The sequence below is a fragment of the Pseudomonadaceae bacterium SI-3 genome, from assembly GCA_004010935.1.
In the GTDB taxonomy this organism is placed as follows: Bacteria; Pseudomonadota; Gammaproteobacteria; order Pseudomonadales; family Pseudomonadaceae; genus Stutzerimonas.
This window is the reverse complement of the sequence record CP026511.1, coordinates 2,471,990-2,529,660: the sequence shown is the minus strand read 5'-3', so window position 1 is coordinate 2,529,660 and position 57,671 is coordinate 2,471,990. Positions and strand designations below refer to the sequence as shown.

The window sequence follows — 57,671 nt, the reverse complement described above, 5'->3', positions numbered from 1 at the left end:
GCGCTGCTATGCACCAGTAGCGAGCCCAGTCGGTAAGGCTGACCAAGGGCCGAAAGGATCCTTTCGCCTATCTGCTCGGCCTGGGCTGCTGCGTATTCCGCCTTGGCATCCAGGTCCTCGAGCATGACTACGAACTCATCACCTCCGAGGCGGGCAACTGTGTTGACACCGCGGACCTCACCGCTCAGTCGTTCGGCCACCATACAGAGCAACTGGTCGCCGGCCTGGTGACCATGAAGATCATTGATGTTCTTGAAGTTATCAAGATCGATGAACATCAACGCGCCGTATTGCTGGCTGCGTACAGTGGCGGCCAGGGCCTGCTTGAGACGATCGAGCAGCAGCCGGCGGTTGGGCAGGCCGCTCAGGGGGTCGTAGAACGCAAGGTTATGGATGCGCTCTTCGGCTTGCTTGCGCTCGGTGATATCGGTAAAGGCGGCCACGTAGTTGGAAATGGCGCCCTGGGCGTCGAGCACTGTGCTGATCGACAGCCATTCAGGGTACACCTCGCCGGTCTTACGACGGTTCCAGATTTCACCCTGCCAGGCGCCGGTCTGCTGGATGCTGCGCCACATGGCCAGATAGAAATCGGGCGAGTGACGGCCCGAGGCGAGTAGGCGCGTGTCCTGTCCGATGGCCTCGTCTGCACTGTAGCCGCTGATCTCAGTGAATGCCTGGTTGACCCGCAAGATGCGGTTCTTGGCATCGGTGATGATCATGCCCTGCTGTGACTCGAACGCGATCGAGGCGATGCGACGCTCCTGTTCGGCGCTGGCACGCTCGCTGATATCCCGGCTCAGGCACACCACCGCTGGCTTGTACGGTTGCGCCAGCTGCAAGCGCTGCGCGCGCACTTCAAATACCTTCAGGCCGTCCACCGTCTGGGTGGAATATTCGAGCAGGCCGGGTGCGCCGAGGGAAAGTGTTTCACGAATCAATTCGCGGAAGCGTTCTGCCTGACGGGGTGGGAGTACGTCCTCCACTGTCTTTCCGATCAGGCTTTGGTCACCTTCTTGAAGCGGCGCGGAGCCGTTGGAGATCACTTCCAGGTAGCGGCCATCCTCATCGAGCACCAACAGCACGTCGGGAATCGCCTGGGTGATGGCCCTCAAACGCGCCTCACTGAGATGCATTGCTCGTTCGATCTGGTCGCGTTTGAGCAGATCTGCCAAGAGCAAGCCCAACAGCATTACCGCCATTGGTAGTACCAGCAACATAGGCACCGCAACCTGCTCAAGGGTAGGAGCTACCAGATGTGCGGGTAACAGCAGCAGCGAGGCTACGACACCGCCATGTAACACCAGTCCAAAAAGTAGCAGCTGGAAGATACCAATCCCGATCTGGCCCCGGCGGTGGAAATGGCGATAGACAAGGCCCAAGACGATCGGCAGCAGTACGTTGATCAACCCGACCCAGACGCCCGCGCCGCCGACCCAAAGCCGATACGCGCCGGCAATCAGCCCAGCGATGCCCGCAGCGATCGGGCCTCCGAACAAGGCCGCCATGCTCAGCACGACAGTGCGTGCATCGAAGATGACCCCGTCCTGCACGGAAATAGGCATCAGCATGCCGACAATGCAGGCACCGCCGAACCAGATGCCAGCTGTGCATTGCGCCCATCGCTGATGGCTCTGCCCCCAATGACGCGCTGTAACGGAAAGCAGCCAGCAAAGCGCAAGGAGCACCGTTGCGTTTTCAACGAAAGCATAGGAAGTCAAGGAAGCGGATCCGGATTCAGCCGCCGTCCAGGTTGGCGGGAATGTAGTGGCAGATGGCAATTATTCGTGTTTTCCCGGCAGTCTGCATCAATAAATGCACCTGCCGGTCACAAACAAGGTGCCGCGACCTCAGGGTGTGGCTTATACCAAGCCTTATCGGCACCCCTGAAGCAGGCTGAAGCGTCGTCGGGTGATAACTGACCTACGGTAAGCCGGTTAGCTCTGCAGGGCCGCCAGTTGCTCTCGGAGCTGCTGGACTTCGGCTTCAAGCTCGCGGACCCGCTGCTTGGCCTCGACTTCAGGGGTGACGTCTTTCTGGATGCCGATGTAATAGGTGAGCTGGTCACCTTCGTTGAATACGGGCGTGATGGACAGTTCGTTCCAGAACGCACTGCCATCCTTGCGGTAGTTTCGGATGATCTGGCGGCACGGCGTGTTGTTGCGAACCGCTTCGCGTATTGCCGCAAGACCTGGCTGGTCGCGGTCATCCGCCTGCAGGAAGCGGCAATCCTGGTAAAGGATGTCGTCGACCTCGTATCCCGTCAGGCGCTGAAATGCGGGATTAGCGTAGATCAGGATATTGTCGTCACCTTCCTGCTCGGCTACCACGATACCGTCGTTGGAGGCTTCGATTACCAGTTGCAGCAGCTTGGCGTTGATCATCAGGGTGTCTCTTGTGCGTTTCACGGCATTCTAGAACAACTACCTGAAAGCTGGCACACGGCTTTTTGTAGCGAGGCGGTTCTGCCCTTTGGCCGCAACCATTGGCCGCCGAACAACTGGCCGCGAAAGAGGTGTTCGCGAAACGGCGGAACTGCTCGCTACGACGTGGCCGCCGTCGGCTGAAGTGCGGGGCGTCAATGCCGAGTCCTCGGCGCGGGATAGGCAGCATGCCGGCGCCGAGCCAGAACGGTAGCAAGAATATTGATAACGAAAAGGCATCGGCGCGTATCGGATAGAGGGTTAGCCGCAGGTTGTCGTTCAGTTATCAAACGGCCTCAGCGGCTCCCGGCAAGTGTGATCGAAACCGATTCGGCAAACCGCAGTGCGTGCGGCTTGTCGACCTCGACCTCGGCGTACTCGACGCTGGGCCGGCTCATGACCAAGTCCAGGATCTCCTGGGTCATGCGTTCCAGCAGGCTGAACCGGTTGCTCTCGACGTGGCCAATGACCGCTTTGGTCAGGGTCCGATAGTTCAGTGCGGTGTCTATGTCGTTGTCGCGTACCGCATCGACTGCCTTGTAGAGGACCGTCAGGTTGATCAGCACGTCCTGCTTGTTGAGGATTTCATCTTCGTTGATGCCGATGTAGGTGCGCAGACGCAAATCCTTTACCCGGATACGCGCCAAACCGGGTTCCAGCCGAGACATCAGCGATTTCCTCCGATCAGCTGCAGGAACTCCATCCGGGTGGTACAGGATTCGCGGAACGCACCCAGCATCACCGAGGTGTTCATTAGCGAGTTCTGCTTCTCAACCCCGCGCATCATCATGCACATGTGCTTGGCTTCGATGACCACCGCAACGCCAGCCGCACGCGTCACTTCCTGAATCGCCTCGGCGATCTGGCGGGTGAGGTTTTCCTGAATTTGCAGGCGGCGTGCATACATGTCGACGATGCGTGCAATCTTAGACAATCCGAGTACCTTGCCGGTCGGGATGTAAGCCACGTGTGCTTTGCCAATAAAGGGCAGCATATGGTGTTCGCAGAGAGAATAGAGCTCGATGTCTCGTACGATGATCATCTCGTCGCTGTCCGAGGCGAACAGGGCTCCGTTGACCACTTCCTCCAGGCTCTTGCCATATCCATTGCACAAATACTGCATGGCCTTGGCGGCGCGTTTCGGGGTGTCGAGTAAGCCTTCGCGCTGTGGGTCTTCACCGACCCCCAGAAGTATTTGGTGAAAATGGCCGGGTAGTTCGTTCATGAGTGATCCTCTGGGAAGCCGTCCATAGGCAAACCATGCATGTTATTCGTGGCAAAGGCGCCAGCTGAGCGCGGACCTGATCCTCGTCACTGGTTGATGCAAAGCTATACCAAATATTAATGCTGTACAAGAATTAGCGGAAATCTGGCGCGCTGGAACTGTCGCTAGGTTTCTCGTAAACCTTTGTTCACGGGGCGGCTGGCGATCCCGAGCAAATGCAGGACGAACGGTGCGGGCTCAAGCGAGCTTGCAGACTGTAGAGGTTTCGTTGCGCAACGGACTGGGAGTCAACGAGGACCGCAACGGTCCGTGCAGCGGCTGCTGCCGTCGGGATGGGGTAGCCAGCCGAGATAAGGCCGCGCCAGACTGAACAGCCAATAGGCAAGCAGCAGCAATGGCCGTAACGGCCGCCAGCCTAGCGGCGCGGCCCATTTCCCGAGGCCTGCCGCGCGCCAGCTCCAGTAGGTTGCGTCGAGGCCAGTCAGCCAGTGTCCGTCGGCGCTGCGCGCATGTAACTTACTGCGGAGCTGGTCGACGGATCGGTCCTCGCTGACGAAACCAGGCGTGCTGATATCCACCAGCTGCAGGCACTCCTGCGTGGCATGACGCCGCAGCCAGATGACCTCGCGGGCGCAGAGCGGGCAGGCACCGTCGACATAGAGCGTAAGCGGTAGTTTCGGAGGCATTGCACAATCCTGTACTTGTATAACCTCTGTACAGCCTATGCCTGCAGACCCTGAGTTACAATGCGCCCATTCCCTTGCATGAGCTGTCCGCGTCATGACTGAATTTGCCCGTGCTTCTTCGCTACTTTCGTCTTCATCGCTCAAGCAGGAAGAGTTGTTCCCGATCCGAGAGGTATCACGCCTGACCGGTGTCAATCCGGTCACCCTGCGTGCCTGGGAGCGCCGCTATGGCTTGATCCAACCGACCCGCACCGAGAGCGGCCATCGTCTGTATTCGATGGCCGATGTCGAAGCGGTGCGCAGTATAGTGGCATGGACGGAGCGCGGCGTGGCGGTGAGCAAAGTGGGCAGCATTCTGTCGCGCAGTGCCGCAACCCGAGCGGCGGTGCCACCCGAGCAGCAGGAGGCTGTCGCTGGCGAATGGGGCGAATGGCAGGCTCAGGTGCAGCGGGCAATAAGCAGTTTCGACGAGAGCCGCCTCGATCGGGTCTATGGACAGATCTTCTCGACCTATCCATTACCGGTCGTTTTTCAGGATGTGCTGTTGCCGTTGTGGCAGCAGTTACTGGTGCGCCAGGATGAGTTCGGTCGGACCAGCGAGTGGCTCTTTTTGGACAATTTCTTGCGTGCCCGCGTGCTGCAGCGACTGCAACTTGCGCGAGCCCAGGCGGAAGATCGCGTGCTGCTGGCGGCTGTGCCAGGACAATGCCGCGAGCTGGAGCTATTGATTGCCGGCCTGCTGCTTTCCGGTGACGAGGTTGCCGCCAGTGTGTTGGCCATCGGCCAACCGCTGGATGAGCTGACCCTGATCTGCGAAAAGGTTCGCCCGCGCGCATTGGTGCTGTATTCCAATGTTCCGCCCAACGCAGCCTTGCTCAAGCAGTTTGCCAAGCTTGCACTCAGCCTCGACTGTCCTCTGGCTATGGCGGGTGAGGCCGCCGAGTTTTCCCAGGAAGGACTGCGCGGGTCGCCCATTGCCTGCCTGGGTAATGCCGGCAAGCTGATGCAGCGCCGTCTGCTGCAGTTCCTCGATGGGCATCTGGACACCTGAAGACGGCCGGACTTGCGGAGCTGGCCCCAGGGTTTGATGCTTAAGCATCATTGTGCCAAGCGAACCTCGGCGCGATCCTCCCAGACTCACAGCCGGAACACGTCGCCCAATGCACTCGTCAGCCGATCCTGTCCAGCAGCCGTCGCAAACTGTTCTTCCCAATGGGCTGCGCGTGCGCCTGATGCCGTTGCTTGGCAGCTCGCAGGCCGCAGCACTGGTGCGAGTCCACGCCGGTTCGCATGACGCGCCGAGTGCCTATCCTGGGTTGGCGCATTTTCTTGAGCATCTGCTGTTTCTCGGCAGCCGGAATTACACTGCGGCAGAAGGTCTGATGCCCTTCGTTCAAGGATGTGGAGGGCAGCTGAACGCATCGACCCGTGAACGACATACCGACTTTTTCTTTCAGCTGCCAGCCGACCAGCTCGAAGAGGGCTTGCGTCGTCTCGTAGATATGCTCGCCAATCCGTTGCTGGACCCTGGTGCGCAGCTGCGTGAACGCGAGGTGCTGCAGGCCGAATACCAAGCGCGTGCGCAGGACGCAGAAACGCTATGCGACGCGGCGCTTGGACACGCGATCGACCCAACCCATCCGTTCGCTGGCTTTCATGCAGGCAACCGCGACACGCTCCCGGTAGAGGACGCAGCCTTTCAGGAGGCTCTGCTTGGCTATCATCGGCGGTTTTACCACGCCGGCCAGATCGAGCTGCTACTGGCCGGGCCTCAGCACGAAGAGGTCTTGCAGTGTCTCGCCGAGCAAATGGACGCTGGGCTCGCCAGCCATCCCTTGGTGCGGCGCGAAGTCCCGCCTTTGCGCTGTAAGGCTAACGGCTGGTTTCGCTTGCAGCTCAGCACTGCTCAGCCACGCTTGTTGCTGGCGTTCGCGCTTGACGGATTGCCGGAGCACGCCGTACCGGCGCTGGATTACCTGTCCGCCTGGCTCGCGTCCGAAGCGCCAGGTGGGCTCACCCAACGCCTGCGTGATGCCGAATTGGTTCAATCGGTAAAGCTGCGCATTCCTTATTGGTATGCGGGGCAGGGCGTTGTGGTCGTCGAGCTGTTGCCGACGGAGCGAGGAATGGCGGCACCGGCTGAGCTGGTCGAAGCCGTGCTCGACTGGTTGCGTTTCTTTTCCGACGATGCACGTTGGCAGCCATGTCATGAGGAATATCAACGCATCCGCCATCGAAGCCTGCAGAATGCCGAACCGCTGACACGGCTACGGTACTGGGTGGATCCGCTGGCCTGGAACCTCAACAGCGATGAAGCTGCGATCAAACAGGCGCTTTCATTGCTCTCGGCGCAGATGCTCGGTTGCGCGCCGCTGGTCCTTATCACCGACAAGACCAGCTGCGCGGCCATTGAAACCAGCGGCTTTCCGCTGCGCCTGCAGTCCGAACCGCCGCAGCGGACAGTGCCCGCTGACTGGGGCTGGCAACAGCCAGCTGCGAATCCCTGGTTAACACCCGGATTGCTGCGCTATGAAGCGGCTGATATCCCGCCTGCACTGCGTTGGCAGGGTCCGGAAGACATGAGCGGACAGGGCGCTTTGTTTTTACGCTGGCAGTTCATGCGAGGCGAGTCTTTCCCCGCCTTGTCGCATACCCTGACGCATGCGCTGCAGTCAGCTGCTTGGGCTGCCCAACAAGCCGGTGTAGCGCTGCGTTTCGAGGATCTCGGGGATGCCTGGTGCCTCAGGCTGGAAGGCTTTGCCGAGGCCATACCGGCAATTCTGAGCGACATAACGCCCGTGCTTAGCGCGCCGCCAGCCGCGGCGTTTACCGAGGGCCAAGCACTGGCTGAACGCGACGCGGCACTCAGCAGCGATGTGATGCTGGTTCGGCAGCTGCTCAATCGCCTGCCTCGGCTGCTGATGGATCCGACTGCGGCCCCAGGCCAGACCGCAGCTTCATCCTCACTGGCTCGGCTGTGGCAAACGGCACAGTGGCAAGGCCTGGCCATCGGCTTCGCGTCGTCCATAAGCGGACCGCTGACCGATGCGATCCACACGCTGCCAGGAACACCCGCGCTATTCCCGGTCGCTCGCAGCGTGCCAGCAACGGTGAAACGCTGGCATGACGTCAGTGGCGCCGCCGCGATGCCCGAAACGGCATTTCTGCTGTTCTGCCCGTTGCCAGACCGTACCGCCAAATGCGAGGCCTCCTGGCGTGTGTTGGGGCGGCTGATCGAAGCGGACTTCTTCCGACGGTTACGGAGCGAGCTGCAACTGGGGTACGCCGTGTTCAGTCGCTTCTGTCAGTTCGACGAGCACGCCGGGATGCTGTTCGCCGTGCAGTCACCGACCGCCTCGGCGAACGAGATTCTCGATCACGTCGAGCAATTCCTCAGCGACAGCACAGTGAAACTGGCCGAACAAGATGAAGATGTGATCGAGCGAGCCGCACGCCAAGCCAGCGACCGGCACGTAGCCAGCGCATCGGACTTCCGCGCCCAGGCCGAACAGGCATGGCAGAGTCTGCAAGCAGGACATGAGATTGATCGACCCATCGAGATTGCCGCTGCGATGCGGACCCTTCAGCGACAGGATCTGACGGCGGCCCTGGAGGCACTGCGCTTGGCCCGCGCGGGCTGGGTGGCTGTCGCCAATGCGCCAGCACCTGATTCAGGCTGGACCTGACGCCCAATCCCACCGCAACTTCACTCGGCAGTTTCGCTTTCTGACCAGCCTCCGGCGGCTTCGGCGCTGTTGTCTTGCGTCTGATGATCGACCTAAGCGTAACGGTGTACGACCTAAGCGCTAGTCCGAACGGAACGGCAGGGAGGGCCTTTCCGCTCGCATCAGTGGTCGTGGCGAAAGTAGTAGCCAGTCGCCGCTATTGGAGCGTATGGCCCTTCGGTTGTGCTTTCGATAATCCGCCTCGACACGACTGCCTGTCGTCACATCAGCGGAGAGCGCCATGCACAACAAGAAGAAAGCGGTTACCACCTTACTGCCGTTGGCCTTAGCCAGCGCGATTGGCATGACCCTTAGCCAGTCGGCCGTTGCCGAAATCATGCTTTATGACAAGGATGACACCACCTTTACCGTCGACGGCTACTTCAACACCTTCTACGTCAGCAGTGATGTCGATCGCGCCGGGGAGCGGTTCGACCGGGACCAGTCCCGCGTGAAGATGGGTTTCCTGCCTAACTACATCGGTTTCAACTTCGGCAAGCAGCTCGAAGAACTCAAGGTCGGCGGTCGCTCCTCCTTCTGGGTCACGATCAACGACAGCGATACCAACGGCACCGAGACCGGTATCGACGTGCGCCAGTTCTACGGCACGGCGTCGAACGATCAGTGGGGCGAGGTGCTCTTCGGTAAGGATTTCGGCTTGTTCGGCCGGTCCAACATATTCCTTGACGAGATGCTGACCGGATACGGCCAGGTCAGCGACACCCTGGGCCTGGTGGATTTCGGCGGCGTGTCCTTCGGCAACATCGGCACGGGTTACCCGTACCCGTTCCCGACTTCCCAGGTGACCTATCGCTCGCCAGTGATGAGCGGCCTGCGTGTGGCAGTCGGCATCATGGACCCGGTCGATACCACGAACGATGCCAGCAGCGCGCTGGACGAGGCCTATCAGGACAGTCCTCGTTTCGAAACCGAGATCACCTACCAGTTCGAAGTGGCAGGCGCTCAGATCTATTCGTGGGTCAACGGCATGCAGCAGACCTCGAAGAACACCGACAGCACCGTCGACGAGGTCGACTCCCAGGGCATCGGCTACGGCGTACAGGCCAAGATGGCTGGGTTCTCCGTCACTGCGTCAGGCTTCCAGGCCGAGGGTATCAACCCGTTCTATACCAACAACGCAGGCGAAGCCCAGCTGCGTGACGTCGACAGCGACGGCTACCTGCTGCAAGGCTCGTACTCGTTCGGCAAGAACCGCATCGCGCTGTCATCTGGCAAGACCAAGGATGACGGCAATGGTCTGGGAACGGCGGCCGATTACGAAACCCGGGGCATCGCGTATTTCCGCACCATCAATGACAACCTGAAACTGGTGGCGGAAGTGAACCAGTTCGAGTTGACCGGTCGGGATACCAGCGCCATCGACGAGGACACGCGTACCTACGCCATTGGTGCCGCGTTGAGCTTCTAACCCAGCCTGCGACAACCAGACGGATGCCTTTCTAGGGCATCCGTTTTTTTTTATTCAGTGCGCCACGAGCAGCTGCGGCAATAAGCCCCGTACTGTTTCGCCGCTTTGCTACCTTGGCAGGCCGCAGGTGGTACTGAAGTAGCATGTTCGTACCCTATGCCCTGACCAAGAATGGGGTCATACGATAACGGTGTATGGGGTGGCGTGCGTGGTCGAGCAAGAATCCTTAGCGGTGCGCACAGCGATGTCTGAATCGGGGGACGCCGAAACGGTGGCCCAGGACCTGGCTCGCCAGCTGATTCACCCGTATCTCGGCTTCGTCTTGTTTTTCTGCTCTGCCGAGTACGATTTGCCAGCACTGGGTAATGCGCTGCACCAGTACTTCGGTGGTGTACGCATGGTGGGCTGTACATCGGCTGGAGAGATCACCCCCCAGGGCTACGGCCGCAGCTGCGTAACGGCGGTCGGCTTCGACCACCGCAACTTTTCCATCGCCTGCGAGCTGATCGACGAGATGGACCGGTTCAGCCTCACCGATGCGCAGCAACTGGTCGAACGGCTGGGCAGCGATTGCCGCAGCAACTCGCTGGCGCCGATCAAGGATCACAGTTTTGCCCTGACCCTGCTTGATGGGCTGTCCAGCCGCGAGGAGATCGTGCTGTCGGCGCTCAGTGCCGCCTTTGGCAGCATTCCGCATTTCGGCGGCTCGGCCGGCGATGACAATCACCTGACCGACACTCATGTCTATTACGACGGCAAGTTTCACAGCGGGGCGGCGGCGGTCGTGCTGATCAACACCTGGATGGATTTCGAGGTGTTCACCACACATCACATGCTGCCGCGCACTGAGAAGCTGGTGGTGACGCGCGTGGACAGTCACGCGCGTCGCGTCTACGAACTGAACGCAGAACCCGCTGCCGAGGAATATGCACGGCTGGTCGGCGTCGAGGTCAGCGATCTCGATCACCAACTGTTCGCTGCGCATCCGCTGGCAGTGCGCATCAACGAGAACTACTACGTCCGCTCGATCCAGAAGGTCAACGATGACCTCAGCCTGACGTTTTACTGCGCCGTGGAGAACGGCATCGTGATGACCGCGATGCGTCCTGGCCCGCTGATGCCCAACCTCGAAGCCGTATTTGAACGTCTCGAACAGCGTCTCGGCCCGCCCTTGCTGACCATCGGCTGCGACTGCTTTCTGCGGCGGCTGGAGATCGACGGTAACGGCTCCAGCGACGACATCTCAGCCTTCCTACGACGCCAGCAGGTGATTGGCTTCAACACCTATGGAGAGCAGTTCAATGGCATGCATATCAACCAGACCTTCACCGGCGTCGCCATCGGACGGCCAGGTGGACGTGCTGGAGAAAAAAGTGCTCGTTGAGCGACTCGATCGGCAGGCCGAACTCGAGCGCGAAAACCACAAGCTGCGGCGGATCAATGCGGCACTGATCGAGCGTATCGAGTCCAGCAGTACCGGGCGCGATGCGTCTTACGCCGCCTTCCAGCATTCAGTCGAACTGGCTGAACAAGTGCGCGAACGCACCGATGCGTTGAATCAGGCGATGGCAGAACTGAAGGCCAGCAACCGTTTGCTCAGCGACGCACGCCTGAGGGCGGAAACCGCTCATCAGCATTTGGTCGACGCGATCGAGAGCATTTCCGATGCCTTCGTGCTGTTCGACAAGGATCAGCGCATCGTTCTGTTCAATAAGCGCTTCAAGTCGCTCTGGAGCAGAACGCGCGCGCGCATCAACAGCGGTACGCGGCTGTCGGAGCTCAAGCGGTTGGCCGAGAGCAGCGGGCTGATCGCCGAGGAACATCGCGGTAAGGCCAACGAGCCCACCGTCTACCGGCTGCAGAATGGCCGCTGGGTGCAGGTCAGCGAGCGTCCCACGCGCGAAGGTGGCCTGGTGATGCTCTACACCGATATCACCGAGGTGAAGATCAGCGAGACGATGCGTCGCGAGCAGGCCCTGGCGCAGAAGTCCCGCTTGTTGCAGCGTGCCGTAGATAACCTCTCGCAGGGCGTGGCGATGGTCAGCGCCGATGGGGGGCTGGAGCTGTGGAACGGCCGCTTCCTGGAACTCTGCGGCTTGGCGCCCATCGAGGCACACCGGCCATTCGATGAAGTGATGGCTGACAGTGAGCTGAAACTGCTGACACCCAACACTCGGGACGCCGATGGTCAGCCTCTGACTGAGCTCGAACAGCACCTGTTCGATGGTCGCACGCTTGAGGTCCGCACCCATCCGCTACCCACCGGCGGCTTCGTCAACACCTTTACCGACATCACTGAGCGTTACCGCCACGCCGAGGCGCTGCGCGAGAGCGAGCGCTGGATCCGCCTGATTACTGACCACGTGCCGGCGCTGATCGCCTATGTCTCGGCTGACCTGACTTACGAATTCACCAACAAGGTATACGAGGAGTGGTATCGCTGGCCCAGCGAAGGCATGCTCGGCCAATCGTTGCGTGACATCCACAGCGGTGAGCACTGGCAGCAGCTCGAACCCTATATCGACCGTGCTTTGTGCGGCGAAAGCGTCAGCTTCGAGATGGCCGAGCACAACCACTCGGGGCAGCAGCGTTACATGCTGCGCTCTTACGTACCGAACCGTCAGGCTAGCGGCGAGGTCGTCGGCATCTTCGTGCTGATTCAAGACATCACGGATCGCCGGCGCACCGCGGAGGCGCTGCACCAGGCCTACCAGAACCTCGAACAACGCGTCCGTGAGCGCACGGCTGAGCTCACCAGCCTGAACGACCAGCTGCTGTGTGAAATCGACGAACGCGCCCATGCCGAGGCGCGGCTGCGTGAAGCCAAGCGGGAGGCGGAGCTGGCCAACCTGTCGAAAACCAAGTTTCTTGCCGCAGTGAGTCACGACCTGCTGCAGCCGTTGAACGCTGCTCGGCTGTTCACCAGCGCATTGCTGGAGCAACCCACCGCACCCAGTGGCGGGCTGATCCGCAACATCAGCAACTCCCTGGAAGACGTCGAAAACCTGCTTGGCACGCTGGTCGATATATCAAAGCTAGATGCCGGCGTGATCAAGCCGGATATCGCCCCGTTTGCCGTCAGCCAGTTGCTGGAAAACCTGGCGGCGGAGTTTCACCAGATCGCAGGCAGTGAGCAGCTGCAGCTGGACTTCATACCCTGTTCAGCGCTGGTGCGCAGCGATATCCAGTTGTTGGCGCGGATCCTGCGCAACTTGCTGACCAATGCCATTCGCTACACCCCGCATGGCCGCGTGATGCTGGGTTGCCGCCGCCGCAGGCAGAGCCTGTCGATCGAGGTATGGGACACCGGCATCGGCATTCCTGAGGACAAGCTCGAAGAGATCTTTCACGAATTCAAACGCGGCGAGGGCGTGCGTCCTCAGCAGGATCGCGGGCTTGGTCTGGGTCTGGCGATTGTGGAGAAGATCGCGCGCATGCTCGGTCATCGGATTCAGGTGAAGTCGGTTCCGGGGAAGGGGTCCAAATTCGCTATTGAAGTGCCGCTGGCCAAGCGGGCGCCGAAGGCGAGCGTGGAGCCGTCTGTTACGGATCTGCTACTCGAACGGCTCAAAGGTGCGCGGGTCTGGGTGCTGGATAACGACACCGCGATCTGTGCCGGCATGCGCACCCTATTGGAGGGCTGGGGGTGTCATGTTGTGACGGCGTTGTCGGAGCAGGATTTGGCCGGGCAGGTCGATAACTTCCATGCCGATGCAGATCTAATCATCGCCGACTACCACCTCGACAACGGCTGCAACGGCGTCGATGTGGTCGAGACGGTCAACGCGCGGCGTGCCAGTCCACTACCGGCGCTGATGATTACGGCCAACTACAGCAATGAACTCAAGCAGCAGGTCCGGGAGTTGGGCCACATGCTGATGCACAAGCCGGTGCGGCCGATGAAGCTGAAGACTGCCATGTGCCACATGATGGAACACGGCCATTCTTAGAACAGCGCCAGGCTCGATCGACAAGTGCTCGGCGTCGCTGACGCCGTTAGCCAATCGCTAGGCGCGAGCCCCGTGATTGCCAGCAAGCTGGCTCCTACATAGGGTGGCGGAGACCGTATCGTATTACGGGAGGTCCTGCGTTTACGACTTGGTGAACGTCACGCACAAAGCAGACGGTAGGGCGCAGTCTCGTTGGAGCGAGCTTGCTCGCGATCCGCTGCTACGCGGGATCCCCTTGATCGCCAGCAAGCTGGCTCCTACGGGATGCGGCGTCAGCCAGTGATCCGGGTCCTACAAGGGATTAGGTTTATCGCAGAGGCGAGCGTAGCTGCGTGGGTGTTGGTTATCACCTGCGCAGATACGCGGTGAAGTCGATATCACCCGCCGAGAGGATGGCTTGTACGCGGTTGTGCACGTTGAGCTTGCGCAGGATAGCCGAGACATGAGCCTTGACCGTGGTTTCGGCGATATCGAGGTTGTAGGCAATCTGCTTGTTGGATTCGCCCTTGGTCATGCGTTCGAGCACCAGTAGCTGCTTGCGGGTCAGTGCCTGCAACAGCTCGGGCGCGATGCTCTGTTCGTTGTGCTGGGAGCGGCGGGTATTGGCTTTCTGGCTGCGGATGATGTCCGAAGGCAGGTAGACATTGCCGTTGAGGATTTGCTCGATGGCTTCGGTCATCTGCGCGCGTGGCGATGACTTGGTGATGAAGCCGCACGCGCCGTAGGTGATGGCCTGCAGCACCACTTGCTTGTCCTGCTCGGCAGACACGATCACCACTGGAATGGTCGGCGCCTCGTTGCGCATGTTGATCAGGCCGTTCAGGCCGTGCATGCCGGGCATATTCAGGTCGAGCAGCACCAGGTCGAGATCGTCATTTTCCAGCGTCATCGCCAGCGCACTGTCCAGATCGGCGGTTTCAAGGATCTCGCTGCCTGGAAAGCCGTCCTGGATGACGTTATGGATGGCTTCACGAAAAAGCGGGTGGTCATCAGCGATCAGTATCTTGTACATGGCCGGTCACCTCATTGTTGTGATTATGGTGGGGTAGATCGGAAGAGACCTTTAGTGTGCGCGGCTTCGGTCGACAATGGCAGCCATTGTGCGGCGCCTATTCGATCAGAAGCTGTTCACCCACAAGCTTGCCCAGTCCGGGGAAAGAAAACCATCGGCGCAAACAGCCGTGGCGTCTTCTGCACTGCAAGCCCCTGCGATCTGCAGCGAACCCGGTTGGCTTTGGCATGCCCAGCTTTTCAGTACTTCGGTCGGCCACATTACAGTGCAAAGTGCAGCGGTTTGAAATCCTACGATCGACAGGGAAATCAGTACTAAAGTAGCAGAGAACGGCTTAGGTAGCCCGGCGTAGCGCGGCGTGCTGCGGATTGAAACTGAGCACCGCAAGCAGACTGAAGAGCAGCGTCAGGCCAAGGCACACCGCCAGCGCCAGCGGATTGAGCCGTTCATACAGTGCAAAGCGAACCAACTCCACCGCGTAGGTAAAGGGGTTAAACGAGCAGATCCAGAACAACCATTCACTGGCTTCGCGCATTTTCCAGAGTGGATAGAGCGCCGACGACAGAAAAAACATCGGGAAGATGACGAAATTCATCACCCCGGCGAAGTTTTCCAGCTGCCGAATGCCGTTGGATAACAACAGCCCCAGCGCACTCAGCAGCAGCGCCACCAGCAAGAGGGCTGGTAGCGCTGTCAGCAGGCCGGCCGCAGGCGGTTGGACGCCGTAGAACCAGGCGATAAGTAGGAACGCATAGACCTGCAGCAGCGAGATCAGCGCAGTCGCCAATAGCTTGCTCGCCAGCAGAAAACTGCGCGGCAGCGGACTGGTCAGCAGCACGCGCATGCTGCCCATCTCGCGGTCATACACCATCGAGAGGGAGCCCTGCATGCCGTTGAACAGCAGGATCATGCAGGCCAGGCCCGGCACGATCCAGGTCTCGTAGGTGATATAGGTCTCGTAGGGTTCGATAATGGCGATGCCCAAGGCGGCGCGAAATCCGGCAGCGAACACCACCAGCCAGAGCAGCGGGCGCACCAGGGCGCTGAAGAACCGTGAGCGCTGCTGAACGAAGCGCAGCCACTCGCGAAACACGATTGCTCGCAGGCATTCCCAATAGGGGGTCATGGCCGGGATTCCTGAATTGAGGCGGGGCATACGGCTTGAACGGGACACATCACGCCGGCACCGCGTTGCGAGTGAGACGGGCAAAGGTCTGCTGCAGGCTGCCATCGGCAGCAGCCAGCTCATCAGCGCGACCCTGCGCTACGAGGTTGCCGCGATTGAGGATGATCAGCTCGTCACTTGCCTGGACCTCGTCGAGCAGGTGGGTCGTCCAGAGCACGCTCATGCCTTGCTCGTTGCAAAGCGATCTCACATGATCGTTGAGGTTCTGGCGGCTGGCCGGATCGAGCCCCGCACTGGCTTCATCGAGCAGCAGCAGGCTCGGCTTGTGGAGGAGGGCACGGGCGATTTCCACTCTTCGGCGATGGCCGCCATTGAGTTCGCGCACCTTGCTTTTGCGGCGCTCGCTCAATTGCTGGCGATCCAGCTCCACTTCGATCCGGTCATTGGCAACCTTGCGCGGCATGCCATGCAGGGCGGCGTGGTAGCGCAGGTTCTGCTCGACGCTGAGATCCAGATCCAGCGTGCTTTGCTGGAAGACCACCCCAAGTCGCCGCAAGGCTTCGCGCGGCTGGCTGCGCAGACTGAAGCCGGCCACCTGGATGTCGCCCTGCTGCAAGTCGTACAGGCGCGTCAGCAACGCGATTAGTGTCGATTTGCCAGCTCCGTTGGGGCCGAGCAGGGCGGTAAAGCCTCCGGACGCCGTGTTGAAACTCACATCGTGCAGCGCCTGACGTTCCCCGTAGGCGAAGCTGACACGCTCAACCCGCAGCGCGGTCATGGCGCGACCACCACGCCCCAGGGGTAACGTCCGACCTTGATCGATTTAATCACCTTGAGCGAGTCCACATCGATCACTGAAACATCGCCGCTGACGCCATTGGTGGTCAGCAATTGACTCTCATCGAGGTTGAACGCCATGTGCCAGACCCGGCGGCCCACCAGCAGGTAGTCGAGCACCTCATAAGTCTTCGCATCGACCACGGCGATATGGTTGGCCGGGCCGAGCGCGACGAACGCGTATTTGCCGTCCGAACTTAGCTTGATGCCGACCGGCTGGACCTTGTCCGGATGCACGCCTTTGACCTTGAAGTTCAGCGTCTTGATGATTTCGCGCTTTTCAACGTCGACGACGCTTACCGTTCCGCCAATCTCCGACGAGGCCCAGAGCAGCGTGCTGTCCTTGTTGAACTCGACATGGCGCGGGCGCTGGTCGACCAGGGTGTTGTCCACCAGCTGGTTGGTACTGGTGTCGATCCAGTGCAGCATGTTGGTGGTTTCGCTGGTGTTCACCGCCCATTTGCCGTCTGGGCTTACGCCCATGCCCTCTGGCTCGACGCCAACGTCGATCTGCGCCAGTACCTCCTCGTTGTCGACGTCGACCACCGTTACCAGCGCATCGTCCTCGTTGGAGATGTACAGCCACTTGTTGTTCGGGTGCAGGGCGAACTGCTCGGGATCCGCGCCGGATGGCAGTTGCTTGATGATCTTCCGGGTTGCCAGGTCCATGACCTGAACCGTGTCCGAGTCGCTGGCGCAGATGTAGAGCAGCTTGTTGTCGCGTGACAACGTCAGCCCGCGCGGACGCTGGCCAACCTCGAGCGTCTCGACCGTTTCCAGCGTATCCAGATCGATCACACTGACGGTGTCGTCTTTTTCGTTCGACACATAGGCAGTGGCCGCCAGAGCGGATGCACTGGTGCAAGCGAACGCGCAGGAAATGGCAGCAGCAAGGAGTGTTCGGGGCATGGATAGATTCTCTTGTTGTTGTGTTAACCGCTCAGCGGGCAATTTGATTCGGTGACTGATCCATACGCAGCAAGTATTCGTCCGCTTCGCTCTGACCGCCTTCGGATGCACGTTCCAGCCACATTCGCGCGGCCTTCGGGTCTTTTTTCACACCGCGCCCTTCGGCTAGCGCTGTACCCCAGTGGTACCGGGCCAGGCTCACATAGCTGGCCTCATCGGGCTGATTGGCGCCGCGTTCCATGAGCGCAGCGGCTTTGTCCAGATCCACCGGCACGCCCGACCCAGACTCGTACATCTGCGCCAGCCAGATCATCGAATACACGTCGTTCCAGCGCGCGATGCAGTCCTCGAATATCTGCCTGGCAACGTCGAAATTTCCGGTCTTGGCAGTGACGTAGCCGTACATGCATTTGATCCGCTTCGGGCTGTCGATGTAGGCGTCATACCCCAGCTCGCTGGCGCTCGCGGTGTGCGCCAAACCGCTAAATAACAGACCGCAGATGCAGCGGGACATGACTCTCATCGGCTCGCCTCGCTCAACCGGCATTTGCTCTCCGGACGATCGAACCCCAGGGTATCCAGTTCACTGGTGGGGTGCAGGAAGCCCTCCTGGGGCGAGTTGGATACCAGACCACGTGGATGCACGAGCGGGATCGGCTGGCGCAGCTGGCCGTTCCAGGGCCGGAACGTCAGCTTGCGGCCTTTGAATCCATCGACCGGCAGCGTCTCGCTCAGCGATATCTGGCGTATTGCGTCGGGGTCGGCGGTGCCGAGCTTGGTGATTGCCGTGGCGAGGCTGCGCACGCCGATCCAGACAGCGAAATCGCGGTCGTTCATCCAGCGATTGGCATGTGCTTCGAAGCGCTTCTGGAGCTGCGCAGCGCCATAGGTTTCGACCGTTTTATGCCAGCCTGTCGGGATCAGGCCCTGCGTGCCCACTACCGGCCGCGGAAGCCAGGTGTGGTAGGGCACGTACTCGCCGAAGTCGCCGCGCTCATCAGCCACCACGACCACGTCGTACTCGCCAGCTTGAGTGAACAGGGGCATGTCGGCTTGAGCTGTGCGCCGCTGGTCGTTATCGAAGGTCCAGGGCTTCTCTTCGATGATCTTGTGGCCGAACCGTTTGGCGGCACGCTTGATCGCCTCGGCATAGGCCTGATCCTCCTCGGTCGGCCCGCTGATCAACAGCCAGCGGTTCCAACGGCGCACGGCAAGGAACTGCCCCAGCGCGTCGGCCAACATACTGCGGCTTGGAAGGGTATGCAGCACGTTACCCAGGCAGCGGGTCGTTCGCAGTTCGTCATCGGGGCTGCCGGCGTTGATCAGCAGGCTGTCCGGCATGGCAGAGGCTAGCGCTTCCAGGCTTTTAGCGGGCGCATTCACGACGAACAATCGAACCCCCTGATCATGCAGCTGCCGGGCCTCGTTCTGGAGTTGCTCTGGTGTTTCGGCCGTGATGCTATTCAAGGCATAGCTGTGTTTGAGGAAACGTCCTGTGCTGTTGCTGTCGGCAATGGCCAGTTCGGCACCGCTCAAGCCGGCATCAACCGGCTCGGGGATCACGTTGGATAGCAGAGGGCCTGGGTCCGGGCGGTAGCCTAGGTAACCGATGCGCACCGAGAGTTCTGGCTCCGCTGCGCCTGCGTCACTGACGAAAGCGGCGCAACAGGCGAGGGTGATCAAGCAACGGATGCGGAAAGAAAGAGGGCGCATGGACGACTCCTATGGCGTTGCGGTCAGCATAGGAACCCTGTCGGGGCGGGGGAATATGCAGAAAGTACCAGCTGCTGTGTACCAAGGTAGTAAACCGGCGCCCGGCGGCCGCCTCTAGCATAGAACCGTGCATAACAATAACGAGAAGACCCCATGCCTCCATTCAAAGCGCTCACCCTTCAGCTCCTGTTGATTGCCAGCCTGATCGGCTTCGATCAGGTGCTTGCCGCCGGTGACCTTACCCGTCGCACGCAATCGCTGCCGGATCTCAGATTCGGTTCCGAAGAAAGCGATTACGCGGTCTCGCAGAAGGAGTACCAACTCGAGACCGGCGTGGCCTATCAACTCAAGGTCATCGCCGAAGGCCAGAAAGAATGCGCTTTCCAGGCACCGGAGTTTTCGCAGGCAATCTTCCTGCGCAAGGTCGAAGCCGGAGGCGTGGAAATCAAGGCTGTGACTTTGGTCGAGCTTGAATTCGAAGAAGCCGGTGAGGCGGAAATCTTTTTCCTGCCGATCAAGCCCGGCCGTTACCCCTTCTATTGCAAAGGGCTGCAGAACAAGGGCATGGAAGGAAGCTTCTTGGTCAAGTAGCGCATCAACCTGCTGCCCTTAAAAGCGGACATTGAGCATGTCAGCACTCTGGCGTATCAGCCTGCTGGTCTCGCTGTTTTTTAGCCTGGTTGCGGCCGTCTGCTTGGCTGTACTGCTGCGTCAGGCCAGTCAAGACGTCAGCCGCGAACTGGCGGCGGCGGGTGCCGTGCTCAGCTATCTCACCGATGTAGCGGAGCGCGATCCCGCTGCACTCCAGCCTGAGCTGACGCGGCACTTGCGGCATGTTCAGGTTCGCTGGTTGGGCCCAGGTGTCCCAAGCCGCGAGGTCCGCCCGCAGCGAAGCACCTGGCTCGAGATCCTGTTGTATCCCGCCGAGCTGCCCCCGCCGCTGACTGTGCAGATGCCAGAGGGTCGAACCTTGCAACTGAGCGTCGATCCCCGAGACGAGATCGAGGAAGTCGAGGAATCCCTGCTACAGCTGTTGGCATGGTTCGGCAGTGCGTTATTGCTGAGCCTGCTGGCGATCCGGTGGGCTGTCAGGCCTGCGCTGGGCGTGCTGAACGAGTTGCTTGCCGCCTTTGGCCAGGTTTCCCAAGGCCGTCTCGATATGCGTCTGCCGAGCCACTCCCTGCTGGAGGCACAGCAGTTATCCGGGCATTTCAACCGCATGGTCAGCGCCTTGGAGTACACCCGGCGAGAAAACGATGACCTGACGCGCTCGTTACTGGAGCTGCAGGAGCGTGAGCGCACACAGCTCGCCCAGGCGCTGCATGATGATCTTGGGCAATACCTGGCCGGTATCCGCGCCCAGGCTTGCTTGCTACAGGCGATAAAAGACCAGCCGCAACTGGTCAGCACAACCGCACGCACTCTGGATGATCACTGCGAACAATTGCAGGACGGTTTTCGCAGGCTGACGCGCGAGCTCTATCCCGTGATGCTCGACCATTTGGAATTGCCTGAAGCAATACACCTGTTGGCCGAGCAGTGGCAGAGCGCGCAAGGGATCACGTTGCGCGTGCAGATCGACCGGCGCATTCCCTCCCTTGCGCTGAACAAGAAAGAACAGCTGTACCGTTTGCTGCAGGAATCGCTCACAAATGTGGCCAAGCATGCCTGTGCCAGCTTCGTGTTCATTCGCCTGCGCATGAACGGCGGTCGGCTGCGGCTGCTCGTGCGTGACAATGGCCACGGACACGGCGCACCCGGACGGCCCGGCATTGGCCTGCGTTCGATGCATGAACGTGCCCGGGCGCTGGATGGCCGGTTGATCGCGTGCGGGCGAGTAGGTTACGGCTGGGTGGTCTATCTGGACATTCCGATCAGGGAGTCATGCTCCAATGAAGATCCTTCTCGTTGACGATCACGCCGTAGTCCGCCAGGGCTACGCTGCGCTACTACGCGTCTTGCTACCCGACGTTCAGGTCATTGAGGCCTGCGATGGCGAGGAGGCCTTGGCCAAAGCTCTGGAGGTGGCCCCAAGCCTGGTCATCATGGATGTCGGACTACCCGGCATCAGCGGCGTCGAAACCACACGGCGCCTGTTGCAGCGGCTGCCACAACTGCGCGTGCTGTTCTTTAGCATGCACGACGAATTACCCCTGGTGCGCCAGGCACTGGATGCCGGAGCCGCCGGCTATATCACCAAGAGCTCATCGCCGGAGGTGCTCTTGGACGCGGTACGCCGTACCTTGGCCGGTCACGCCTACATCGAACAGACGCTGGCCACCCAATTGGCACGCAACCCGGTGGCGGCTAATGCGCAGGATCCACGCTTGCAAGGAATGACACAGCGTGAATTCGAAATCTTCGTAATGCTCGCCAAGGGCACACCGGCGCGACTGATCGCCGAACGGCTTTGCATCAGTGGTAAGACGGTGTCCAACTACCTGACGCTCCTCAAGAGCAAGCTGCAGGTCAGCTCGCATGCGGAGCTGGTTCATCTGGCCATTGATACCGGTATTGTGCGGGTAGGTGATCGAGCAGCCAGTTAGCTCGGTTCGCAGCGTTTTGATGGGCCTGACTTCGCTGGTAACGGTGCGGGTTAGCAGTACGTTCTGTAAAAACCTTAATCCTCTGCGATTGTCAGAGCTCGGGCATTTCGGTGTCGTATCTGGCCGACGATGCTGCTTTGGAAACGGTAGCAAGCGATCCCATTTCTCCACTCTCTAGATAGAGGCAAATGAGCATGATCAAAGTCAGCGTGATGTACCCCAATACCCCTGGTGCGAGGTTCGATCACGATTACTATCGCGACAAGCACCTACCGTTGCTCAAGGCCCGTATGGGCGATGCCTGCCTCTATTACACGATCGACAAGGCCATTTCCGGGCGCACTCCAGATGAACCGGCGCCCTACGTTGCGATGTGCCACATTTTCAGCGAATCGGTCGAAGCCTTTCTGGCGGGTATCGGTCCTCATGCAGAGGAGATTGTTGCGGACATCGCCAATTACACCGACCTGACGCCGGTCCGGCAGATCAGTGAGGTAGTGGTAGGGCACTGACGGTCGCTTGGACAGCGCCGGGCATCGCCATGACCCGGTTCCGTCCGCCGTCCTTGGCCAGGTAAAGCTGCCTGTCGGCGTGCTGCATGAGGCCGTCCAGGTCACTGGCCTGTAAAGGAAAATGCGCGACGCCGACCGACATGGTCAGGCGAAGCAGTCCGGCACGAGTCGCCAGTGATTGAGCCGCGAACTGCCGGCAAAGCTGAGCCAGCTTTTCCAAGGCTTCGGCCGGCTGAGTACACGGCAATACCAGCAAAAACTCCTCTCCACCGATACGAAAGACCGCATCGGTGTTGCGCAACCTACTCAACAGAAATGCGGCCACGCCCTTTAATGCGTCATCGCCAGCTGCGTGACCATGGGTGTCGTTCAGTCGCTTGAAATGATCCAAGTCGACCATCGCCAATGCGATAGGCGTGTCATCACGCTGCGCACGGGCCGCTTCGCGGGCGAAGAACTCTTCCAGGTGACGGCGGTTGTACAAGTCCGTCAGTGGATCACGGAGAGCCTGGTCCTGTAGGGTTCTATGAAGGCTGGAAATAGTCTCCAGCTGCTGTTTGCTAAGTGCCAATGCTTCTGCCAGTTGCTGCTGGCTGCGCTGGAATTCAGTGATATCGCGCAGATAAAGCATCTGCCCTAGGGTCACCGTTCCTTCGCGTGTCGAGCGACAAATCGCACGGACACGTACCTCGAAGTGCTGTTGCCGTGCGTCGACGCTTACCTGCTGCGGTGCGCCTCCAGGCTCCGTCTGCTGCAATATGCCGTCCAGCGTGTCGCCTATATAGGGCCATTGCGCCAACGCGCAGCCATGCCAGCCCTTTTTCAGGTCCGCCATGCGAAGTGCAGCTGGGTTGGCCTCGATTACTCGGCGTTGTGGGTCGATCACCAATACCGGGTCCATCAGCGCATCGAGCAGCAGGTGGCGCGCCACTGGCAGCAGGTCGAACAGCCGCAGCCCGCCGATCAGCCAGCCGAAACCCGCAACGGTCAATGCGAAGCTGAACGGTGTCGGATCGAAGCCGAATAGGGTCCAGCCAAAAGCGACATAACTGATATTGGCAGCCCAGGGAATCGTGGTCAGCATCAGGAAAATCAGGTAGTGCCGTCGATGCAAGCCGCTGCTGAGCGCCGCTGCACGCAGCGTGATACCGATGCAGAAAACCATGAAGGGGTAGCCGTAAGCCGCCGCCAGATAGAATAACGGCCCGTGCTGGTAGGCAATCGGCGCATTGGGCTCTGATGAGATCGGCGAGCTGTCCAAGCCGTAGAACAGTAAATGCCAGGGGTTGCTCACTGCCAGCAACCAGAACACCACTGGCATCACCATCGAGGCAATGACGGGGAGCGGTCTTAAGGGGCTACGGATGCTGTGGACGTATTGCCAGAGAAATACCGACCAGAACGTCGGGACGCCGAGAATGGCGGGCCAGGCCATGCCTGCCCAGAACATTTTGCAAGCCTGCTGGTGAACACTCATTTCCAACGCAGCAACGCCGAGCCACCAGAGGATGGCCAGATGCATCAAGGTGAAAGCGGAGCTGCCGGCAAATTGTGGCTGATGGCGGACCCAGCGTGCCAATACCGCGACGCCGAGGCCAACTAGCAGCGCCATCAGCACGGGGGCTGAAAAACTCCACTCTGAATTCAAGCAGGCCGACATCGAGCCGTCCTCTGGCAAGTCGATACGTGCGCGGATGCGCGAATTGTGCGCGGCGAAGATACCTGAAAGCGATGTTACTGACATGAATGATTGTAGTGGCGTTGTGCCTGCTCTGTTGGTTCAGCCACTGGAAAGCGCTAACCGGCTCTGAACTAACAACGGCTGGCTACTTCATAACTTCTGAACACTATGCGATGGAGCAATACGGCGGCCCTATGGTTTTTCTTGTCTTGGGAATTTTGCTTTTTCTGTTCACGGCGGCAGATATCACCAAAACCACGCTGTCGACGCGCGGTGGTGGGACTATCACCAATATCGTTTCCAAGAGCGTATGGCGTTGTTTCTTCGCCGCGGCCGGTCGGCGAGGGGAGGCGAAGTTGCTGGAGTATGCAGGCCAATGCGTGCTGCTGTTGGTGCTGCTGACCTGGATTGCCTGTCTATGGCTCAGTCTGTTTCTGATGCTTGCGTCGGACCCGGCCTCGGTGATCAATGGCACGACCAAGGCGGCCGCGGACCTCTGGGAAACCTTCTACTACGCCGGCTTTACGCTTTCGACGCTGGGCGTAGGCGATTTCGCAGCCTCAAACGACGCCTGGCGGGTATTGACCAGTGCTGCAGCCTTTTGTGGGCTGACCTTCATCACGGCTGCGATCACCTACATCGTTCCGGTACTGTCGGCTGTCAGCTTGCAAAACCAGCTTAGTCTGCTCATCAGTAGCATGGGACGGACACCGCAGGAGATCTTGGTCAACAGTTGGAACGGGTCTGATTTTTCGCGTTTTTATGACAATGCCAGCGACATACGGCAGATGCTGGTCGAGCACACCCTCAACCATCACGCCTATCCGGTGATTCGTTGCTTTCATAACAAACAAGCAGAAAAGAACGTCATCCCCGCTGTGGCGAGCCTGAACGAGGTGCTGCAGTTGCTTGAAGAGGTCGCTGACGACGTACCGCAGGACACGCTGAAACACAAGATGCTCGTGTCGGCGCTGGACCAGCATGTTGAGATGCAGCGTTCCAACTACCTCGGCCAGGTGAATAGCCACGCCCAGCTTCCGATCATGGATCTCGCGTCGCTGAGCGATGCCGGAATACCGCTTAAATCGAATGCGGCTCAAATGCTCAACGCACCGGAGCGGCGCCGGTTGTTGGCCGCATTACTGGAAGCGGATGGCTGGGAATGGCACCACGTTTACCCGCGCGACTGACGAGGCGGTGCGTCAATACCAAAGCTTCGATGGCCTAAAGCTCAATGTTCCGGGGGCCCGGCGTCATGACCCCGGATAGGCTCGAACGGCTATCGCGAGAACCTTTTTTGATCACACTGAAGCTGCCATCGGTCTCCAGAATGACCGCTTCAACCTCATCGATAGCAGAGAATCCGCTAGAGCGTATCGCCGAGCGGACCTCATCTTCAGTGACCCGAGCCGCGCGCATGGCACTGCCTAGCATCTGCCCTTGATATAGCAGCAGCGCTGGTTCGCCAGTGACCAGCTTGCGTACCCAACCGACTCTTACGCTGGACCAGGTGACGAGATACTGCAATCCGATCAGCAGCGCCAATGCCAGGGTGCCTTCGGCAAGCGATACATCGCGGTTCAGCAAAATGGTGGCGAACGTCGATCCCAGGGCTACCGTGACGATCAGGTCGAATGCGTTCATCTTGGAGAGCGTACGGCGGCCGGAAATACGCAACAGTACGATCAGGTTGATATAAGCCAGGATGCCAATGACCAGGGTGCGGACCAGTGTCGACCAGCCGCTGAAAAACATACCTTCCACATCTATCTCCTTTGGAGTCTGCCCTTGGTAGACGCCATCGAGGTAGATGGGTTGCACCTTCAGTAGGAGGAAGAAGGTATTCCTTCGTATCGACCAGCTGCGCTGTCAGCTGTCCAGCTGTTTGGCCGGGACGATCCGGTCATGCAGAACGCGTTCGGCGTCGTCGCCCAAGGCAAGGAATACGCTAAGTGCGGCGTAGGCATCGTTCGCCGCATACAGCCGCTGCGCATCGGTAAGAGAACGGTTGCTCCAGTTCGACGTGGATACGCTGCGCGATTTGCTCACTCGCGTACCCAATACCGCTGCAACCGCGCCGCGTAGTCCGACCTGTCCCTTTTTGCCCTGGTAGCGCAGGGTTGTGCCCAGGTCGATGAAGTGCACCATCTCGATACCCAGGCGGTTGCGCAATCGGCTGCGGTCGGTACTCAGCCCGAACCCCACCTTCAATACCTGAGTTGACTGGAGCACCGCTCTGACGGCTTCGCTACAGCCATCCAAGCCGACCTTGAACAGGTAGCCTTTCTCGGGGCTGGCAAACTGAATCAAATGCGGCCCCGTCGATACTTCACCCACCTTGAAGGTCGGTTTGGACTCGGTATCGAAGCCGACCTGCGGCCAACCGAGCAGCTCGTCCTTGGCTTGGCTGAAGGCTTCGGGGGTTTCGGGGGTGATGATCTGGTCCAGGTGAAGGCCATCGAAGCGGGGCAGGGCGTCCAGTTCGACGACCTGTGGGATACGGATGATGCTCATGAGGGGTTCCGGCGAGCGCTGACTAAAGCAGCAAAGTGCAGTGGTGTCGTTGATGCAGGCGAGACTAGCGCACAACGTCACCAGACGCATGTTTGATGCGGATGACGAGGCCGGCGTACCCCTTACTTTTCCCAGTCAATCGGGCAATCGATGCAGCTTTCCATATGGGTGCCTTGAAAGGTTGCATAGTGACGGCGTGCCCCGGTCAGGGTGGCCTCTGCGAGGTTGGCATCGTTGAACTTGCCTTCTTGCAGGTTCGCGTCGGTCAGCGTTGCGCGTGCGAGATCGGCCTTGCTGAGCCAACTCATTTCCAGGTTGGCGGCAGTTAGATTTGCACCCTGCAATTTCGCCCCACTCAAACGCGCAAACTCGAGGTTTGCTGCGGTCAGGTTGGCCCCGTTGAAGCGTGCGGCCTGAGCGAACAGGCCCCATCCCTGAATCGCGACCAGGTGCGCATTGGTGAGATTCGCCACCCGCAGGTTGGCTTGTTGCAGGCTGGCGCGGGTGAGGGTGGCGCCGGTCAGGTCTGCCTTTTCCAGATTGGCCAGATCGAGATTGGCATGACGCAGGTTGGCAGCGGACAGATTGGCACCGGCCAGGTCCATCTTGCGCATGTCCTGATTGCTCAGGTCGGCGTTACGAAGGTCGGCGTTGCGGCATCTGCTTTCCGGCTGGATGACGCAGCCATTGATGATGATCGGCTGATCGTCATCAGCGAGAAGGGACGTGCTGGCGAGCAGTGCAAGGGGCAGCAAAAGAAGAGTCGGGTTCATGGCAGTTCCGTATTCGAAGGGGAAAGGGACAGCCGACGTGTGACGGATCGGTGAACCGGAGAGCGCCAACCCTTGCGGTTCAACCGAGTTGGCTACGCCAGCTGTGCAACGCGAGAGGCTGCGCCGCACCACGGCGCAGCCCAGACTTAGCGTTTAGCGGTCGAGTTGTCCCAACTCGGGATCCGGAACACCCAGAACGAGCCGCCTTGCGCGACAGGCTTGGTCAGCGCTGCCATGTCGCCGCCCCACAGCGGCACGGCGCCACCGTAGCCGACGGTCACTCCGATGAATTGCTCACCGTCCTGCTCCCAGGTGATGGGCGGGGCGATGATTCCGCTGCCGGTCTGGAATTTCCACAGCTCTTCGCCGGTTTTAGCGTTGAACGCTTTCAGGTAACCATCACCGGTCCCGGTGAATACCAGGTTGCCCTGGGTGGCAAGCACACCCGCCCAGAGCGGCAGCGGCTCCTTGTGCTCCCAGGCAACTTTGCCCGTGGTGGGATCCATGGCGCGAAGAATGCCGACGTGATCGTCGTACATGCGCTTGATGCGGAAGCCCTGACCGAGATAGGCATTACCCTTCTTGTAGCTGACCTCTTCGGTCCAGTAGTCCTCTTTCCAATGGTTGGCGGGGACGTAGAACAGCCCGGTGTCCTGGCTGTAGGCCATGGGGTTCCAGTTTTTACCGCCCAGAAAGGGCGGTGAAACCTCGACTGACTTGCCGTGCGCTTCGCCTGGCTCCGGCAGCGGTGGGCGCTGACCTTCATTCTCGACAGGTCGTCCGGTCTTCATGTCGATGTGGCTGGCCCAGGTGATGTTGTCGACGAAAGGGAAGGCGTTCTGCAACTTGCCATCCTCGCGATCGACCACGTAGAAGAAGCCATTGCGGTCGGCATGAGCCGTCGCCTTGACGGTTTTCCCATCCTTGTTTTTGTAGTCGAACAGCACCAGCTCATTGTTGCCAGAGAAATCCCAGGCATCGTTGGGGGTGTGCTGATAGAACCACTTCACTTCGCCCGTGGTGGCGTCGACACCGACCTGCCCGGAGGTATAGAGGCTGTCGTAGTCCTTCGGCTCGCCGCCATCGGCGGTGCGCGCCCAACCGTTCCAGGGCGCCGGGTTTCCCGCACCGACGATGATGGTGTTGGTCTCGGCATCGAAGCTCGCGCTCTGCCAAGGCGCGCCGCCACCCTGGCTCCAGGCCTCTTTCTTGCCAGTGGGCGAATTGGGGTCATCAGGCCAGGAGGGCGCTTTGACGTCCCCGGTCGGTGTGCTGTCTTTGCCGTTGAGACGGCCCACATGGCCCTCGACGAAGGGACGCATCCAGACTTCCTCGCCGGTCTCTGGATCGCGGGCGAACAGCTTGCCGACGATTCCGAATTCGTCGCCCGAGCTGCCATGAATCAACAGCACCTTGCCGCTTTTCTGGTCCTTGATCAGGGTTGGTGCGCCAGTCATGGTGTAGCCCGCGCCGTGGTCACCGAACTTCTTCTTCCAGACGACCTTGCCGGTGTCCTTGTTCAGCGCGACCACCTGGGCATCCAGCGTGCCGAAGTAGATCTTGTCACCATAAATCGCCGCACCTCGGTTGACGACGTCGCAGCACGGGCGGATGTCCGCAGGCAATCGGTGCGCGTAGCTCCAAAGCCGTTTGCCTGTGCGCGAATCGAGCGCGAACACGCGCGAGTAAGAGCCCGTCACGTAGATCACACCGTCATGCACGATGGCCTGGGATTCCTGTCCCCGCTGCTTCTCGTCACCAAAGGAAAAGGACCAGGCCGGCGTCAGTTTGAAGACGTTTTCATCATTCACCTGATTCAGCGGGCTCCAGCGCTGGGCATTGGTGCCCAGGCCGTACTGCAATACGTTTCCGGTCGAAAGATGGTCGTTGGCGATGTCGTCCCAGGTGACGTTCTTGGCGTCTGCCAAGCCGCTGAGTGAGAGACCGCCAATCAGAACGGCGATGGCGAGAGGGCGTTTGCTGCCCAGGGGGGGTGTTGTTGTCATGGTTGGTTTCCCTTGGTCGATTCGGACGAGGCCAGTTGCTGTGCTCGCTACACGAGTTGTGCGAGAGGCTGGTCAGGCGATTCGATTATTGGGATGGGATCGCGGCGGCTGATACGGAAAAGCTCCCGCTGATTTAGGGAAAACTTCCCAATCCGCCTGTGTTTTCGTTCTGCTACCTGGGTTCTGCGCCGATGCCGCATGAGGCCCTACTACCAAGGGAGGAGAATCCGACAACCAAAGCACGATTCTGCCACGTGGGCGTAATGCCCAAGATGACCACCATGCGCTCCAAGTGGGGCTGCCTTGCTCAGGTATTCGAAAACAACGGTGGTAGTCATGAATAATAAAACTGAACTGCGCGCACTTTTTGCTGCTGGTCTGCTCGGCTTCGCCGGCTTTGCCTTCGCCCACGGTGACGTCACGCCGCAGAAGGTGGAGACCAAGGGGTTGTCCCCGCTGGGTGAAGAGTGGGTCGATGAAAACCCGTACCGGGCGCCCAGTGAAGACCATGACAGGGCCGTTGAAATTGGCTCATCGGCCTACAACCAGAACTGCGCCCGCTGCCATGGCCTCGAGGCAATCTCTGGCGGCATCGCACCGGATCTGCGTGAACTGGAAGCCAGCTATGACGGCGACGAGTGGTACAAGGAGCGCGTGATCAACGGTGCTGTTCGCGATGGCGCCGTCTACATGCCCCGCATGGCCGATTACCTCAGCCAGGAAGCGCTCTGGGCCATCCGTACCTACATCGAAAGCGAAGCTGCCAAGCGGTGACTACGATGCGCCAGTTGCTTGCGGGGCTCTGCTTGTGGATGGCTTGCGCGCTGGTACAGGCGGAGGTGGTCACGGTGCGCGCGTTCGATGACATCATCGATTCGGGCGTGCTCAAGGTGGCGATGTACGAGAACTTTCCGCCCTACAGCTTCATGGCCGATGGCAAGCCGCGCGGGGTCGATTTCGAACTCGCGCAAAAACTGGCGTCGGAACTCGGGCTGAAGGTCGAGGTGTTGTGGGTAAGGCCTGACGAGACACTCGATGACGACCTGCGCAACTTCATCTGGAAAGGGCATTACCTGCGACCGAACGTATTGGCCGACGTGATGATGCGCGTGCCCTACGACCGCGAGTTTTCCTACAAGCAGAACGAGCTGGGCGAGCTGATCAACGAGCTGGTGGTCATGTTCGGCCCATACCAGCGCGAGCGCTGGCAGTCCGCCTACGATGATCGACGCCTCGAAGAGCTTTCCAGCGTGGCCGTGTTCCGTTACCACCCGGTCGGGGTGGAAGTGGAAAGCGTCCCCTCGTTCTATCTGTCATCGGTATTCAACGGCAGCATTGCCAAGATGCTGCATCACTACCCAACCGCGCAGGCCGCATTTGCCGCGATGCAGGCGGGCGAAGTAGACGCGACCATGGCCATGCGCGGTGAGATCGACTGGATGCTCAGCCAGGCCAACGACAGTCATCTCAAGGCCGCGCAGAACGCCTATCCCAACATGGGCAAACAGGTCTGGGAGCTCGGCATGGCCGTGCATGAATCCAACCGTCAGCTGGCTTACGCGCTGGAAGGCGAGTTGGAAGGCCTGATCAAGGCGGGCACTGTCAAAGCCATCTACGAAGGCTACGGCCTGCAGTATGAGCTGCCCGAGCTGTACCAGGTGCAGCTGGGCGAGAACTGACGCCCGACGGTCTAAATTGCCCTTTCGATTGGTATTGCCATCCTCATGATGGCGCTGTACAGGCTGCTTCAACCGGACGCCGCCAGGTGTTGGGTTGAAGCTGCGCTTAAGCACATCCGGCCAGGCCGATGTGCGTGCATGAGCACCAGCCGAGTCCTTAAAAAATACGCTTTCTTTACGCCGCTGCGCTGAAGGCGCAATCGAATCTTTACGCCCCTCGCTCTGAAACTCTCCGTACCGCACTGATGCGACCTACGGAGCTGATCCCCATGACATTTCTCGACGGGCTATCGCTGGCCTTGGCCATCGCCCTGTTCATCTACCTCCTGGTTGCGCTGTTGCGCGCCGAACGCAGCTAGGAGAGCCAATGAACACTCACGATTACTGGATGATCGCGGCCTTCTTTGCGCTGGTCCTGATACCTGCCCCCTGGTTGGGGCGCTACCTGTTTCGAGCCATGGAGGGTGAACGTACCTGGCTGACGCCTGTTCTCGGACCCATCGAGCGCATCTGCTACCGCACTGCAGGGATTGACGAGCACAGCGAGCAGGATTGGAAAAGCTACAGCCTGGCGTTATTGGCGCTGACTGCGGTGAGCCTGTTAGCGCTGTTTGCGATTCTGATGATGCAAGCCAGTCTTCCGCTCAACCCGCAAGCAGTGCCGGGCATGACGTGGGATCTTGCGCTCAATACCGCTGTGAGCTTCGTGACCAATACCAACTGGCAGGCCTACAGCGGCGAGGCCCAGCTCAGCTATTTCAGCCAGATGGTCGGCCTTGGCGTGCAGAACTTCGTCAGTCCGGCAGTGGGGCTGGCCGTGTTGGTGGTGCTTTGTCGCGCACTATCACGGCGATCAGCGAATGCAATCGGAAATTTCTGGGTCGATCTGACCCGAGCGGTTCTTTATTGCCTGTTGCCGTTCTGCGTTGTGCTCGCGCTGGTTCTGGTCTGGCAGGGGGTGCCGCAGAGTTTTGCGAGCTACGTTCAGGCCGTCACGCTGCAAGGCGGCGAGCAGACGATTCCTCTGGGGCCAGCGGCCAGCCAGATCGCAATCAAGCAACTGGGGACCAACGGCGGCGGTTTCTTCGGCGTCAACTCAGCGCATCCCTTCGAGAACCCGACCGCCTGGAGCAACCTGTTCGAGATGGTCTCGATCATCCTGATTCCCGCCGCGTTGGTCTTCATGTTCGGCCATTACGTGCGAGACCTGCGGCAGAGTCGGGCCATTCTTGCCTGCATGCTGACCGTGTTCGTCCTGGGCCTGGGTGTCACGCTGGCCGCCGAGCATCAACCGAATCCAATGCTGTCCAGCCTGGCGGTTGAGCAGGTCGGGTCGATGGAGGGCAAGGAGAGCCGACTCGGTATCGCGGCCTCGACGCTATGGGCGACAACAACGAGCGCGGCGTCCAATGGCTCGGTCAACGCAATGCATGACAGCTTCAGCGCGCTGGGCGGCATGGTGCCTCTGGTCAATATGATGCTGGGCGAAATCATCTTCGGCGGCGTCGGCGCCGGGCTGTACGGCATGCTGCTGTTTGTGCTGATCACGGTGTTCCTGGCTGGCCTGATGATTGGTCGCACGCCTGAATATCTGGGCAAGAAACTTGAAGCGCGCGAGGTTCGCCTGCTGGTCGCAACGCTGCTGGTGATGCCGGTGGGTGTGCTTGTGCTCACCGCTCTCGGCGTCAGTCTTTCAGGCCCTGCCGAGTCGATCACCAATCCGGGGCCGCACGGCCTCAGCCAAATCCTTTACGCCTATACCTCTGGCACCGGAAACAACGGCTCGGCCTTCGCCGGGTTTGGCGCGGCCACGCCTTACCACAACCTCATGATCGCGTTCGCCATGCTGTTGGGCCGCTTTGGTTTCATCCTGCCGGTGCTCGCCATTGCAGGTGGCCTCGCGGCCAAGAACCGTGCGCCGATCGATGCAAACAGTTTCCCCACCCACGGGCCCCTGTTCGTGATCCTGCTGACGCTGGTGATTCTGTTCGTCGGCGGGCTCACGTTTTTGCCTGCGCTGGCACTCGGGCCGGTCGCCGAACATTTCTTGCTACAGGGCTTCTGAGGAGCGTGATGATGAACGTCCATCAAACGGCACTCGAGGGTGCCGAGCAAACCACCGCCACGTCCTTCGCTTCGCTGGGCAAGCCTGCGCTGCGCCAGGCCTTCATCAAGCTTGATCCACGGACATTGGCACGTTCGCCGGTGATGCTGGTGGTAGAGCTCACCGCGGTGCTGACCAGCGTGCTGTGCCTGCTGCCCAACGCGGCGGTCAGCACGGGTGTCGCTGTGCAGATCGCACTCTGGTTGTGGTTCACGGTGCTCTTTGCCAACTTTGCCGAGGCGCTGGCTGAAGGCCGCGGCAAAGCCCGCGCGGATAGCCTGAAAGCGGGATCGCAGGGGCTGGAGGCGCATTTGCGCACGGAGACCGGCGCGTTCCGGAGCGTTGCCGCCGGCAGCTTGCGCCGCGGAGATGTGGTGAGAGTCGAGGCCGGTGAACTGATACCGGGCGATGGCGAAGTCATCGAGGGCATCGCCGCCGTCAACGAGGCAGCGATCACCGGTGAATCGGCCCCGGTGATCCGCGAATCGGGCGGCGACCGCTCGGCGGTCACCGGCAATACGCGCGTGGTCTCCGACTGGTTGCTGGTGCGTATCAGCAGCGATCCAGGCGAGTCCACACTGGACCGTATGATTGCGCTGGTGGAAGGCGCCAAACGACAGAAGACACCCAACGAGGTTGCGCTCGACGTTTTGCTGATCGGGCTCACGCTGATCTTTCTTGTCGTGGTTGCCACGCTGCAACCCTTTGCACGGTTCGCAGGCGGGGATCTCCCGCTGGTGTACCTGGTGGCGCTGCTGGTCACGCTCATTCCTACCACCATTGGTGGTCTGCTTTCTGCCATCGGGATCGCAGGCATGGACCGGCTGGTGCGGCTCAACGTGATCGCCAAGTCTGGACGGGCAGTGGAGGCCGCCGGCGATGTTCAGGTGTTGCTGCTAGACAAGACCGGCACCATCACCTTTGGCAATCGTCGTTGCACGGCCATGTTCAAGGCGCCAGGCGTTTCATCGACCGAGCTCTCATGGGCAGCGCTGCTCTCATCGCTGGCCGACGACACGGCAGAAGGCAAATCCATCGTTGAATACCTGCGCGGCCTTGACCCGGTAAAGGCGCCGGCTGGGCATGAAGTGGCCGGTATCCCGTTCACTGCCGAAACCCGTTTGTCGGGTGCGGATCATGAGGGTCACTGCTACCGCAAAGGCGCTGTCGATGCCGTGCTGGGTTATCTGGGGCTTGTGCGCGAGCAGATTCCAGCAGTGCTGGCGAGAGAGATTCAAACGATTGCACAGAGCGGGGGGACGCCCTTGCTGGTATGCGCGGATGACCGCGTGCTCGGCGCGATCCATCTCAAGGACGTAGTCAAGCCAGGCATCAAAGAGCGCTTTGCCCAGCTTCGCCAACTGGGTATACGGACCGTCATGGTCACCGGAGACAACCCCCTGACGGCGGCTGCAATCGCTGCCGAAGCGGGCGTTGATGACGTGATTGCCGAAGCGACGCCGGAAAAGAAGCTGCAGCGGATTCGCCAGGAACAGGCCGATGGCAAGATGGTTGCGATGTGCGGTGATGGAGCCAACGACGCGCCTGCGCTGGCTCAGGCGGACGTGGGCATGGCCATGAACGATGGCACCCAGGCAGCGCGCGAGGCTGCGAATCTCGTCGACCTCGACTCAGACCCGACCAAACTGCTGGATGTGGTGCAGGTGGGCAAGCAACTGCTGGTAACCCGAGGCGCACTGACCACGTTCTCGATTGCCAATGACGTGGCGAAGTACTTCGCCATCCTGCCGGCTCTTTTCATTGGCCTATACCCGCAACTTGCCGCGCTGAATGTGATGCAGCTTCACAGCGCATCGAGCGCGATCCTATCAGCCATTGTCTTCAACGCACTGATCATCATTGCCTTGATTCCGCTGGCGCTGCGGGGCGTCAACGTCAAGGCCGCCGACTCGGCCAGCCTGTTGCGGCGCAACTTGCTGGTCTATGGCCTGGGTGGGCTGGTCGCGCCCTTCATTGGGATCAAGCTGATCGACATGCTGCTGACCGCGGTAGGTCTGGTCTGAACTCTGCCGCGCCTGACGGCGCGGCTTTTGGAGAAAAAACATGTTCAAACACATCCGTCCGGCGCTTGCAGCGCTGATCCTGATGACGCTGATAACCGGCGTGCTCTATCCACTGTCTGTTACGGCCTTGGCGCAGTTGGCGTTCGCCGAGCAGGCCAACGGAAGCTTGGTGCGCGACCGGGAGGGGCAGGTGAGAGGCAGTGCGTTGCTGGCCCAGCCTTTCGAAGGGCCAGAATGGTTTCACCCACGTCCGTCTGCCGCCAACTATGCAACTGTTGCCAGCGGCGCGAGTAATCTGGCTCCCAGCAACCCGCAGTTGGCCGATCAGGCCCGCGAGCGCGTCAGCGAGTGGAACGGAACGGCACAACAGCCCGTGCCGATGGAGTTGGTTACGACGTCTGCTAGCGGCCTGGACCCGCACCTCAGCTTGGCCGCCGCGAAGTTTCAGGCTGTCCGTGTCGCTGCCGCTCGAGGGATCTCTGAGCAAGCGCTGGATCGCCTGATCCTGGCGCAGCTGACGACGCCCCTTGTAGGCCCCGCCATCGTCAACGTGCTGGCTCTGAACCTCGCCCTGGCGGACAATCCGCAGCCTGATTCCGGCGAGTGAAATCAATGAGCGACGCTCAACGTGCCGATGCCCTGCTTGATGACGCGCCCCGCGAAGGTCGCGGGCGACTCAAGGTATTCCTCGGCGCGGCACCTGGCGTAGGCAAGACCTACGCGATGCTTCAGGCCGCACAGCGCCAGCGACAGCTAGGGCGCGATGTGCGGGTAGGGGTGGTCGAGACCCACGGTCGGGCGGAAACCGAGGCGATGCGGGTCGGATTGGCGGAACAGCCGATGCGCCGCAGCGAGTATCGAGGCGTGACGCTGTTCGAAATGGACCTAGACGGCCTGCTGCAAGAGCAGCCAAGTCTTGCGCTGGTCGATGAGCTGGCGCACAGCAACGCGCCCGGCAGCCGGCATGCCAAACGCTGGCAGGATGTCCTTGAGCTGCTCGAAGCGGGTATCGATGTCTACACCACCGTCAACGTTCAGCACCTCGAGAGTCTCAACGACCAGGTGCGCGGTATAACCGGTGTGCAGGTCAGGGAAACGGTCCCGGACTGGGTGCTTCATCAAGCCGATGACATTCTGCTGATCGATCTGCCTCCGCGTGAGCTGTTGGAGCGCCTTCGTGAGGGTAAGGTTTACGTGCCGGAGCAGGCACGTGCCGCGATCGATGCCTTCTTCACTCAAACCAACCTGACCGCGCTCCGCGAATTGGCGATGCAGACCGCAGCGGCGCGAGTGGATGCAGACTTGTATCGACGCCACCGGTTGCAGGGGCAAACCGCTCCGGCAGTCCGTGGCCGCTTGCTGGTAGGGATCGATGGTGATGACTATGCGGAAGGGCTGGTCAGGCATGCAGCCCGGGTCGCTGAGCGCCGGCATCTCCCATGGTCAGTCGTGCATGTCGACACCGGCGCGAGTCGAGGCGAGATTCAGCTGGGTTATCTCCAGTCCGCCCAGCAACTCGCCGAGCGTCTTGGTGGAGAGGTTGTGGAGCTGCGTGACGAGCGGGTCGCTCGAACGCTCATCGAACATGCTGTTGAGCGACGCGCCACCCTCGTGTTGGTAGGCAGCGGCGGCCGAATGCGTCGGGGTTGGACGTTCTCGGTGCGCCGATCGGTAGCTGAGCAACTGATCAAGGGTGGGCGCGGACTGGAGATCAGTGTGCTTGGTCAAGAGCTTGCACTGGCGGCAGCACCCGTGAGAACCACCGCCACTCTGGATTGGCGTCAGTATTTGCTTGCTGCGCTGGCGACCTTGACCGCCACAGGCGTGGCATTGATGTTGTCCCGCTATCTGGCGTTGCCTAACATTTCGCTGGTATTCCTCGCGGCCGTGCTGGTGGTTGCCGTGCGCAGCAGTCTGGGGCCGGCACTGGCATGTGCGGGGCTGTCATTTCTTCTTTACGATTTTCTGTTCATTCCGCCGACGTTCACGTTCATCGTCGCGCGTCAGGAGGACGTCCTGACGCTCCTGTTTTTCCTGTTGATGGCGGTGCTCGCGGGCAATCTTGCCAGCCGCCAACGGCGACAGCTTCAGGCGTTGCGTCAGACTCAGGCGGAGACCACCGCTTTGCTCGATCTCTCGCGACAGTTGAGTGCTGCCACCGATGTTCAGGCCGTAGGCGCGGCCGCTGTTCGCCAGTTGCAACTGGTGGCGAAGCTGGAAGCCGTCATCGCGACGCGCGGCAAGCAGGGCAAATGGATCTTCATCGGATCTGAGCCGCTGCTGGCCGAGCAGGAGCGGGGGGCTGCTGAATGGGCGTTCAAGCATGGTCAGCCAGCGGGGAAGGGAACGGATACCTTGCCGAGTGGGCAATGGTGGTGGTTGCCCTTGAGTGGCGACGGTCAGCCGCTGGGCTTGCTTGGCATTCGCCAGCTGGGCGCAGACCAGGCAGGGCTACAGAAACGTCGCCTGATCGCTGCGCTCGCTCAACCCTTGGCGCAAGCACTGGGGCGCGCCACGCTGGCCCAGGAGTTGGAGGCGGCCCGACTGCACGGGCAGACCGAGGAGCTGCGCAGCGCGTTACTTGCATCCGTGTCCCACGATCTGCGCACGCCGCTTACAGCCATGCGTGGCTCTATCGACAGCCTGGCGAGCCTGGGGCACAGCATGAGCGAGGCGGATCGGCAGGAGCTGCTTGAGGCGACGCGTGACGAAGCCGAGCGCCTTGACCGCTACATTCAAAATTTATTGGACATGACACGCCTCGGTCACGGCGGCCTGAAGCTGATCCGTGACTGGACGACACCTGCCGACATCGTTGCCAGTGCGCTGCAACGCCTGCACCGTGTGCTGGCAGAGCTGCGGCATGAGGTGCTGGTACCCGATGATCTGCCGCTTTTGTACGTCCACCCTGCATTGGTCGAGCAGGCGCTGGTCAATGTACTGGAGAACGCGGCCCGTTTTTCTCCACCTCAAGGCAGGCTGCAGATTGCTGTCGCGACAGGAGCCAGCACCCTGCGTTTCATCGTCAGCGATGAGGGCCCAGGCGTGCCCGAGGCCGAACGTGAACGTATTTTCGACATGTTCTATACGGCAGCGCGCGGTGATCGGGGCGGGCCGGGCACCGGGCTCGGCCTCGCCATCTGCCAGGGCATGATCGGCGCGCATGGGGGACGGGTGTTCGTTGGAGACGGGCTCGGCGGACGAGGCGCGAGCGTCACCCTGGAGCTTCCGCTACAGCCTCAGCCTGAGATGGAAAAGGACCTCACGTGAGTCAGCAAACCAGCATATTGATCATCGACGACGAGCCGCAGATCAGGAAATTCCTTCGCATCAGCCTCGGCTCGCAGGGCTATCGCGTGAGCGAGAGTGGAGACGGTCAGGACGGTCTGGCCTCGGCAGCCTTGAACAAACCTGACCTGGTCGTGCTCGATCTAGGCCTCCCGGACATGGACGGTCAGACTGTGCTGCGCGAATTGCGCGAATGGAGTCAGGTGCCGGTGATCGTACTGTCGGTACGGTCGAGCGAGGCCGAGAAGGTCATGGCGCTTGATGGCGGAGCGAATGACTACGTGACCAAACCATTCAGCATCCAGGAGTTCCTCGCCCGGGTCCGTGCACTGCTGCGTCAGAACCAAGGCGCGTCGAGCGGGCCGGCGCAGGCGATGTCTGGTCCTCTATGCATCGACTTCGCGTACCGACGGGTTAGCGTGGACGGGCAGGAGGTCAGCCTGACACGCAAGGAGTATGCAGTACTGGCTGAGCTTGCCCAGCACACAGGCCGGGTCGTCACGCAGCAGCAGCTGCTCAAAGACATATGGGGCCCCAGCCACAGCGGCGATACCCATTACCTGCGCGTGGTCGTCGGGCATCTGCGGCGCAAGCTCGGGGATGACCCGTCCGCGCCGAGGTTCATCATTACCGAGGCGGGAGTGGGCTACCGCTTGGTCGCGGACTAGTCGTTCCGGGGTACATCTGAGGCTCGTTGGCCTGGGTGTCGGTTCGCAGCGCGATTCTCTATCGGTCAGGCTGGCTGCATCCGCGGATGCCGGAAAAACCAAAACGCCAATGGCGTGGCGAGTGCGATGACTACCCAGCCGAGCAAGCTGATTGCGACAGGCAGGCCATAGTGATCGGCGACCCAGCCGACGCCGAGCAACGGCACGATGCTGCCAACGTAGCCGCACACCAGGTAGGTTGAAATCAGGCCCGAACGCTCGGCGGGGCTCGCGATGCGGTTGACCATGCTGATGCCGGCCAACAGACACATGCCATGTCCCGCCGCTGCAGCGCAGACGCCGATGATGAACACCAGCGAAGAGCCAGCGGTAAAGTTGAGTACAAGCATCGCGTTGCTCAACACAACCGACAGCAGGCCGAGCAAGCCGCACCAGCGCAGACTCATCCGGGCACAGGCCAACTGCATCATGGCCGAAGCCAGCAGAATGACCCCGATGGACGTGCCGCTCACTACCGGTCCATGCCAGGGCAGCATTTTCTCCAGGAACAGCGGTGCCATCGACGCGTAGATGCCGAACACGCCAAACGCAAAAAACGGACAGGCACACGTCAGCATGAACGCCAGCGAATCAGGGCGGGTGGCCCAGGTCAGCCGCGGGATGAACGTACGCAAACCGAGCGGTGCAGCTGCGCTGAGTTCGGGATGCGGTTTGAGCTGCACGCGCAGCAAGGCATATACCCCCAGCACGCCGAGGATCAGGGTGGGCACGTAAGTGGCCGTCAGCGGAAACGGCAGCCACTGGCCAATGACGCCTCCGGTCAGCGGGCCGAGGCCGAAGCCAAAGGCGAGCAGAAAGCTGGTGATCATCGATATCCGCTGGGATGCTCCGTCCCGGGAAATCTGTACCAGGCCGACCGACGCGCTGGTCACGATCAGGCTGGAAGAGAGGCCAACTGCAAAACGACCGATGTTGAGGCTAGGCAGGTTCCACGCCAGCATCGTCACCAGGGTCCCGGCCCAGCCAAGCAGCAAGCCGGTGAGCATCACTTTGCGAAAGCCCAGGGTGTCTGACAGGCGGCCCATGAACAACAGCCCGAACAGCGCGCCCGCCATGTAGACGACATAGATCATTGAGATGTCGCTGGTACGAAGCTGCCACGCTTGTTGATAGAGCGGATACAACGGGGAAATGAGCGCCGTACCCATGACACCGACGCACATGGCGAAGCACACCCACGGAAACGGGGACCACGTTTGTTTCATTGAAAGAACCCAGCTTGACGAAAGAATGGCGTTATCCGTATTGCCTAGCGTGGCGGGATGACGCCCTGGTCATTAGGTGCCTACTGTATCGGCTCGGCGTGATCTCCGCGCAGCCATTCGTTCCGTGATTAGCAACCCATTGGGTCAGGCTCGCCGACCCGCAGCCCTCTTGCGACAGACGGTACGGTGCTATTGCTAGCGCAAGCTCAGCTCGTCACCGCGTTCCTCCTGCCACTCGTCAAGGCTCGGGGCCGCCGCTTCGCCGTCCATGCGATGGATGATGTTGAAGTAATCCTGCTTGAACCTGTCCTGCATGATTTCGCTACGCGAGCGGACCCGTACCGCATAGATGCTCTGTACATTCTGATGGTCGAAGCTGCGCCAGTACTGTTCGTCCTTGAGCAGGCTGTAGCGGTGATCTTCCAGCGCCTTGATGATCTTTTCGCTGTGCAGACTGCCCGCGCGCTGAGCGGCTGCGGCCCATTGCTGAACGATGGCGTAGGCCGAGGCGGCAGTACTGTCCGGGTAGCGCTGATGCTGAGCGATATAGGCATCGACGAATGCTTGGCCCTGTTCGCTTTTAACCAGCGCAGGAACGCGCCAGGTCCAGGCTGCCGTGCCAATGACATGCTCCATTACCTGCGGGCCGGCCTGCTCGACGATGCTGCCGGTCAGGTTGGGCACGATAATCTGCATCCGCTGGTCGAGCTTGAGGTCATGCGCCAGACGCATGGTCTGCACCAGATCCTGGCCGAGCAAGACGATGACCAATACATCCGCGTCGCTGGAGGCGGCTTTTTTCAGCGCTGCGAGGTACTCCTCATGGTGCGCACCCCTGGCGCTGATCCGCGAGAATCCATGGCGTGCTCGGTCACGGCTGCGGGTGGCTTCGCGCAGTGCCTGCTCCATGCTGTGGCCCCAGTTGTCGTCGAGGCTGACGTAGTGGTAGCGGCGGTTCGGCAGGTGCCAGCTGAGGTACTCGCCAAGCACGCGCGCACTCATCCAGGCACTGTTGGTTTCACGAAACAGGTAACGCTGGCCGTCGTGTCCGGTGATTGCGTTGGCGTAACCCAGCGTGGGGAAGAACAGCAGGCCCAGCTCGCGGGCGCGCTGGCCGGCGGCTATGGCCTCTTCGCTGGTAGCGCCGCCGAATGCCATCGCGGCGCCCTCGGCCGCGAATTTTTCGATGTTGGCTCGCGCCTTCTCTTCGCGGGCGGCCGTGTTGCGGCTGATCAGCTCGAGCGGCCGGCCCAGTACGCCGCCCTGTCGATTGAGGGTCTCGATAGCGAGCAAGGCGCCGCGGCGAAGCTCCAGACCTTCGCTTTTGTAGTTACCGGTGCTTGGGTAATTCAAGCCCAGCCGAATCGGCTGGGCGGCGTTGGCAGTGGCGGCCAATACCAACAGGAAGCTGCAGATCATCAGGCGGCGCATGGCTCGTGTCCTTGTGAGCGGAGGGGCGTACGTTGTAAGGCTCGAGCATTGCGCTAGGAATTGTCTTTTCGGGCACACCGGCTTCAACTTCGGTGCCGGTGCGGTAGCCCGGTTTGGCCATCATGGCGCAAGGATGACGGGCCCTTCGTGGAGTATTGCTACCAAGGGAGGAGGAAAATCGGTACTGCGTGTAATTGTTACAGGAGCGGCTAGATCTAAGAATCGCTACTAGACCGGGAAAAGTTCCCGGCGACGATAACAATGAACCCGTAGAGGTAGCCGCAATGAAGCACACCGGTCTTCGCAAGCCCTTCGCCCTGACAGCGCTTTGCGCCGCCATGGCCGTGTCCAGCGTGTCGGCATGGGCAGTCACCGATCAGGAAATCCTCGATGACGCCAAGTCCACCGATCAGATCGTTACTAACGGCCTGGGGCTGCAAGGCCAGCGCTACAGCACACTCGATGCACTGAACACTGAGAACGTCAGCCAGCTGCGCCCGGTTTGGGGTTTTTCCCTGGGGGGTGAAAAACAACGTGGCCAGGAAGCGCAGCCGCTGATTAAAGATGGTGTGATGTACGTCACCGGCTCCTACTCGCGCGTATTTGCGATCGACGCCCGTACCGGCAAGGAACTGTGGCAGTACGACGCCCGCCTGCCGGACGGCATCATGCCTTGCTGTGACGTGATCAACCGTGGCGTGGCGCTGTATGACGACCTGGTGATCTTCGGCACGTTGGATGCCAAGCTGGTCGCGCTGAACAAGGACACCGGCAAGGTCGTCTGGAAAAAGACCGTCGCTGACTACAAGGCTGGCTACTCGATTTCTGCCGCGCCGATGGTGGTAAAAGGCAAGTTGATCACTGGCCTGGCCGGCGGTGAGTTCGGCGTAGTCGGCATGATCCAGGCGTTCGACCCCAAGAATGGTGAGTTGCTGTGGTCCCGTCCGACCGTCGAAGGTCACATGGGCTACGTGATGAAGGATGGCAAAAAGGTCGATAACGGCATCTCTGGCGGCGAAGCCGGTAAAACCTGGCCGGGCGATCTTTGGAAGACCGGCGGTGCAGCGCCTTGGCTGGGTGGCTACTACGACGCAGACACCGATTCGCTGCTGTTCGGTACCGGCAACCCCTCACCGTGGAACTCGCACCTGCGCCCAGGCGACAACCTGTATTCGTCTTCGCGTTTGGCGCTGGACCCGGACGACGGCTCGATCAAGTGGCACTTCCAGTCTACGCCGCATGACGGCTGGGACTATGACGGTGTCAACGAACTGATCTCCTTCGACTACCAGGATGGTGGTAAGACCATCAAGGCCGCTGGTACCGCGGACCGTAACGGCTTCTTCTACGTGCTCGATCGGACCAACGGCAAATTCATTCGCGGCTTCCCGTTCGTGGACAAGATCACCTGGGCCAAGGGTTTGGATAAGGATGGACGTCCGATCTATGACGACGCCAACCGTCCTGGCGCACCAGGCGATGCGGACAAGGGCAAGTCCGTGACTGTTGCGCCGTCTTTCCTCGGCGGTAAGAACTGGATGCCAATGGCGTACAGCCAGGACACCGGACTGTTCTACGTGCCGTCTAACGAATGGGCCATGGACATCTGGAACGAAGGCGTCGCCTACAAGAAAGGCGCGGCTTACCTGGGCGCTGGCTTCACTATCCACCCGCTGAACGAGGAATACATTGGCGTGCTTCGCGCCATTGACCCGAAAACCGGCAAGGAAGTCTGGCGTTACAAGAACTACGCGCCACTGTGGGGCGGCGTTCTGGCAACCAAGGGCAACCTGGTGTTCACCGGTAACCCGGAAGGCTTCCTGATGGCGTTCAACGCCAAGACGGGTGAGAAGGTCTACGAGTTCAACACCGGCTCCGGCGTGATCGGTTCTCCGGTTACCTGGGAAATGGATGGCGAACAGTACGTATCGGTCCTTTCTGGCTGGGGCGGTGCAGTTCCACTGTGGGGTGGCGAGGTTGCCAAGCGCATCAAAGACTTCAACCAGGGCGGCATGGTCTGGACCTTCAAACTGCCGAAGGAGCAGGTAGTCGCCAAGCGCTGATTAAGCACCAAGAAAACGAGGCCGGCTTATGTCGGCCTTTTTTTATGGGAAATTTACGGGTATTGGGCGGCAGCGTTGATCCTCGAACAGCCAACTTTGCGGATGGCCAAGCTCCTGTGCGGCTTTGCTTAGCCCGGACTCATCCGCATAGCCGCCGAGCAAGCCATGGCCCCTGACGCATCAGGGCTCCATGCACCTGGATAAGCTGGGCCCCTGCGTCGAGGCGCGCCTGGAGGTGGCCTGCGGTCTGTACTCCTCCGACCGAGATCAACGCCAGATCGGTGCCGCACAGTCGGTGCAACTGTTCGATCTGCATGCAGGCTTGCATCTGTTGACGGTCATCCTGCCAGGCGCGGTAACGCTGCCGTGTCGCTGGCGGCCCTGGGTCATGCGCAGCGATCAAGCCGTCGAAACCCAACTCCAGCAGCACTTCGGTTAGGTACTCAGGCACCTGTTCCGGCAGGCAACGCAACTTTGCGAGCAGGGGCACACTGCGATTTCCCGCTGTGTTCAGCGCGTGTTGCTGATGTCGCAACAGCGAGAGCAGTCGGTGCAACCGATCAGGGTCTTGGACCAGCCGGACGCTGGCAGGGCCGATCAGATTGAGCACCAGATAGTCCGCGAGCGGCCAGGCAGTCTGTAGCAGGGCGCAGGTCTCAGTCCAAGATTGGCTGGCGTCCAGAGTCAGGTTCAGGCCTAGACGTGCTTGACCATGCTTTACAGGCGACAGCCTGGCGAGACCATCTGCCGTCAGGCTGCCCACTTCATTGAAACCAAAGCCCAGCAACGCCGCGCGGCGACCGAGCCTGCTGTAACGGTCGAATCCTGCGGCGATACCTAACGGCGAGGGGAACGGCAGGCCCATTACCGTGACCGGTTGATTGGCTTGATAAGTCGAGAAGTGACATGCCAAGCAGCAAAGGTCCATCGCGAGCCTTTGCGCCAGACGGCTGCTGATTGTCCGGACACTGTTCGGCTTAGCCATGACGGCTCTCGAAATCACGCATGAAGGCGACCAGTCGATCCACTCCCGCCAGAGGCATGGCGTTGTAAAGACTGGCGCGGACGCCGCCAACATGGCTGTGCCCCTGCAGATAAAACAGGCCGTTGCGCTCTGCATCGGCAAGAAAGGGCTGGAGCAATCGCGCATCTGCCAGTTCAAAGCAGACATTGACGCTCGAGCGATCCGCGGCCTGTTGGCGGCAGCGGTAGAAGCTTCCAGCCTCAATGCAGCGGTATAACCGCTGACTCTTTTCGCGCGCATGTGCTGCCATTACGGCGAGTCCGCCCTGATCCTCGATCCAGCGCAGCATCAACGCAGCGACATACAGGGCGAAGGTCGGTGGCGTGTTGAAGCGGCTCTGTTGCTCGGCCTGTACCTTGTAGCTGAATACCGCTGGGAGGCCACGCTGCGGTGATCGCAAAAGATCCTCGCGCACGATCAGTAGACAGAGCCCGGCGATGCCGAAGTTCTTCTGAGCGCTGGCGTAGATCAGGCCGAAGCGCTCTACCGGAATGGGCCGGGTAAGAAAGTCCGACGTCATGTCAGCCACCAGCGGCACCGGCACTTCTGGAAATTCGCGTAGCTGAAGCCCGTTTCCAGTTTCGTTGCTAGTGATGTGGCAATAACCGGCGTGAGGATCGAGCTGCCAGTATTCCCGCTTCGGCAGGGCGCTGAAGCCATCTGCCGCACCGCTGGCGATGACATTGACCGGGGAATGTCGACGCGCCTCGACAATCGCTTTGCGCCCCCAGTGGCCACTCTCGAGATAGTCGGCGCTCTGCCCGGGCTGCAGCAGGTTGAGCGGCACCAGGCCGAACTGCGCCGAGGCGCCACCTTGAACAAAGAGCACCCGATAGTTGTGAGGAACCGACAGCAGCTTGCGTAAGTTCTGTTCGGTTTCGGCCATCAGCTGCTTGAACGCGGGGCTGGTGAACGGTTGTTCAAGTAAGGAGAAGCCGCTGTGGTTCCAGTCCGGCAATTCATTCTGAATCTGCGTTAGCACTGCACTCGGCAGCATTGCCGGGCCGGCGGCAAAACTGTAGCGCTCGGTCGGCTCAGAAGAGATGCAGGCCATGACCACCACTCGCCATGAGGAACAGCAGGGGAAAGGACAGGATCGTGTTGCTGCGGGACGAGAGGAAGGTTATCCGCGAGCAGCGCACACGCTCTTCGAGAGTCGCCGGGATGAAGCCGAGCAGCTTCTTCTGATGCGGCCAGAGCACCAGCCAGAGGTTGAGCAACATCAGCGTGCCAATCCAGGCGCCCAGGCCGATCACCGCCAGCGGACCCTGCAGCAGCAGCGCATCGACCAGCCAGCCGCGTTGCCAGAGCATGAACATGCCGGACACCCAGACCACCACGGAGGCATAGCGGAATATGCCGTGCTCACGTTTCATCCGCGCTTCCAGATCGTGGTTCAACGTGGCGGTGTCGATGCCGTTCTGCAGTGGCACGAAGCGTGGGTTCTGGATGAAGTTGGCATAGTTGTGGCCGACCCAGACCAACGCGAACAGCAGGTGCGCGTAGCGGGCCAGCAGATCGAGGATCAGCATCTGCATGCTCAGTTCACCAGCCAGAAACGCAGCAGCAAGTAGCAACCGAGCGTGAGTGCGAGGCCGGCGCTGACAGTGCCGCTGAACGAATCATGGGGCAGTTTCAAGTTCCACCCCCTGACTGGCCTGTCGGGCGATCAGCGTGCCTTGCGGGCGCGTGGCATCCTGCGCCAATTCAACGGCCTGGCGAATCAGCTGGTGATGTGGGGATTTACTGCAGGCCGGATCGGTGTTGGCGCCGTTGCCGGTCAGCAGCAGCGCCTGGCAGCGGCACCCGCCGAAATCCTTTTCCTTATCGTCACAGCTGCGGCAGGGTTCTGGCATCCAGGTGTCGCCACGGTAGAGGTTGAACACCGGCGAGTCGTGCCAGATCTGCTCCAGTCGTTGCTGCCGCACGTTGGGGAAGGCGAGGTCTTTGAAGGTGCTGGCCTGGGAGCAGGGCAGCACGTTGCCGTTTGGCGCGATGGTGACGTGAATCGCGCCCCAGCCGTTCATGCACGCCTTGGGACGACCTTCGTAATAGTCGGGGATGACGAAGAAGATGGTCAGGCGATCACCGAACCGCTCGCGTGCCTTGCGCACCTCATCTTCGGCTTTCTGCAGTTCGGCATGGGTCGGCATCAGCGCGTCGCGGTTGAGCAGCGCCCAGTTGTAGTACTGCACGTTCGCCAGCTCGAGGTACTCGACTCCCAGTTCGACGGCGAACTCGATGATGTCCGGCACCTGAGCGATGTTCTGCCGGGTGATCGGTACGTTGAGCACCATGGGGAAGTCCATTGACTTGATCAGCCGCGCCATGCGCAGTTTGCGCTCCCAGGCGTCGACACCGGCCAGTTCACGCGCCACGTCACGGTCGGTGGACTGAAAACCGAGCTGGATGTGGCGCAACCCGGCATCCTTCAGGACGCGCAGGCGCGCCTCGGTCAGGCCGATGCCGGAAGTGATCAGGTTGGTGTAGTAGCCCATGCGGTCAGCCTCGGCGACCAGCGTTTCGAGGTCCTTGCGCAGCGTGGGCTCGCCGCCCGAGAAGCCGATCTGCATCGCACCCATGGCGCGGGCCTGGGCCATTACATCGATCCACTCGGTGGTGCTCAGCTCGTCTTGGCGGTAATCGGCGAAGTTGCGTGGATTGCTGCAGAACACGCATTGCAGCGGGCACTGATAGGTCAGCTCGAGCAGCAGCCAGACGGGGTTGCCGTTGCCATCAAGCCTTAGCGCGGATCCAGCCTTTGCCATGAGATACCTCCAGGAAATTCAGGACACCGTTACGGATCGCGTCGATATCGGATGCGTTGTAGCTTTGGGCCAATTGCTCGATTAGCTCAACGACACGGGTCTTGCCGTCGCAGCGCTTCAATATCTCTCCACCGGTGGCGTTCAGCTTGACGATGCCCTCGGGATAGAGCAGTACGTGCGCTTGCTGCGATTCTTCCCAGCGAAACAGAAAGGGCGAGCGAATCTCATAGCAGCTCAGCGGCGAAATACTTGTTGCGGTCATGTCCATTTCCTCGCTCGACCGGCGTGAAGGCGGTTGCGAACACGCCGGTGGGGGCTCAGCGCACGTAAACGTACGCGGTGACTTCAAAGCCCAGACGCAAGTCGCAGAAGTCCGGATCGATCCACTGCATGGCATATCTCCTTAAGCAAACGTTTTGGGAAAACCAATGTTGCGGCTCGAAGCTAAGGCGCTTTTGACGCTCGACTAATGAGACTTTCGGGCCGTTTTTCCGGGCATTTGGTCGCGTTTTTGTTGCATGAAAAAAACATTCGCTGGGCAGCGGACTGCCCTTGCGCATGGTCAATTGCATGTGAGCTGGGGCGCCCTAATCTGGCGGTTTTTTTCAGGCGCATGGCGCGCCTTTTGGGGCACCCGGTGCCCGTGGTGGCGGCGCACCGGTTTTGGCATGTACTACCAAATGAGGAGCGCATCTGTTCCTTGGGGGCATTCCGGGCAAGCGGTTTGGCTGCCTAAGATCGTTCCATGTCCTGTCCATGTCCGGTCAGGCTCCGACAAGCAGAAAAATTAGAGAGGCCGCTCATGATCTACGCCCAACCCGGTACGGAAGGCTCCGTCATTTCCTTCAAGCCACGCTATGGCAACTACATCGGCGGTGAGTTTGTCCCGCCGGTCAAGGGTGAGTATTTCGTCAACACCTCGCCGGTCAATGGTGAAGTCATCGCCGAATTCCCGCGCTCCGGGGGCGAGGATGTCGAGCATGCTCTGGATGCCGCCCATGCCGCCGCCGATGCCTGGGGCAAAACCTCGGTACAGAACCGCGCCCTGGTGCTGCTGAAAATCGCCGACCGTATCGAAGCCAACCTCGAACTGCTGGCCGTGGCCGAAACCTGGGACAACGGCAAGGCTGTGCGCGAAACCCTGAACGCCGACGTGCCCCTGGCCGCCGACCACTTCCGTTACTACGCCGGTTGCATTCGCGCCCAGGAAGGCAGCGCCGCCGAGATCGACGAACACACCGCCGCCTATCACTTCCACGAGCCGCTGGGTGTGGTTGGTCAGATCATTCCATGGAACTTCCCGCTGCTGATGGCCGCCTGGAAGCTCGCACCGGCCCTGGCCGCCGGCAACTGCATCGTGCTCAAGCCGGCCGAGCAGACCCCGCTGTCGATCACCGTGCTGATGGAGGTGATCGGCGACCTGCTGCCGCCAGGCGTGCTCAACGTAGTGCAGGGCTACGGCCGCGAAGCCGGTGAGGCCCTGGCCACCAGCAAGCGTATCGCCAAGATCGCCTTTACCGGTTCCACCCCGGTCGGTTCGCACATCCTCAAGTGCGCCGCCGAGAACATCATCCCGTCGACCGTGGAGCTGGGCGGCAAGTCGCCGAACATCTTCTTTGAAGACATCATGAACGCCGAGCCGCAGTTCATCGAAAAAGCCGCCGAAGGCCTGGTACTGGCGTTCTTCAACCAGGGCGAAGTGTGCACCTGCCCATCCCGCGCCCTGGTGCAGGAGTCGATCTACGACGCCTTCATGGTCGAGGTGATGAAGAAGATCAAGGTGATCAAACGCGGCAACCCGCTGGACACCGAGACCATGGTCGGTGCCCAGGCCTCCGAGCAGCAGTACGACAAGATCCTCAGCTACCTGCAGATCGCCCAGGACGAAGGCGCCGAGCTGCTCACTGGCGGCGCGGCCGAGCGTCTGGAAGGTGATTTGGCCAGCGGTTACTACATCCAGCCGACCCTGCTCAAGGGCAACAACAAGATGCGCGTGTTCCAGGAAGAGATCTTCGGCCCGGTGGTCGGTATCACCACCTTCAAGGATGAAGCCGAAGCCCTGGCGATTGCCAACGACACCGAGTTCGGCCTGGGTGCCGGCCTGTGGACCCGCGACATCAACCGCGCTTACCGCATGGGCCGGGCGATCAAGGCTGGTCGCGTATGGACCAACTGCTACCACCTGTACCCGGCGCACGCCGCCTTCGGTGGCTACAAGAAGTCCGGTGTCGGTCGCGAAACGCACAAGATGATGCTCGATCACTACCAGCAGACCAAGAACCTGCTGATCAGCTACGACATCAATCCGCTGGGCTTCTTCTAAGCCCGGTACTGCAACTCGTAGGACCCGGCGCGTTCGCTCCAGCGCGCCGGCTGACTTGCTCGCACGCTATCAGTGCGGGGACCACTGACCGACCGGGTTCGGGCGGTGGTCCATCAACGCAACGCGGCCCCAAAGGCCGCGTTTTTTTATGCGTGGCTAAAGCCCAGCGATCGCACGCAGCGAACTCCAACGCCCGTTGCACCTCAGATTCAGCACGACCCATGTTTCATGAGGACTTGCTGATGCCCCAATTGCTCGAACCCGCCCAGCTGAATCAGCTGCGCCTACTCAACCGCGCCGTGCTGGCTCCGATGACTCGCGTCAGCGCTGAGCCGGAAGGGCAATCCAACGAACTGATGCGCGACTATTACCAGGCATTCGCAGAGGGCGGCTTCGGCATGTTGATTACCGAAGGCACCTATACGGACACCGCCTACAGCCAGGGATATTTGAACCAGCCGGGCCTGGCCACCGAGGTTCAGCGTGACAGCTGGGTGCCGATCGTCAGCGCGGTACACCAGGCGGGAGCGGCGATCATCGCTCAGCTGATGCATGGCGGCGCGCAGGCTCAAGGCAATATCCACCACGCCCGCCACGTCGCGCCGTCGGCGGTCCAGCCGGGCGGACGACAGTTGAGCTTCTACGGCGGCGAAGGCCCGTATGCGACACCGGCAGAGATGACCGAAGCGGAAATCCATGAAGCGATTGCCGGCTTCGTCCAGGCTGCGAAACATGCGCGTGACGCCGGTTTCGATGGGGTGGAGTTGCATGGCGCCAATGGCTACCTGCTGCACGAATTCATGACCGCCGAGTTCAATCAGCGCACCGACCGCTGGGGCGGTGACTACAAGGCCAGACTGGCCCTGCCGCTGGAAGTCATCCGTGCGGTACGCGAGGCGGTCGGGGCGGGGTTCGTCGTCGGTATGCGGCTGTCGCAAAGCATGGTTACGGACAGCCAGCTTAAATGGGACGGTGGGGTTGAAGCGGCGCGCTATCGTTTCGCCACGCTAGCCTCCGCGGGGCTCGACTATATCCACGTGACCGAAGGCGACATAAGTGCACCGGCGTTCGAGGAAGGCGAAAGCCTGGCGGCAATCGCCAAAGGTGCCGTCGAGATCCCGATCATCGGCAATGGCGCCATCGGCACGGGCGAACAGGCGCAGCAATTGCTCGACGCCGGCGTGCTGGATTTCCTGGCGATCGGCAAGGCGGCGCTGGCGAACCATGATTGGCCGTTGCGGGTACAGGAAAAGGCACCCCTGAGCGCATTCGACTACGAGATGTTCTCGCCAATGGCGACCATCACCAACGAACTGGCCTGGCGGGGCACCCATGGTCGTTCCGCCGTGCGCCGCTGAATGCACGGGTCATCTCGCGTTACTTGAAAACCGGCGACAGCCAAGGCACTACCAATGCAGAGCGCTGTCTCCTTCCAAAGTACCATTCCGCTTTTGACGGGGTAGGGTGCTTAATGAGTTGTCGGAATACTTCCGTCATCACAAAAGAGAGGAATCAGCCATGTGGACTAAACCTGCTTTTACCGACCTGCGCATTGGTTTCGAAGTCACCATGTACTTCGCCAATCGCTGATTGATCGGCCCCGGCCCCGGTCGGGGCTCCGTTTTTTTGGGAGCTGCCCATGTTCATCCAGATTTTAGGTTCGGCTGCTGGCGGCGGCTTTCCTCAGTGGAACTGTAATTGCGTCAACTGTGCCGGGCTGCGCAACGGTAGCTTGCGTGCCAAAGCCCGCACTCAATCGTCGATTGCAATCAGTGATGACGGCGAGAACTGGATTCTCTGCAACGCCTCGCCGGACATTCGCGCTCAGCTTGAGTCCTTCCCTAAGCTACAACCGGCTCGCGGCCCCCGAGACACCGCGATTGGTGCGATCATCCTGCTCGACAGCCAGATCGATCACACTACCGGCCTGCTGACGCTGCGTGAGGGCTGCCCACACGAAGTCTGGTGCACCGAGATGGTTCATCAGGACCTGAGCACCGGCTTTCCGCTGTTCAAGATGCTTGAACACTGGAACGGCGGTCTGCGCTGGAATCCGATCGCGTTGGAAGGCAGTTTCACCATCGCGACCTGCCCAAACCTGAACATCACCCCGATCCCGCTGCGCAGTTCAGCGCCGCCCTATTCGCCGCACCGCAACGACCCGCATCCCGGCGACAACATAGGTCTGTTGATCGAAGACCGTAAAACCGGCGGCACGCTGTTTTACGCGCCGGGTCTGGGCCAGGTCAGCCCTGAACTGCTGAAACTGATGCGCAGTGCCGATTGCCTGCTCGTCGACGGCACCCTGTGGCGCGATGACGAAATGCGCGTGCGCGAAGTCGGCACCAAACTGGGCAGCGAAATGGGCCACCTTCATCAGAGCGGCCCAGGCGGCATGATCGAGGTGCTCGACGGCATGCCGGCGGCGCGCAAGATTCTCATCCATATCAACAACACCAATCCGATCCTCGACGAAGACTCCGCCGAACGGGCGGTGCTCGACGAGCACGGGATTGAAGTCTCGTTCGATGGCATGAGTATCGAGCTGTAGGGCAGAGCGACCCGCAGTTCGCCGAAATCAGTGGCTGAAGGCGCTTACCTGTGCCTGAAGGAACAGCCCGCACAACCGTAAGGAAGTTCTTATGACCCTGCCAGCCATGACTCCGTCCGAGTTCGAAGCAGCGCTACGCGCGAAGGGCGACTACTACCACATCCATCATCCCTTCCACCGCGCCATGTACGAAGGCCGCTCGACCCGTGAGCAGATTCAGGGCTGGGTCGCGAACCGCTTCTACTATCAGGTCTGCATTCCGGTGAAGGATGCAGCGATCATGGCTAACTGCCCGGATCGCGATACTCGCCGCGAATGGGTCCAGCGGATCATTGACCACGATGGCAGCCCAGGCGAGGAGGGTGGTATCGAAGCCTGGCTGCGCCTGGCTGAATCCGTGGGCCTGGACCGTGAGCAGGTGTTGTCGCAGGAGCTGGTGCTGCCGGGCGTGCGCTTCGCCGTAGACGCCTATGTCAATTTCGCCCGCCGCGCCGTATGGCAGGAGGCGGCCAGCAGCTCGCTCACCGAGCTGTTCGCCCCGACCATCCATCAGTCCCGCCTAGACGCCTGGCCCCAGCATTACAGCTGGATAGATGCATCCGGTTACGACTACTTCCGCAAACGCCTGAAGGAAGCACGCCGCGACGTCGAGCACGGCCTGCGGATCACGCTGGAACACTACAAGACGCGGGAAAGCCAGGAGCGCATGCTGAACATTCTTCAATTCAAACTCGATGTCTTGTGGAGCATGCTGGATGCCATGAGCATGGCCTACGAACTGGATCGTCCGCCATACCACACGGTGACGAGCGAGCGTGTCTGGCACAAGGGCATCACGTTCTAACTGCTTGACTGAGCGACCTGTGATCGAGTGGCGGCAGCCCTCGCATATAAGCTGTAGGGTGGGCTTCAGCCCACCAGTCCTTACCGATGATGTATTCACTGGCGAGACAGAGGACCATGAGCGATATCCAACTGACCCAGATCCCGGTTTTTCGCCGCGGTTTCCGCTTCCAATGGGAACCGGCGCAGAACTGCCATGTGCTGCTGTATCCCGAGGGCATGATCAAGCTGAACGAGAGCGCATCGGCGGTCTTGGGCGAAGTGGATGGCACCCGGAGTGTCGGCGCAATTGTCTCCATCCTGCAGAGCCGCTTCCCCGATGCGGAGGGCATCGAGGAAGACATCGTTGCATTTCTGGAGGTCGCCGTTGAACGGTTCTGGATCGAGCTTCGCTAAACCAGGTTTCGAGCCTGGCCCGCCGCTGTGGCTGCTGGCGGAGCTGACCTATCGCTGCCCACTGCAATGCCCGTATTGCTCCAATCCGCTGGATTTCGCTCGCAGCCACGATGAGCTGAGCACTGCCGAGTGGATCGAGGTGTTCCGCCAGGCGCGCGAGATGGGCGCGGCGCAGCTGGGTTTCTCCGGTGGCGAACCCTTGGTCCGTCAGGATCTGGCCGAGCTGATCAAGGCGGCACGGGACTTGGGCTATTACACCAACCTGATCACCTCAGGCATCGGCCTGACCGAGGAGAAGATCGCCTCGTTCGCCGACGCAGGGCTCGACCACATTCAAATCAGTTTTCAGGCCGCTGACGAGGAAGTGAACAACTTGCTCGCCGGGTCGAAAAAGGCGTTCGCTCAGAAGCTTGCCATGGCGCGGGCGGTCAAGGCGCACGGCTATCCGATGGTGCTTAACTTTGTCACCCATCGGCACAATATCGACAACATCGACCGCATCATTCAGCTCTGCCTGGAGCTCGAAGCTGACTTTGTCGAGCTCGCGACCTGTCAGTTCTATGGCTGGGCCGAGCTCAACCGCGCCGGGCTGTTACCTAGCAAGGAACAACTGGTACGTGCCGAGCGGATCACCAATGAATGGCGTGACAAGCTCGCCGCCGAGAATCACCCCTGCAAGCTGATCTTCGTCACGCCCGATTATTACGAAGAGCGTCCCAAGGGCTGCATGAACGGTTGGGGCAATCTGTTTCTCGACATCACACCTGACGGCACAGCGCTGCCTTGCCACAGTGCACGCCAACTGCCGATCACCTTTCCCAACGTGCGTGAGCAAAGCATCGAGCAGATATGGAAGCACTCGATGGGCTTCAACAAGTTTCGCGGCTTCGACTGGATGCCCGAGCCGTGCCAATCCTGCGATGAAAAGGAAAAGGACTTTGGCGGCTGCCGCTGCCAGGCCTTCATGCTCACCGGCGACGCCGCCAATGCGGATCCGGTATGCAGCAAATCCGCGCATCATGGCAAGATTCTCGCTGCACGCATCGAGGCCGAGCAGGCCCCGCGCGGGCTGGATGAGCTGACTTTCCGTAACGAGAAGGCGTCCAAGCTGATTCTCAAGGTATAGGTCCGTTTGGGGCATGCCTGACCGACCGGAACCGATCGATATGAGCAAAACCGAAACGCCGTATGGCTTCTGGAGCAGCGAGTGGACCGCCGAAAAAGCCGCCTCGGCCAGCCGCGACTTCGCAGAGCTGCGTGCCGGACATGGCGGCTTGTTCTGGATTCAGTACGATCCCGCCGATGCGCGTTGCACCCTATGGTACTGGCGCGACGGCACGGCGCAGTGCCTGACACCGGCTGAGTTTTCCCTGCGCAGTCGGGTATACGAATACGGTGGTGGTGCGCTTTGCCTCACCGATAAAGGTGTTGCTTTCGTCAATGAAAGCGACCAACAGATCTATCTGCAACCGCTTGCCGGTACGAGGGCTGGCCAGCCGGCGGCGCTCACCTCGCGTCCTCGCTGCCGTTATGGCAACCTGCAATACGATCACCGCCGAGGTGCAATCGTCGCGGTGGAGGAAACCCACCATGACAAGGGCGTCGAGCATCGACTGGTGAGCGTTTCGCTTGTAGGCGAGCACAAGCTGCTTGCCGAAGGCGCTGACTTCTATGCTGCGCCAACACTGGATGCCGCTGGCGAGCGTTTGGCCTGGATTCAGTGGCATCGCCCCGAGCAGCCCTGGACGGCCACCAGCCTCTGGATGGCCGACTACCTGCCTGACGGGCGGCTCGATCAGCCGGTGTGCCTAGCAGGCGCCGACGGTACGGAATCGCTGCAACAGCCTCGCTTCGCCGGGGACGGCACGCTGTTTTGCCTGACCGACCGCACCGGTTGGTGGCAACCCTGGCAGAGCCAGGGCGATTCAATGGTGCCGGTGGATCGCTTTGTCCGCCATCGCTTCGACCACGCTCCCGCGCCTTGGCAATTAGCGACCGTCAGCTACCTTCCGCTAATCGAGGGCGCCTGGTTGTCGACCCGACTGGTAGACGGTTACGGCTTGCTGTTCGAGCATGACACTGAGGGCTGCGAGCGACAGCTCGCGACCGAGTACAGCCGTTGTCGCCAGTTGGCCGGGGATGACCACCATTACTATTGCCTTGCCGGAGCGCCGGACCGGGTGCCCGCCGTACTGGCAATCAACCGTCTCAACGGCGAGACCACGATACTGGCCGGCGGCGAGCAACCATTGCCGGCTGAGCAGCTGTCTCGTGCACAACCGTTCAGTTTTGCCACCGGGCAGGAGGAAGTCGCGCACGCTTTCTTCTATCCGCCATGTAATGCGGACCACCGCGGCTTGCCCGGGGAGAAGCCACCGCTGGTTGTGTTCATGCATGGCGGGCCGACCTCGGCCAGCTATCCGGTCTTCGATCCGCGCATTCAGTACTGGACCCAACGCGGTTTCGCCGTCGCCGACATCAATTACCGTGGCAGCAGCGGGTTTGGGCGTGCCTACCGGCAGCGCTTGCGCGGCAACTGGGGTGTGGTGGAAGTCGAGGATGCCTGCGCGGCGGTGCAGTCGTTGGCCGTGCGCGGTCAGATCGATCCGGCGCAGACCTTCATTCGTGGCTCCAGCGCCGGCGGCTATAGCGCACTCTGCGCATTGGTCGCCGATGCCGGATTTACAGGCGGCGCCAGCCTGTACGGGGTCAGCGATCCACTGGCGTTGCGTCGGGTCACCCACAAATTCGAGGCGGACTACCTGGATTGGCTGATCGGTGATCCGGTGCGCGACGCCGAGCGGTACCGGGAACGCACGCCGCTAAACAACGCGGCACAGATTCGGGTTCCGATGATCTTCCTGCAAGGCGGTCAGGACGTTGTGGTGCTTCCCGAGCAGACCGAGTCAATGGTTGCAGCGCTGCGCGAGCAGGGCCTGCGGGTGGAATATTGCCTCTATCCAGACGAGCGCCACGGCTTTCGCCAGGCAAGCAATCTGTCCGATGCGCTGCAGCGCGAATGTCACTTCTATCAGGGCCTGCTTGCCTGATCGAAAGACCGTGCCCGCTGCATGGTCGAGACATGCGCCTTTTGTTTGATTGCTTTGGTGCGGGAAAGCAGTAGGCTTGCCGAAAGTAACAAATAATAACCAGAGGCCGCCGTATGAGCCCTAATCTGAGCCTGCACCGTAAGTTTGTCTCGCCCGAGATCGTGTTTGGTGCAGGCTGTCGGCATAGCGCCGGCAACTATGCGAAGAATTTTGGCGCGCGCAAGGTGCTGCTGGTGTCCGATCCGGGGGTGGTCGCTGCCGGATGGGTCGGCGATGTCCAGGCGAGTCTGGCACGCCAGGGCATCGAGTTTCACTTGTTCACTCAGGTCTCGGCCAATCCTCGCTCCGAGGAAGTGATGCTCGGCGCCGAGGTGTATGGCAGCGAAGGTTGTAACGTCATCGTAGCGGTCGGTGGCGGGAGCCCGATGGATTGCGCCAAGGGCATCGGCATCGCGGTGGCCCACGGTCGCAATATCGTTGAGTTCGAGGGTGTCGATACGTTACGGGTGCCCAGCCCGCCGCTGATCCTGATCCCAACGACTGCCGGCACATCGGCCGATGTGTCGCAGTTCGTGATCATTTCCAACCAGACCGAACGGATGAAGTTCTCCATCGTCAGCAAGGGCGCCGTACCGGACGTCTCGCTGATCGATCCGGAAACCACCCTCAGCATGGATCCGTTCCTGTCTGCCTGTACGGGTATTGACGCGCTGGTACATGCCATCGAGGCCTTTGTTTCGACGGGCCATGGCCCGCTGACCGATCCTCACGCCTTGGAAGCGATGCGGCTGATCAACGGCCATCTGGTGGAAATGATCGCCAATCCGACCGATATTCAACTGCGCGAAAAGATCATGCTCGGCAGCATGCAGGCCGGCTTGGCCTTCTCCAATGCGATTCTCGGCGCAGTGCATGCGATGTCTCACAGCCTTGGCGGATATCTGGATTTGCCGCATGGCCTGTGCAATGCGGTTTTGGTCGAACATGTCGTGGCGTTCAACTACGATTCGGCGCCGGATCGCTTCAAGGTGGTGGCGGAAACCCTGGGCATAGACAGCCGCGGGCTGAGCCATCGGCAGATTCGTGAACGACTCATGCAACATCTGATCAGCCTCAAGCAGGCCATTGGC

Annotated in this window: 52 protein-coding genes (2 of these 52 running past the window's edge); 28 read left to right on the top strand and 24 right to left on the bottom strand. The window is 60.6% G+C overall.

What is annotated here, in order from left to right:
• From C1896_11935 to C1896_11915, 5 genes are all read right to left on the bottom strand, one after another.
• Positions 1-1,718: the 5' portion of a histidine kinase gene (locus C1896_11935; GenBank protein AZZ45538.1), read on the bottom strand. 919 nt of this gene lie to the left of the window's left edge; 1,718 of the gene's 2,637 nt are visible here — the first part of the coding sequence; it begins with the start codon at positions 1,716-1,718; the stop codon falls past the left edge of the window.
• A 216-nt stretch (positions 1,719-1,934) separates the two neighbouring features.
• Positions 1,935-2,381, bottom strand: coding sequence for a PAS sensor domain-containing protein (locus C1896_11930; GenBank protein AZZ45537.1), 447 nt, complete (start codon positions 2,379-2,381; stop codon positions 1,935-1,937).
• Between the two features lie 335 nt (positions 2,382-2,716).
• Positions 2,717-3,088 (bottom strand): dihydroneopterin triphosphate 2'-epimerase, encoded by a 372-nt coding sequence (locus tag C1896_11925; protein AZZ45536.1) that lies wholly within the window; start codon positions 3,086-3,088, stop codon positions 2,717-2,719.
• Complete coding sequence (folE, locus tag C1896_11920) at positions 3,088-3,645, bottom strand: GTP cyclohydrolase I FolE (GenBank protein ID AZZ45535.1); 558 nt, start codon at positions 3,643-3,645, stop codon at positions 3,088-3,090. The genes C1896_11925 and folE overlap by 1 nt, the downstream gene beginning before the upstream one ends.
• A gap of 287 nt (positions 3,646-3,932) precedes the next feature.
• Complete coding sequence (locus tag C1896_11915) at positions 3,933-4,331, bottom strand: DUF393 domain-containing protein (protein ID AZZ45534.1); 399 nt, start codon at positions 4,329-4,331, stop codon at positions 3,933-3,935.
• Between the two features lie 94 nt (positions 4,332-4,425).
• On the opposite strand from C1896_11915, the gene C1896_11910 reads away from it, so the two are divergent.
• The 5 genes from C1896_11910 to C1896_11890 all read left to right on the top strand — a co-directional run bounded on the left by C1896_11910 (position 4,426) and on the right by C1896_11890 (position 13,435).
• Positions 4,426-5,382 (top strand): helix-turn-helix-type transcriptional regulator, encoded by a 957-nt coding sequence (locus C1896_11910; GenBank protein ID AZZ45533.1) that lies wholly within the window; start codon positions 4,426-4,428, stop codon positions 5,380-5,382.
• A gap of 109 nt (positions 5,383-5,491) precedes the next feature.
• Positions 5,492-8,017 carry a pyrroloquinoline quinone biosynthesis protein PqqF gene (gene pqqF / locus C1896_11905; protein AZZ45532.1) on the top strand — a complete coding sequence of 842 codons (2,526 nt, stop codon included), beginning with the start codon at positions 5,492-5,494 and terminating at the stop codon, positions 8,015-8,017.
• A gap of 280 nt (positions 8,018-8,297) precedes the next feature.
• Positions 8,298-9,485 (top strand): porin, encoded by a 1,188-nt coding sequence (locus tag C1896_11900; protein AZZ45531.1) that lies wholly within the window; start codon positions 8,298-8,300, stop codon positions 9,483-9,485.
• Between the two features lie 208 nt (positions 9,486-9,693).
• On the top strand, positions 9,694-10,869 hold the full coding sequence (locus C1896_11895; protein ID AZZ47647.1) for a GfdT protein: 1,176 nt from the start codon (positions 9,694-9,696) through the stop codon (positions 10,867-10,869).
• Complete coding sequence (locus C1896_11890) at positions 10,838-13,435, top strand: hybrid sensor histidine kinase/response regulator (GenBank protein ID AZZ45530.1); 2,598 nt, start codon at positions 10,838-10,840, stop codon at positions 13,433-13,435. Before C1896_11895 ends, C1896_11890 begins: the two co-directional genes overlap by 32 nt.
• A gap of 346 nt (positions 13,436-13,781) precedes the next feature.
• On the opposite strand, the gene C1896_11885 is transcribed toward C1896_11890, so the two are convergent.
• The 6 genes from C1896_11885 to C1896_11860 all read right to left on the bottom strand — a co-directional run bounded on the left by C1896_11885 (position 13,782) and on the right by C1896_11860 (position 19,032).
• Positions 13,782-14,447 carry a DNA-binding response regulator gene (locus C1896_11885; GenBank protein ID AZZ45529.1) on the bottom strand — a complete coding sequence of 222 codons (666 nt, stop codon included), beginning with the start codon at positions 14,445-14,447 and terminating at the stop codon, positions 13,782-13,784.
• Between the two features lie 334 nt (positions 14,448-14,781).
• A complete protein-coding gene (locus C1896_11880; GenBank protein ID AZZ45528.1) occupies positions 14,782-15,573 on the bottom strand; it encodes a multidrug ABC transporter permease in 792 nt (263 codons plus the stop codon).
• 49 nt (positions 15,574-15,622) lie between these two features.
• The gene (locus tag C1896_11875; protein ID AZZ45527.1) at positions 15,623-16,351 is read right to left on the bottom strand and encodes an ABC transporter ATP-binding protein; all 729 of its coding nucleotides are present in this window, start codon (positions 16,349-16,351) and stop codon (positions 15,623-15,625) included.
• Positions 16,348-17,319, bottom strand: a complete 972-nt coding sequence (locus C1896_11870; GenBank protein AZZ45526.1) for a hypothetical protein — start codon at positions 17,317-17,319, stop codon at positions 16,348-16,350. The genes C1896_11875 and C1896_11870 overlap by 4 nt, the downstream gene beginning before the upstream one ends.
• A gap of 31 nt (positions 17,320-17,350) precedes the next feature.
• Positions 17,351-17,833 (bottom strand): sel1 repeat family protein, encoded by a 483-nt coding sequence (locus tag C1896_11865; GenBank protein AZZ45525.1) that lies wholly within the window; start codon positions 17,831-17,833, stop codon positions 17,351-17,353.
• Positions 17,834-17,838: 5 nt separating this feature from the next.
• Entirely contained in the window at positions 17,839-19,032 is a 1,194-nt protein-coding gene (locus tag C1896_11860) for a branched-chain amino acid ABC transporter substrate-binding protein (protein ID AZZ45524.1), read from the bottom strand.
• Positions 19,033-19,185: 153 nt separating this feature from the next.
• On the opposite strand from C1896_11860, the gene C1896_11855 reads away from it, so the two are divergent.
• The 4 genes from C1896_11855 to C1896_11840 all read left to right on the top strand — a co-directional run bounded on the left by C1896_11855 (position 19,186) and on the right by C1896_11840 (position 22,090).
• A complete protein-coding gene (locus C1896_11855; protein AZZ45523.1) occupies positions 19,186-19,623 on the top strand; it encodes a copper-binding protein in 438 nt (145 codons plus the stop codon).
• 37 nt (positions 19,624-19,660) lie between these two features.
• Positions 19,661-20,944, top strand: a complete 1,284-nt coding sequence (locus C1896_11850; protein ID AZZ45522.1) for a sensor histidine kinase — start codon at positions 19,661-19,663, stop codon at positions 20,942-20,944.
• Complete coding sequence (locus C1896_11845; GenBank protein ID AZZ45521.1) at positions 20,925-21,578, top strand: DNA-binding response regulator; 654 nt, start codon at positions 20,925-20,927, stop codon at positions 21,576-21,578. Before C1896_11850 ends, C1896_11845 begins: the two co-directional genes overlap by 20 nt.
• Positions 21,579-21,772: 194 nt before the next feature.
• Positions 21,773-22,090: an EthD family reductase gene (locus tag C1896_11840; GenBank protein ID AZZ47646.1), complete on the top strand. Its 318-nt coding sequence runs from the start codon at positions 21,773-21,775 to the stop codon at positions 22,088-22,090.
• On the opposite strand, the gene C1896_11835 is transcribed toward C1896_11840, so the two are convergent.
• Entirely contained in the window at positions 22,065-23,750 is a 1,686-nt protein-coding gene (locus C1896_11835) for a PAS domain-containing protein (GenBank protein ID AZZ47645.1), read from the bottom strand. The two genes, C1896_11840 and C1896_11835, sit on opposite strands and share 26 nt — an antisense overlap.
• 215 nt (positions 23,751-23,965) lie before the next feature.
• On the opposite strand from C1896_11835, the gene C1896_11830 reads away from it, so the two are divergent.
• Positions 23,966-24,961, top strand: a complete 996-nt coding sequence (locus C1896_11830; protein ID AZZ45520.1) for a two pore domain potassium channel family protein — start codon at positions 23,966-23,968, stop codon at positions 24,959-24,961.
• A 34-nt stretch (positions 24,962-24,995) separates the two neighbouring features.
• Here C1896_11830 and C1896_11825 read toward each other — a convergent pair whose 3' ends face one another.
• The 4 genes from C1896_11825 to C1896_11810 form a co-directional block, all read right to left on the bottom strand.
• Positions 24,996-25,535, bottom strand: a complete 540-nt coding sequence (locus C1896_11825) for a DUF421 domain-containing protein (protein AZZ45519.1) — start codon at positions 25,533-25,535, stop codon at positions 24,996-24,998.
• Positions 25,536-25,640: 105 nt separating this feature from the next.
• Positions 25,641-26,285: a 3'-5' exonuclease gene (locus C1896_11820; protein AZZ45518.1), complete on the bottom strand. Its 645-nt coding sequence runs from the start codon at positions 26,283-26,285 to the stop codon at positions 25,641-25,643.
• A 122-nt stretch (positions 26,286-26,407) separates the two neighbouring features.
• A complete protein-coding gene (locus tag C1896_11815) occupies positions 26,408-27,058 on the bottom strand; it encodes a pentapeptide repeat-containing protein (GenBank protein ID AZZ45517.1) in 651 nt (216 codons plus the stop codon).
• Positions 27,059-27,204: 146 nt separating this feature from the next.
• On the bottom strand, positions 27,205-29,064 hold the full coding sequence (locus C1896_11810) for a PQQ-dependent dehydrogenase, methanol/ethanol family (protein AZZ45516.1): 1,860 nt from the start codon (positions 29,062-29,064) through the stop codon (positions 27,205-27,207).
• A gap of 336 nt (positions 29,065-29,400) precedes the next feature.
• Between C1896_11810 and C1896_11805 the strand changes: the two genes are divergently transcribed.
• The 8 genes from C1896_11805 (at position 29,401) to C1896_11770 (ending at position 38,827) form a co-directional block, all read left to right on the top strand.
• The gene (locus C1896_11805; GenBank protein AZZ45515.1) at positions 29,401-29,838 is read left to right on the top strand and encodes a cytochrome c-550 PedF; all 438 of its coding nucleotides are present in this window, start codon (positions 29,401-29,403) and stop codon (positions 29,836-29,838) included.
• A gap of 5 nt (positions 29,839-29,843) precedes the next feature.
• Positions 29,844-30,743 (top strand): amino acid ABC transporter substrate-binding protein, encoded by a 900-nt coding sequence (locus tag C1896_11800; protein ID AZZ45514.1) that lies wholly within the window; start codon positions 29,844-29,846, stop codon positions 30,741-30,743.
• Positions 30,744-31,012: 269 nt separating this feature from the next.
• Positions 31,013-31,102 carry a K(+)-transporting ATPase subunit F gene (gene kdpF, locus C1896_11795; protein AZZ45513.1) on the top strand — a complete coding sequence of 30 codons (90 nt, stop codon included), beginning with the start codon at positions 31,013-31,015 and terminating at the stop codon, positions 31,100-31,102.
• Positions 31,103-31,110: 8 nt separating this feature from the next.
• Positions 31,111-32,808 carry a potassium-transporting ATPase subunit KdpA gene (locus C1896_11790; protein ID AZZ45512.1) on the top strand — a complete coding sequence of 566 codons (1,698 nt, stop codon included), beginning with the start codon at positions 31,111-31,113 and terminating at the stop codon, positions 32,806-32,808.
• An 11-nt stretch (positions 32,809-32,819) separates the two neighbouring features.
• Complete coding sequence (kdpB, locus tag C1896_11785) at positions 32,820-34,871, top strand: K(+)-transporting ATPase subunit B (GenBank protein ID AZZ45511.1); 2,052 nt, start codon at positions 32,820-32,822, stop codon at positions 34,869-34,871.
• Positions 34,872-34,911: 40 nt separating this feature from the next.
• The gene (locus C1896_11780; protein AZZ45510.1) at positions 34,912-35,478 is read left to right on the top strand and encodes a potassium-transporting ATPase subunit C; all 567 of its coding nucleotides are present in this window, start codon (positions 34,912-34,914) and stop codon (positions 35,476-35,478) included.
• A 5-nt stretch (positions 35,479-35,483) separates the two neighbouring features.
• Positions 35,484-38,141: a histidine kinase gene (locus tag C1896_11775; protein ID AZZ45509.1), complete on the top strand. Its 2,658-nt coding sequence runs from the start codon at positions 35,484-35,486 to the stop codon at positions 38,139-38,141.
• Positions 38,138-38,827, top strand: coding sequence for a DNA-binding response regulator (locus C1896_11770; protein AZZ45508.1), 690 nt, complete (start codon positions 38,138-38,140; stop codon positions 38,825-38,827). The genes C1896_11775 and C1896_11770 overlap by 4 nt, the downstream gene beginning before the upstream one ends.
• Positions 38,828-38,892: 65 nt before the next feature.
• Here C1896_11770 and C1896_11765 read toward each other — a convergent pair whose 3' ends face one another.
• A complete protein-coding gene (locus C1896_11765; protein ID AZZ45507.1) occupies positions 38,893-40,092 on the bottom strand; it encodes an MFS transporter in 1,200 nt (399 codons plus the stop codon).
• A 195-nt stretch (positions 40,093-40,287) separates the two neighbouring features.
• The gene (locus tag C1896_11760; protein AZZ45506.1) at positions 40,288-41,523 is read right to left on the bottom strand and encodes a branched-chain amino acid ABC transporter substrate-binding protein; all 1,236 of its coding nucleotides are present in this window, start codon (positions 41,521-41,523) and stop codon (positions 40,288-40,290) included.
• Between the two features lie 284 nt (positions 41,524-41,807).
• Between C1896_11760 and C1896_11755 the strand changes: the two genes are divergently transcribed.
• Positions 41,808-43,586, top strand: a complete 1,779-nt coding sequence (locus C1896_11755; protein ID AZZ45505.1) for a PQQ-dependent dehydrogenase, methanol/ethanol family — start codon at positions 41,808-41,810, stop codon at positions 43,584-43,586.
• A gap of 139 nt (positions 43,587-43,725) precedes the next feature.
• On the opposite strand, the gene C1896_11750 is transcribed toward C1896_11755, so the two are convergent.
• The 6 genes from C1896_11750 to pqqA (C1896_11725) all read right to left on the bottom strand — a co-directional run bounded on the left by C1896_11750 (position 43,726) and on the right by pqqA (C1896_11725) (position 47,770).
• Positions 43,726-44,571, bottom strand: coding sequence for a phosphoserine aminotransferase (locus C1896_11750; GenBank protein ID AZZ45504.1), 846 nt, complete (start codon positions 44,569-44,571; stop codon positions 43,726-43,728).
• Positions 44,564-45,664: a 3-phosphoserine/phosphohydroxythreonine transaminase gene (locus tag C1896_11745; GenBank protein AZZ45503.1), complete on the bottom strand. Its 1,101-nt coding sequence runs from the start codon at positions 45,662-45,664 to the stop codon at positions 44,564-44,566. Before C1896_11745 ends, C1896_11750 begins: the two co-directional genes overlap by 8 nt.
• Complete coding sequence (locus C1896_11740) at positions 45,645-46,148, bottom strand: hypothetical protein (protein AZZ45502.1); 504 nt, start codon at positions 46,146-46,148, stop codon at positions 45,645-45,647. Before C1896_11740 ends, C1896_11745 begins: the two co-directional genes overlap by 20 nt.
• A gap of 84 nt (positions 46,149-46,232) precedes the next feature.
• On the bottom strand, positions 46,233-47,378 hold the full coding sequence (locus C1896_11735) for a pyrroloquinoline quinone biosynthesis protein PqqE (protein AZZ45501.1): 1,146 nt from the start codon (positions 47,376-47,378) through the stop codon (positions 46,233-46,235).
• Positions 47,347-47,640 carry a pyrroloquinoline quinone biosynthesis peptide chaperone PqqD gene (gene pqqD / locus C1896_11730; GenBank protein ID AZZ45500.1) on the bottom strand — a complete coding sequence of 98 codons (294 nt, stop codon included), beginning with the start codon at positions 47,638-47,640 and terminating at the stop codon, positions 47,347-47,349. The genes C1896_11735 and pqqD overlap by 32 nt, the downstream gene beginning before the upstream one ends.
• 55 nt (positions 47,641-47,695) lie before the next feature.
• Positions 47,696-47,770, bottom strand: a complete 75-nt coding sequence (gene pqqA, locus C1896_11725) for a pyrroloquinoline quinone precursor peptide PqqA (GenBank protein AZZ47644.1) — start codon at positions 47,768-47,770, stop codon at positions 47,696-47,698.
• 410 nt (positions 47,771-48,180) lie between these two features.
• On the opposite strand from pqqA (C1896_11725), the gene C1896_11720 reads away from it, so the two are divergent.
• From C1896_11720 to C1896_11680, 9 genes are all read left to right on the top strand, one after another.
• A complete protein-coding gene (locus tag C1896_11720; protein AZZ45499.1) occupies positions 48,181-49,701 on the top strand; it encodes an aldehyde dehydrogenase in 1,521 nt (506 codons plus the stop codon).
• A gap of 242 nt (positions 49,702-49,943) precedes the next feature.
• Positions 49,944-51,059 (top strand): NADH:flavin oxidoreductase, encoded by a 1,116-nt coding sequence (locus C1896_11715; GenBank protein ID AZZ47643.1) that lies wholly within the window; start codon positions 49,944-49,946, stop codon positions 51,057-51,059.
• A 160-nt stretch (positions 51,060-51,219) separates the two neighbouring features.
• Positions 51,220-51,291, top strand: coding sequence for a pyrroloquinoline quinone precursor peptide PqqA (gene pqqA / locus C1896_11710; protein ID AZZ47642.1), 72 nt, complete (start codon positions 51,220-51,222; stop codon positions 51,289-51,291).
• A gap of 49 nt (positions 51,292-51,340) precedes the next feature.
• Entirely contained in the window at positions 51,341-52,252 is a 912-nt protein-coding gene (locus C1896_11705) for a pyrroloquinoline quinone biosynthesis protein PqqB (protein AZZ45498.1), read from the top strand.
• 91 nt (positions 52,253-52,343) lie between these two features.
• Positions 52,344-53,096 carry a pyrroloquinoline-quinone synthase PqqC gene (locus C1896_11700; protein ID AZZ45497.1) on the top strand — a complete coding sequence of 251 codons (753 nt, stop codon included), beginning with the start codon at positions 52,344-52,346 and terminating at the stop codon, positions 53,094-53,096.
• A 116-nt stretch (positions 53,097-53,212) separates the two neighbouring features.
• Positions 53,213-53,491 carry a pyrroloquinoline quinone biosynthesis peptide chaperone PqqD gene (locus C1896_11695; protein AZZ45496.1) on the top strand — a complete coding sequence of 93 codons (279 nt, stop codon included), beginning with the start codon at positions 53,213-53,215 and terminating at the stop codon, positions 53,489-53,491.
• Positions 53,463-54,617 carry a pyrroloquinoline quinone biosynthesis protein PqqE gene (gene pqqE, locus C1896_11690; GenBank protein ID AZZ45495.1) on the top strand — a complete coding sequence of 385 codons (1,155 nt, stop codon included), beginning with the start codon at positions 53,463-53,465 and terminating at the stop codon, positions 54,615-54,617. Before C1896_11695 ends, pqqE begins: the two co-directional genes overlap by 29 nt.
• Before the next feature lie 40 nt (positions 54,618-54,657).
• Positions 54,658-56,541, top strand: coding sequence for a S9 family peptidase (locus C1896_11685; protein AZZ45494.1), 1,884 nt, complete (start codon positions 54,658-54,660; stop codon positions 56,539-56,541).
• Positions 56,542-56,654: 113 nt separating this feature from the next.
• Positions 56,655-57,671: the 5' portion of an alcohol dehydrogenase gene (locus tag C1896_11680; protein ID AZZ45493.1), read on the top strand. Its footprint extends 147 nt past the window's final position; 1,017 of the gene's 1,164 nt are visible here — the first part of the coding sequence; it begins with the start codon at positions 56,655-56,657; its stop codon lies off the right edge, out of view.

Excerpts from the sequence above, each read along its gene's own strand:
- C1896_11845 (AZZ45521.1), top strand. The coding sequence starts at position 20,925 with ATGAAGATCCTTCTCGTTGACGATCACGCCGTAGTCCGCCAGGGCTAC.
- pqqD (AZZ45500.1), bottom strand. The coding sequence starts at position 47,640 with ATGACCGCAACAAGTATTTCGCCGCTGAGCTGCTATGAGATTCGCTCG.
- C1896_11870 (AZZ45526.1), bottom strand. The coding sequence starts at position 17,319 with ATGCCCCGAACACTCCTTGCTGCTGCCATTTCCTGCGCGTTCGCTTGC.
- C1896_11875 (AZZ45527.1), bottom strand. The coding sequence starts at position 16,351 with ATGACCGCGCTGCGGGTTGAGCGTGTCAGCTTCGCCTACGGGGAACGT.
- C1896_11815 (AZZ45517.1), bottom strand. The coding sequence starts at position 27,058 with ATGAACCCGACTCTTCTTTTGCTGCCCCTTGCACTGCTCGCCAGCACG.
- C1896_11745 (AZZ45503.1), bottom strand. The coding sequence starts at position 45,664 with ATGGCCTGCATCTCTTCTGAGCCGACCGAGCGCTACAGTTTTGCCGCC.
- C1896_11775 (AZZ45509.1), top strand. The coding sequence starts at position 35,484 with ATGAGCGACGCTCAACGTGCCGATGCCCTGCTTGATGACGCGCCCCGC.
- C1896_11810 (AZZ45516.1), bottom strand. The coding sequence starts at position 29,064 with ATGACAACAACACCCCCCCTGGGCAGCAAACGCCCTCTCGCCATCGCC.
- C1896_11910 (AZZ45533.1), top strand. The coding sequence starts at position 4,426 with ATGACTGAATTTGCCCGTGCTTCTTCGCTACTTTCGTCTTCATCGCTC.
- C1896_11760 (AZZ45506.1), bottom strand. The coding sequence starts at position 41,523 with ATGCGCCGCCTGATGATCTGCAGCTTCCTGTTGGTATTGGCCGCCACT.
- C1896_11740 (AZZ45502.1), bottom strand. The coding sequence starts at position 46,148 with ATGCAGATGCTGATCCTCGATCTGCTGGCCCGCTACGCGCACCTGCTG.
- C1896_11860 (AZZ45524.1), bottom strand. The coding sequence starts at position 19,032 with ATGCGCCCTCTTTCTTTCCGCATCCGTTGCTTGATCACCCTCGCCTGT.
- C1896_11805 (AZZ45515.1), top strand. The coding sequence starts at position 29,401 with ATGAATAATAAAACTGAACTGCGCGCACTTTTTGCTGCTGGTCTGCTC.
- C1896_11750 (AZZ45504.1), bottom strand. The coding sequence starts at position 44,571 with ATGGCTAAGCCGAACAGTGTCCGGACAATCAGCAGCCGTCTGGCGCAA.
- C1896_11685 (AZZ45494.1), top strand. The coding sequence starts at position 54,658 with ATGAGCAAAACCGAAACGCCGTATGGCTTCTGGAGCAGCGAGTGGACC.
- kdpB (AZZ45511.1), top strand. The coding sequence starts at position 32,820 with ATGAACGTCCATCAAACGGCACTCGAGGGTGCCGAGCAAACCACCGCC.
- C1896_11840 (AZZ47646.1), top strand. The coding sequence starts at position 21,773 with ATGATCAAAGTCAGCGTGATGTACCCCAATACCCCTGGTGCGAGGTTC.
- C1896_11755 (AZZ45505.1), top strand. The coding sequence starts at position 41,808 with ATGAAGCACACCGGTCTTCGCAAGCCCTTCGCCCTGACAGCGCTTTGC.
- C1896_11765 (AZZ45507.1), bottom strand. The coding sequence starts at position 40,092 with ATGAAACAAACGTGGTCCCCGTTTCCGTGGGTGTGCTTCGCCATGTGC.
- C1896_11855 (AZZ45523.1), top strand. The coding sequence starts at position 19,186 with ATGCCTCCATTCAAAGCGCTCACCCTTCAGCTCCTGTTGATTGCCAGC.
- C1896_11720 (AZZ45499.1), top strand. The coding sequence starts at position 48,181 with ATGATCTACGCCCAACCCGGTACGGAAGGCTCCGTCATTTCCTTCAAG.
- C1896_11695 (AZZ45496.1), top strand. The coding sequence starts at position 53,213 with ATGAGCGATATCCAACTGACCCAGATCCCGGTTTTTCGCCGCGGTTTC.
- C1896_11835 (AZZ47645.1), bottom strand. The coding sequence starts at position 23,750 with ATGTCGGCCTGCTTGAATTCAGAGTGGAGTTTTTCAGCCCCCGTGCTG.
- pqqF (AZZ45532.1), top strand. The coding sequence starts at position 5,492 with ATGCACTCGTCAGCCGATCCTGTCCAGCAGCCGTCGCAAACTGTTCTT.
- C1896_11820 (AZZ45518.1), bottom strand. The coding sequence starts at position 26,285 with ATGAGCATCATCCGTATCCCACAGGTCGTCGAACTGGACGCCCTGCCC.
- C1896_11885 (AZZ45529.1), bottom strand. The coding sequence starts at position 14,447 with ATGTACAAGATACTGATCGCTGATGACCACCCGCTTTTTCGTGAAGCC.
- C1896_11930 (AZZ45537.1), bottom strand. The coding sequence starts at position 2,381 with ATGATCAACGCCAAGCTGCTGCAACTGGTAATCGAAGCCTCCAACGAC.
- C1896_11800 (AZZ45514.1), top strand. The coding sequence starts at position 29,844 with ATGCGCCAGTTGCTTGCGGGGCTCTGCTTGTGGATGGCTTGCGCGCTG.
- C1896_11865 (AZZ45525.1), bottom strand. The coding sequence starts at position 17,833 with ATGTCCCGCTGCATCTGCGGTCTGTTATTTAGCGGTTTGGCGCACACC.
- C1896_11700 (AZZ45497.1), top strand. The coding sequence starts at position 52,344 with ATGACCCTGCCAGCCATGACTCCGTCCGAGTTCGAAGCAGCGCTACGC.
- C1896_11735 (AZZ45501.1), bottom strand. The coding sequence starts at position 47,378 with ATGGCAAAGGCTGGATCCGCGCTAAGGCTTGATGGCAACGGCAACCCC.
- folE (AZZ45535.1), bottom strand. The coding sequence starts at position 3,645 with ATGAACGAACTACCCGGCCATTTTCACCAAATACTTCTGGGGGTCGGT.
- C1896_11900 (AZZ45531.1), top strand. The coding sequence starts at position 8,298 with ATGCACAACAAGAAGAAAGCGGTTACCACCTTACTGCCGTTGGCCTTA.
- C1896_11705 (AZZ45498.1), top strand. The coding sequence starts at position 51,341 with ATGTTCATCCAGATTTTAGGTTCGGCTGCTGGCGGCGGCTTTCCTCAG.
- C1896_11915 (AZZ45534.1), bottom strand. The coding sequence starts at position 4,331 with ATGCCTCCGAAACTACCGCTTACGCTCTATGTCGACGGTGCCTGCCCG.
- C1896_11790 (AZZ45512.1), top strand. The coding sequence starts at position 31,111 with ATGAACACTCACGATTACTGGATGATCGCGGCCTTCTTTGCGCTGGTC.
- C1896_11880 (AZZ45528.1), bottom strand. The coding sequence starts at position 15,573 with ATGACCCCCTATTGGGAATGCCTGCGAGCAATCGTGTTTCGCGAGTGG.
- C1896_11850 (AZZ45522.1), top strand. The coding sequence starts at position 19,661 with ATGTCAGCACTCTGGCGTATCAGCCTGCTGGTCTCGCTGTTTTTTAGC.
- C1896_11925 (AZZ45536.1), bottom strand. The coding sequence starts at position 3,088 with ATGTCTCGGCTGGAACCCGGTTTGGCGCGTATCCGGGTAAAGGATTTG.
- C1896_11780 (AZZ45510.1), top strand. The coding sequence starts at position 34,912 with ATGTTCAAACACATCCGTCCGGCGCTTGCAGCGCTGATCCTGATGACG.
- C1896_11715 (AZZ47643.1), top strand. The coding sequence starts at position 49,944 with ATGCCCCAATTGCTCGAACCCGCCCAGCTGAATCAGCTGCGCCTACTC.
- kdpF (AZZ45513.1), top strand. The coding sequence starts at position 31,013 with ATGACATTTCTCGACGGGCTATCGCTGGCCTTGGCCATCGCCCTGTTC.
- C1896_11830 (AZZ45520.1), top strand. The coding sequence starts at position 23,966 with ATGGTTTTTCTTGTCTTGGGAATTTTGCTTTTTCTGTTCACGGCGGCA.